Origin of the sequence: Ideonella azotifigens (assembly GCF_021043325.1) — a bacterium.
Lineage (GTDB): Bacteria > Pseudomonadota > Gammaproteobacteria > Burkholderiales > Burkholderiaceae_C > Ideonella > Ideonella azotifigens.
Genome location: NZ_JAJNKD010000025.1, coordinates 1 through 55,465, shown reverse-complemented (window position 1 = coordinate 55,465; position 55,465 = coordinate 1). Strand labels below are relative to the sequence as shown.

The window sequence follows — 55,465 nt, the reverse complement described above, 5'->3', positions numbered from 1 at the left end:
GCGCCGAAAAAACAAAGCCCGCGACATGCGCGGGCTTTGACTGGCGGAGGGAGTCTTTCGAACCGGTATCTCAGGACGTCCCACTAGATCCCGACACCTCATCTAGGCCATTGATTTCATTTGATTTTTCTTCCACTCATGTCCATAGTGATTTCATGACGTCTTGTCAAAGCGCGGCGCGCTCTGTAGGTACATCTGTAGGTAGAGAAATGACCAGCCCAATACACCGACTGTCGGCACGCGCCGTTCAGAGTCAGGCCGAACCTGGGTACTACGCCGACGGCGCCGGGCTCTATCTGCAGGTCAAATTGACCGCGAAGAACACCGCTGTGACGCGGTCATGGCTGTTCCGTTACAGCCATAGCCAGCGTGCGCGATGGATGGGCCTTGGTTCGGCTCGTGACGTCAGCTTGGCGCAGGCACGACAACAGGCTGCCGATTGCAGGCGCCTTTTGGCACAGGGCAAGGATCCCATTGACGAGCGCAATGGGGAACGCACTCTCCTGCTTGTCAAAAAGCAGCGCGCAATGAGCTTCGACAAATGCGCCGAGGCCTACATCGCCGCGCATCGTGATGCGTGGAGGAACGCCAAACATGCGGCGCAATGGGAAAGCACACTTCGGCTTCACGCGAGCCCTGTGATCGGGAAGTTGCCAATCCACGAAGTCGAGTTGCGGCACCTACTGTTGATCCTTGAACCGATTTGGCGAGATCGCACGGAGACCGCTTCACGTGTGAGGGGCCGCATCGAGTCCATATTGGATTGGGCGACGGTTCGTCAGTTGCGGCACGGCGACAACCCTGCACGCTGGCGCGGGCACTTGGACCAACTGCTGCCAGCACCAACCAAAGTCAAAAAGGTCGAGCATCACGCGGCCATACCCTTCACGGGCATGCTCGACTTCATGCAGAAGCTCGCAGGACAAGAAGGCACCGGCGCACGCGCCCTCACCTTCTTGATCCTCACCGCAGCGCGCTCGGGTGAAGTCCGTGGCGCGACCAGCGGCGAAATTGACCCTCAGACCCGCGTTTGGAACATCCCGGCCACGCGGATGAAGGCGGGGCGCGAACACAGAGTGCCACTATCGGACGCGGCCTGGAGGCTCTTGCCAGACCCACTGCCGCAAGATTCCACCGTCCTGCTCTTCCCCTCGCCCCGTGGAGAGCAACTCTCGGACATGACTCTGACCGCGGTGATGCGACGCATGCAGGTTGGCGCGGTTCCGCATGGGTTTCGTTCGACCTTCCGTGACTGGTGCGCGGAAGCTACCGACGTGTCCCGCGAGGTCGCCGAAATGGCACTCGCACACGCAATCGGTGACAAGGTTGAAGCAGCATATCGCCGAGGCGATCTGTTTGAAAAGCGGCGAAAGCTCATGGACGAGTGGGCACACCACTGCTCCAGCAAGCCAAGCCGGCTCAAGTCGACGGTATCGACCAACGGCTGATCGGCACAAAGCCCGCGCTTTCGCCCACGGCCGCGCGGAACTGGCGGGCAAGCAGTCGCTCACGAGCAAACGCCGCACGACTTCGCGTTGCGAATGCAGTTGGCGGGCGATGGTGGCCAACAGCTCCTTCGTGATGCAGTTCAGGCGCCGGGGCGAGATCCGCGCTACCAAGTCCAGGGGCGGTGACCATGGTGCCGCCCTGGATGCGAAGCAGGTAACGAGCAGGATTGCAGCCCGAATCGAGCACATCGCCGATCCCGCGCGCGTCCTAGAGTTGCGCACATGCCTCTCACCGGAGATCGCCTGTGCAATCCAACCCTTCCGAACAATCGCGTGGCCACGCGGAGGCCGTGACGCCGGTCTTTCTACGGATGCCCACTGTCATGCGCATGACAGGCCTCGGCCGGTCGACAATCTATCGACTGATCGCGGACCACAAGTTCCCGAGCCCGGTGCGCCTTGGCCCTCGCGCAGTTGCGTGGAGGAGTTCAGACCTCGATCAGTGGAGCGAAGCTCGTCCTTTGGTTGCGCACTGACCTGCGAAACGCGCAGCGGCCTTCATCGGGGCCAGCTTCGTGTCGCATCTGACGGTCTCACCGGCAGCGCCAATTTCAGCACCGCATCGCCGACCACCTGCCGTGCAACCACCGCAGCCCGGCGTCATGCCGTGAATCAATGGCGTGAAGGCACAGTGCAACGACCAACCGGTCCGACGCCCACAAGCACTGCCAACGCGGTGATGCGAGGCACATACGACCGCTACGCAGTGAGCAGCGTCGCAAGTTTCAGCGCGTACCCGAAGGCGAGCACGAGCACCACCCAGCGCCCCCAACGCCATGTCGTGAAGTGGTAGCGAGGATTCTGGACCACCGCTTGATGGGCGCGCTGAATCGCCGCGAAGCCGCAATATGCCAACACGCATTGCCCCGCCAGTCCCAGGTGAGCCGGCAGACCGAAAACGAAGTTCGCCCACGCCACCGGCCAAGCCACGGCATCGGCAAAAGCGAGCAGGCGTCGACCCGGCCAGACTCGGGCGTCTGGCTGCGGCGTGCGCTGAAGGATCATCAACATCGTGTTTCTCCCAAAGTGAGCAGAACCCGGATCTCGTCTGCCAACGACCACCGGCCTATTGAAGTCAGGCCTGTCTTCCCTGCCTGCCCAAAGTTCCGAGGGAGCCGCTTGTGGCTGTTGTTCCCTCGGAGAAAGCCAGGCTGTCGAGCTGGTGCTTGCCCCGCATTCGTCGGTCGCCGTGCGGCATCAAGCGCGCCGCCTGCGAGCGCGGCGGCAAGGGGACCGTGGAATAAACAGAGGGCACCCGCGTGAGCGGGGCGCAGGCCGTTTATGCCGCGAAAGCCCCTTGCGGCTGCGCGTGCGGCGCGACGATCCGCATGTCTGGCGACCGGCGAGGCGAGGCATGGGCGAATGCATGGCGACGAGGGGATCGGGCAAGCATAGGCCCTGGGCCGTAGCGCAGACCGCAGTCTCCGTGCGTGCGGAAGCATGCGCGCCCATTGCTGGCATTTACGCTTTGTGACGTAACGCCTCTGGACAATACCTCCCTCCGTAGACATCAATAGCGACTTGAACAAGGCCGACTCCGAAGCGGTCCGACAAGCACCCGTCGCCCGATGTGGTTCGCTTGGAAAAACGGGGGGCGCCTGAACAGCAACGACGTCAGTCTGAGCGACCCGATGGCGCACCCCGGCATCGACGCAGATCGTTTCCAGTGCCCACGGCAACGGGACCACCGTCTCTGCGGCCGCGAACGGCTGTACGCCTCGCGCGTCGTCCGGACAGGAGATTGCGCCATGCTGGACAGAGATCAACTGGAGACGTTTGCGAGCGTGGCCGAGCAACAGAGCTTCGAGCGCGCAGCCACGCTTTTGAACGTGACGCGAGGTGCCGTCTCGCAACGGATCAAGGCACTCGAAGAGTCGCTCGCGACCATCCTTCTCCTGCGCGACAAGCCCGTCACACCGACGCCTGCTGGCGAGGTGCTGTTGCGTCACGTCAAGGCGCTGCGCCTGCTGGAGGCGTCCTCTCTGCGCGAGCTCTTGAACCCATCGGTTGGAGAAGGCCCTGTGCCGCTGGCAATTGCGGTGAACGCGGACTCCCTGGCCACCTGGTTCATGCCGCTGCTGCGCGACCTCTTCGCGCAGCGCGCCGTCGCGCTTGAGGTCGTCACCGATGACCAGGACCACACATCCGGACGCTTGCGCCGTGGCGAGGTCGTCGGTTGCATCTCGACTGATGCCAAGGCAGCCTCGGGCTTCGTCGCAGAACCTCTCGGAGCCATGGAGTACCGCTGCTACGCGACACCAGCTTTCGTGGCAGAGTTTCTGGGTGACGGTCTGACGGTCGCGAACGTGTTGCGCGCGCCCGCGATCCATTTCAATCGCAAGGACGCGCTGCATGCGGAATTCCTGCAACGGCGCTTCGGTGTTCGCATCGACCGCTATCCACGCCACTACCTGCCCTCCCCGTCCGCTCTGCTCGAAGGCATCGCCATGGGTGCCGGCTACGGGTTGGCGCCCTCCACCCAAGCCCAACGTCTGCTTCAGGAAGGGGTGCTGCAAGAGCTGGCACCGGGCGATCCTGTGCACGTCGACTTGTTCTGGCATCACTGGGAGATGGAGCCGCCCATCGCCAGGGAGATCACCGACTTGATCGTTGGCCATGCGGCGAAGTGCCTCATCCAACCGCGCCGGCCGACCGGCAAGCCACGCCGGCAGCGGACGCTGTCTCCGCTACCGGCGCGACGCAGGGCACGCGAGGTGGTCATCGCGTCGATGTAGCGTGGCTCGCGCCACGCCGGCGCACGCCAATCCGGCAAGGAGCGAGACAAGCTCGCGATTCGGAATTGGTAAACCCAGCCAGCTCACAACGAAGACAGCCGACGCGACAAGAAAGCCCGTCGCGATCACCCAGGTTTCGTCAACCTTGTGCCCATGCCTTCCCCGCAGAAAGCCATAAAGGCTGACACCGACACTGGCGATGTAGACCACATTGACCGACACCATCATGTCCACAATGGGCAAGCCGCTGGCCGTCAAAGTCGCTGAGACGGCCATGGCGATGGCCGCCGGGACAATAGGCCTCACCGATAGATGGCGAGGCTCCGCTGCCTGCAACGCTGACACCATGGCGCGAAGCACCGCGCCCCCCGATCCCAGCGCTGCGACGCCGAGCGCTCCAAGCATCGTCGGGCCGGCACCGACCGCCAGATGCTTCGCCGCCAGAGACAGCGCCTGCGGCACGACCTGCTTGGGATCCGCTACGCCAGGCCACCCGGGCTGGGCAATCGTGGACAGCACGACCGCAGGGGGCAGGAAGGCCAGGAAGAGCAGGCCCACGCCAGCCAGCAGGCATCCACAGATGGCTGCGCCTGGTCCACGCGCAGCAAGAACGAACTGGTGGTAGTCCGCTCCGGTGCAGACGAGCAGGCCCACGCCAATGGCGATCGTGAAGGTCTGCGCCACGCCAAGCGACGGCAAGGCCTGAGCGAATGCCGGCAATGATCCGATGTAGAGGTCAACACCGCCGCTCGTGACCAATGCAAACAAGAGGACCATCGCGCTGACTGCGAGGCAACCGGCGAAGACGACAGAAGCCGCGCGCAACTCGACGCGAGACGCCGCGAAGATCAGCGCAATGGCGGCGGCATGTGCTGGCACGGCGCGGACACCCAACAGGCGGATGACGGCGACGGCGCCATGGATCTGCGCGGCCAGCACGCCCGCCATCCAGACGACAGATAGCAGTGCGACCAGTCGTCGCACGCGCTCCCCGCACTGATCCCCAAGCAGGTCCCACACCGAAAGACCCGCCTGCCACAGCCGGCCCGCGACAGCAGCCATCGCAATCATCCCCAGCCCAGTCGCAACGCCGTAGACAGCACCCGCCATGCCGAATCTCAGGGCGTATTCGCCCGAACCGAACAGGAAGCCAGTGCCGTAACTGGCCGAGATTAGGAGTGCGCCGACCTGAAGAGCGCCCAGCGTCCGTGCCGTCATCGCGCCGGCTCCTGCTGCCAAGAAGCCACCGCTCGCTCGGGACCCGAGAAATAGGCCTCGCACACACAGGCTCGTTCCCGGTACTCGGGCAGCGTCGCAAAGAGGCGCTGCGCGTCGGGCAGCCGGTAGTACGGGATGGCCGGCAACAGATGGTGGGTCAGGTGGTACGCATTGTTCCGCGGATGGATGAGCGCCGACCACAGTCCTGTAGCCTTGAGGTCGCGCGTGAAGCTGAAAACGCCGCCAGGCATCAGGCCATGGTGATCGCACATCTCCCGGACGATGGTGATCAGGTGAAAAACCGTGCATCTGGCAGCCAGCCAGAGGGCAAGCATCCTGAGCACCGCACCGGCGCCGGTCACCGCAATGAGCGCTGCGACGAGCAGCGCCCACCACGCGAGGACGTACAGCCTCTCTCGGCGCGGAACGCCTTTGTCCAGCAAGTGCCCGAAAGCGGAACCCAGCACCGCCCGCACGGACAGCGCGTTGACCGCCACCGCCGACACCCAGGATCGAGCCTTCATCGGCGGAATCGGGATCAAGTCGGGGTCGGCGCCCTTCGCCCCGAGGTCCAGATGGTGGCGGAAGTGCAAGTCTCGATAGCGCGGAAGGCTCACGAAAAGCAGAGGCGCGATCAACGCCCACGTCACCAGATCGTTCAACACCTGATCGCGCATCAGGTTACGGTGCGCAGCGTCATGCAGGATGTTGCCCAGCGCCCGCTGGCGATTGCCGAGGACCAGCAGTGCAAGCGACGATGTCCAGGGTTCGTGCAGCGCGACAGCGAGCGCTGCACAGATCGCTGCAACATCGACAAGGATGTCCATGATCGGGCGCCAGCCCTCCAGCTTCAGCAGCGGCAAGTGGGGGCTGCCGGCGCGACGCAAGGACTGCCGGAGCAGCGCGATGTCGGACAGTACTTCCGAGCGGGTGGCCATGGCAGACCTCCTTGAGCGCGGCCGACGGGCGCCGTGGAAAGGGCCCGCACTCGACAGGATCGTCCCAGCCGCGACCCCAAGGTACCAAGCCGCCGCTGCCGGTGATCGCGGTTTAGCAACTTTCGCTTCACGTCAAGAACGCTAAACCGGAGCCGAGCTCATCTCCCGCCTCGCTGTCTGATTGAGGGTTCCTTCGGCGCTGGAGGATGGTCATAATCTCGGCCGTGGTGGGTCCAAGCAGGCTCGAGGAAATCACGATGAACGCAGTTCGCGATCTGCACGACCTGTGCCGAGAGATGACGCCGAGCATTGCCGATGGCGTTTTCGTCTTCTGCACCTTCAGTGACTTCCGCCTCCCGCAGGGCGTCGATCCCATCTGCACATTCCGGGAAGCCGAGGGCCTCACCGCCATCATCGACAAATCGCAGGCGGAGGCAGCAAGCGTTCGCTACACCTTTCCGTGTCGCCTCATCACCCTCACCGTCCACTCATCGCTTGATGCGGTCGGCTTTCTGGCATGCATCACGGACAGGCTCGCGCAGGCAGGCATCGCCTGCAATGCCGTGGCAGCCTTCCACCACGACCACCTCTTCGTGCCGGAGGCGTGCGCTACGGAAACGATGGAAATTCTCCGCCGGCTCTCCGCGGACGCCAGCATCTCCTGATTTCGATTGAGGCTCACCACGGCACGCTTGGCCGTCGTTTAGCAGAGTTGACGCTGCCACAAATTTGTGCAATCCGGCCCTCACGCATTGACAGGCACTACAGCTGCTTTCTAGGCTGCGCTCCCGGTATCACTCGGATAGTCCACCCCGTAATCGGGCGACGGATTAACAGGTACCGGATTTATTGGGAGCGCCGCCATGAGCACGTCGCAGTCACGAGCCAAGAAGCATTCGACCGACAGCCCTGCTTTCGATCGCCATCGTAATGGGCGTCGAACGCCTGCGGGACGACAGCGATTTGCATCCGATCCGTCTGTCCGCCCAGCGGTCGCATCGTTCACCCGCGATTTACGTCATGTCCGTGCATCGTGGACCTCCAAGTACGGCTGGCTCGAACTCGTCGTGGGCGCTGATCCCGCCGGCCTGCAAGTCCAACTGAGCACCTGGCTGCACACCGGCACGGCATTGGAGGAGTGCTTCGTCATTCACTCCTTGGCCGAGTTCGAACAGTGGCTCGTCAAGGCACCAACCAAATTCGATCATCCCATCGCGCACGACGAGCTGCGGAGGTTTGCGCATGGCAACCTCGCTCGATGACGCCGACCGGTGCAGCAAAGCACCGCCTTCCGCTTGCCCAAGTGCCGCATTCGAGCTTTGCGAGTTGACCAGTTCGCTGACCTTCGCCGACCTGGCGAGCGTCATCTCTGCGCTGGAGCTGGCCGCAAAGACGGGCGGTGCAAGCGCAGCGCTTTTCGTCTGGGCAATCACAGACGACGACCATGGCTGGTACCGATCCATCGCGGCCCTGGACCCGGCCTGGACCGCAAGCGCCCTGCGGCGGCTCCAGAGCAATCCATGCAACTGGTTGGCCCATGCTGCGCGATCGAGCGAGCCCCTGCTCGTTCAGCAGTCCCTCGATGAGCGAGAGGCGGGCGACCAAGACGACAACCACTGCGCGCGTGCCAGAGCAGTCTGGCTGATTCCTGCGCCGCTTCCGCAAGGTTCCGACGCGCTCGGCCTCCTGATGCTGGCGGGCGAGGATGCGCACTGCCTCGACGCCATCAGCCGACTGATGCCGGTCTACCGTGCGCTGGCTTTGGGTATGACGGACTGGTTCCAGCGTCGAGGGCGCGACGAACTGGTTCAACGCGCGCACCTGACGGACCGCGACCTCGAACTGCTGCGTCGCGAGTCGCTTGGGCAGGGTTCAAAGCAAATTGCATCGGCCCTGAACACGGAGCCCAAGACCATCGACTGCCGCTTTCATCGGCTCAACGTGCGGCTGGGCGTCGCCAGCCGCCGAGATGCGGTCTGGCTGTGCAAGCGATATGGGTTGCTCTGAGACAAGCCTGGGGCCGGCGCGCAAGAAAGTCGCGCATTTGAAGCAGTCGTTCTCGCGGATTCGGCGCATAGAGTGAACTCAATGCAAGGCGCCGAGCTTCCCGAAGCGGCCTCGCAGCCTCTGAAGGAGCCGCGAACATGACCACTGCAATGGCCGCCAGCCTTTCCTCGCCGTCGAGCTTCCCGTTGCGCCAACGCTGGACCGCCTCGGTGCTGGCTACCGTCGCAGCCATCACCGGTGCCTTCGCAGCAGGTCCGGCCCATGCGGTCGACGGCTGCCTCGTGCTGCTCTGCTTCGCCGCGCCCAGCTGGCACTCAATCCCGCAGTGCGTGACGCCCATCAAGCAGGTGTTGCATGACCTGGCCCGTGGCAAGCCGTTCCCGACCTGCAGCATGGCCGGTGGGGGGAATTCAGCCAACAACGCCTGGGCCAGCGCGCCGAGCTACTGCCCGCCGCAGTACACGCGGGTCTTCGAAAGCGACATCGGCCCTGTCTACACCTGCGACTACACCGGCGCGGTGTCCGTCTCGATCAATGGCGAGCCCTTCACCCGCACGTGGTGGAGCATGAGCGGCGACACCGTGACCGAATTCAGCCCGGCTGCGAAAACACAGCTCGGCACCTGGGACACACGGTTCGACGACGACTATGCAGCATGGCTTTCCTCGCTGCCGCCGCCACCAGTCGAACCAGGCAACTGAGGCCTCAGCCATGGATGCGTCCACCTTCCTCGCGCTGGCAATGACCTGTGCACCGCAGGTGCACGCCGACACCGCGCGGGCACTGGTCAGCGTCGAAAGCGCCTTCAATCCCTGGGCGATCGGCGTCGTCGGTGGTGCGCTGGTGCGCCAGCCTCGGCACCGCGCAGAAGCCCTGGCCACGGCTCGCGCGCTTCAAGCGGCAGGCTGGCGTTTCAGTGTCGGTCTCGGCCAGATCAACATCGGCAACTTCGAGCGTCTGGGCCTGACGGTCGAATCGGCCTTCGAGCCCTGCAGGAACCTGGCGACCATGCAGTCCGTGCTGGTCGAGTGCTTCGACCGCGCGCGCACACCGTCCGCGGCAACGCCGGTCGACCAAGCGGCCTTGCGACAGGCCTTGTCCTGCTACTACAGCGGCAACTTCGTCATCGGCTTTCACCACGGCTACGTGCGCAGGGTCGTGACAGCCGCGGTCACCGCCTCACGTCCCGCTTCAACCACCCAACCCAAGGAGAAGACATGAAACCCCTCGCATTGAGCCGCCGCGCTGCACCGGTGCTGGCCGCCCTGCTGTCGCAAACAGCCTCGCAGCTGGCCTTGGCCGACGGCTTCGACAAGATCAACACCACAGTGATGAACGTCAACGCGATCCTGGTGACGATCTCGATCGCGGTGGTGACCATTGCCATCATCTGGGCCGGCTTCAAGATGATCTTTCAGGGGGCCCGCCTGGCCGACGTGTCCAACGTGCTGATCGGCGGCACCTTCGTCGGCGGCGCGGCGGCCTTCGCCAGCTACATCGTCAGCTGAGCGACGACGGGGCGGACCATGCAAGTCGAAGCCATTTACAAGGGCGCCACGCGCCCGGCAATGAAGCTGGGCATCCCGCTGGTGCCACTGGTGGTGCTGTTTGGCTCGGGAATGCTGTTGGTCATCTGGGGCGGCATCCTGGTGAGCTGGTGGATTGCCCTCGGCGTGGTGTTCGCGTTTGTGCCTGCGCTGCTGTGGATGCGCTTCGTGACCGGCAAGGATGACCAGCGCTTTCGGCAGATGTTTGTCGCCATGAAGCTGCGCCTGCATGACCGCAACCGCCGCTTGTGGCACGCGCGCAGCTACGCACCCACCATCTATCGGAGCAACCGTGATGCTTGGCATTTCTAAAGGCAATGCCGCCGACGCGCGGCCGGGCCGCGATGCTCGCGTGGCTTCGCGGCCTCGGTACTGGGCGCAGGCCCGCACCGAGAACCCGCTGGCCCGCTTCATCCCGTTTTCGTCGCTGCTCAGCCCGCATGACGTGATCACGCGTGGCGGCGACTACCTGCGCGTGTGGCGCCTGGATGGCGTGGCCTTCGAGTGCGCCGATGAGCACCAGATCAGCGAGCGGCACGAGGCCTTGTGCAGCCTGCTGCGCAACCTGGCCGGTGGCCAGTGGGCGCTGTGGACGCACCGCCTGCACCGGGTCGCCAGCGACAGTCTGCAAGATCCGGCGCAGCCCGGCTTCGCCCGGGACCTGTCCATCGCCTATCAGGCCAAGCTCGGCGAGCAGCGGATGATGAGCAATGAGCTCTACCTGACGCTGGTGTACCGGCCCAATGTGTCGCGCGTGAGCCGCGCCCTGCAGTCGACGCAGCGCACGCGTGCCGCCATCGCCGAAGCGCAAAGCGAGGCCACGCGGATCATGGAGGAGCGCAGCGCGTTGGTGGGCCGGGTGCTGCGTGGCTTTGGCCCTCAGTTGCTCGGCAAGCGCGAGCACCGCGGGCGGACCTACTCCGAACTGGCCGAATTCCTCGGCTACCTGGTCAACGGGCGCTGGCGCCCGATTCCGATGACGGCGGGGCCGCTCTATCGCATGCTGCCGACCGCCCGCCTGTCCTTTGGCGGCGACAAGCTGGAACTGCGCCAGGGAAATCAGAGGCGCTATGCGGCCTTGGTGGACATCAAGGAGTACGCCGACGCGGTTGAGCCAGGCATCCTCAACGCGCTGCTCTACGAGGCCAGCGAATTCATCGAGACGCAAAGCTTCTCGATCCTGCCGCGCCGCGAGGCGATGCGCTCGCTCGAACTGCAGCGCGACCAGCTCATCGCCAGTGACGACGTCGTGGCCAGCCAGGTGGCTGAGATGGACGTGGCGCTGAACGAACTCGGCGACGGCCAGTTCTGCATGGGCGAGTACCACTACAGCCTGGTCGTGTTCGGGGAGAGCGTGGCCGATGCCGGCCGCCGGGCTTCGCAAGCCATCGGCGCAATCGGTGAAGCCTCCAGCTTGCAGATGTCGCCAGTGGACCTGGTGGCGGACGCCGCCTGGTTCGCCCAGATGCCAGGCAACTGGCAGTGGCGGCCCAGGGATGCCAAGCTGTCCTCGCGCGCCTTTGCGGCACTCGCCAGTGCCCATAACTTCGCGCGGGGCAAGCGCGAGGGCAACCCGTGGGGCGAGGCGCTGGCCCTGTTGCGCACGCCCTCAGGCCAACCGTTCTACCTGAACCTGCACAGCAGCCCCGAAGGCGAGGACTCGGCAGACAAGAAGCTGCCCGGCAACACGCTGATCATCGGCTCCACCGGTGTGGGCAAGACGACGCTGGAGATGTTCCTGCTGACGCTCACGCGCAAATGGAACCCGGCGCCGCGGCTCGTGCTGTTCGACCTGGACCGTGGCTGCGAGATCGCGATCCGGGCCCTGGGCGGACGCTACTTCACACTCGAAGCCGGCAAGCCCACCGGCTGCAACCCATTGCAACGCGAGCCGACACCGGCGCGCATCCAGTTCTGGGAACAGTTGATCCGCACCTGCATCGCCACGCCGAGCATGCCGCTGCTGCCGGCCGACGAACGGGCCATCGCCGATGCCGTCAAGGCCGTGGCAATGATGCCGGCGCCACTGCGCCGCTTCTCGACCGTGCGCCAGAACTTGCCGAAGGCGGGCGAGAACAGTCTGTTCGAGCGGCTCGGCCGCTGGTGCCAGGGAGGCGCGCTGGGGTGGGTGTTCGACCTGGCAGACGATCAGCTGCTCGACCTCGACGAAGCATCGGTCATCGGCTTCGACACGACAGAGTTCCTGGACCTGCCCGAAGTTCGCACGCCGGTGATGATGTACCTGCTGCAGGTCATGGAAGAGCTCGTAAACGGTGAACGCCTGATCTACGTGATCTCCGAGTTCTGGAAGGCGCTCGACCACGAGATTTTCAGCGACTTCGCCAAGCAAAAGCAGAAGACGATCCGCAAGCAGAACGGCCTGGGCATCTTCGACACACAGAGTCCGTCCGACGTGCTGCGCCACCCCATCGGCCGCACGATGATCGAGCAGAGCGTGACCAAGATCTTCCTCGCCAATCCGGAAGCGGTGCGCGAGGAATACATCGACGGTTTCGGCCTGACGCAGGCCGAGTTCGACATCGTGCGCAGCCTCGGCGCACAAGGCGGCCGGCGCTTCCTCGTCAAGCAGGGCCATGCCAATGCGATCTGCGAGTTGGACCTCGCGGGGCTGGAGGATTTCATCACTGTGCTCTCGGCCACCACCGACAACGTGGCCCTGCTCGATGCGGTGCGCGGACGACACGGCAACGATCCGTTTCAATGGCTTCCCGTCCTGCTCGCCGAGGTTCACGATCGCAAGTTTCGAACCTCCAGGAGAGCCGCATGAACGCTGTTCGTCATCTCGCCGCAGTGATCGCAATCGCACTTGCCGCCACAACGGCCAGCGCCCAGTTCGTAAAGGGCAACGAGGCTGTCAAGTTGATGCCTGATGGGAGTAAGCGCGCTGAAACCGCCCCCCTTCCGTCAACTGGTCCGATCCGAAGCACGAAGCGCTGCAACGCCGACGCGGGATGCAACGCAGGACCCTGGCACATGGTCGAGACCAACGATGGACTTGTGGAGTGCACCGAGGCCTATGCCCGGCCGGGCACCTGCCGCAAGTCCACGTTCGGAACGACGAGGCACTCCCGCCTTTGGGTGGTCAAGTTCGGCAACAACTGGCTTCAATGCCAATTCCCTGACTTGGGTAGCAAGTGCGTGAACATGTTTGCGCGGCCACCCGCCAACCTTCCGTTTGACGCCGTTCAGTAGGAGATCAATGCCATGTTTGCCTGGGTCGGTGCCAAGTTCGACGCCATCCTCAGCACCTACGTGCTCAGCGTGGTCTCGACCCTCATGACTGCCATCGCACCGGTCGCGCTGACAGCGATGACGTTATGGGTGGCCTTGTACGGCTGGGCCGTACTGCGAAACGAGGTCTCCGAGACCTTGCCCACCTTCATGTGGAAGGTCTTCAAGATTGGCTTGGTCCTCGCCTTCGCGCTCCAGTCCGGCTTCTACATCTCGAACGTGTCGGACAGCGCCAATGCCTTGGCAATGGGGGTTGCATCGACCTTCGTTCCGTCCGGCGTCGATCCGGCGACTGTCTCCACGCCCTATGCACTGCTCGACAAGTTCAACGACGATGCCAGCGCTCAGGTAGCAGACATCATGAAAGAGGCCGGTATGTTCCGCCTGGACCTGGTTCTGGCCGCCGCGATCTTTTCCATCGGCTCGGTCTGCTTCCTCTGCATTGGGCTCTTCGTGGTGACGTTGGCCAAGCTGTTCCTGACGTTCGTGATTGCGGTCGGGCCTCTGTTCATTCTCTGCCTTGCTTGGCGGCCCACCGCACGATTCTTCGACAGCTGGTTGTCGATGGTCCTCAACTCTGTGGTGCTCACCTGGTTCGCCTTCTTTGCCCTCGGCCTGAGCACGTACATGGGAGCTGCCATGTTCAAGGCGATCATTGACGGCGGGGGATTCCTGGGAGCCACGTTCAACGTCCTGGGCGAGGCCACGCGCTACTGCGTGCTGATGATCCTCATGGCCATCATCTGCTTCCAGGCGCCCAGCCTCGCCTCCGCACTGACAGGCGGCGCAGCAGTCCAGCAGGGCATGCAGATGATCCAGAACGCCCTGATGGTCTCGGGCCTGCGCTCCGCCGCTTCTGCAAGCATTGCAGGTGGTGCTGGTGCGGCCGGCGGTGTGGTTCGCGCCGGAGCTGGCCTACCCCATATGGCCGGCCAGGCCACGAATGCCGCTGCCGCGACCACCGGTCGCGCAGCGGGCATCGCGGTTCGCCAGGGCTACAGCGTGGTTCGTACCGCTGCCTACAAGCTCGCCGCGTTGCGCGGCCGAGCTTGATCGTCAACCTGCACAGGAGCCTTGTCATGCACACACGTCTCAAAGTCGCTGCTGCCGCCTGCGTCATCGCGAGCACGTTCGGCGCAAGCCATGCCCGCGCCCAGGGCATCCCGGTCATCGATGCCGCAAACCTGATGCAGACGGTCCAGCAGGTCCTCAACGACATCACCGAAATCAACAACCAGGTGCAGCAGATCACCCAGTTGCAGGGGCAGCTCGACAGCATCAACGGCATGCGCAATCTCGGCAACGTCTTCAACAACCCGATGCTGCAGAACTACGTGCCGGCCGAGGCCTATACCTACGTCAACGCCATCAACTCGTCGGGCTATGCCGGCCTGAGCGCCACGGCCAAGGCGCTGCGCGACGATGGCATGGTCTACAACTGCACAGACCTGAGCAGCGACGCCCGGACCAGCTGCCAGGCGTCACTGGCCCAGCCGTATCAGTACAAGGGCATGCTGCAAGACGCGATGAAGTCGGCCGCAGGGCGCCTGTCGCAGATCCAGTCGCTGATGGGCCAGATCAACGCAACCACGGATCAGAAGGCCGTGCAGGAGATCCAGGCCCGTGTCGGCGCAGAAAACGCCCTTCTCGCCCACGAGATGTCCCAGCTGCAGATGGTGCAGGGCATGGCCGACAGCGAGGAGCGCATCGCAAGGTCGCGAGAGCGCGAACGCCAGTACCAGATGCTCGTCCGAACCGGGAAGGTGTCCGACTACCTGCCCTGATGCCTGATCCCTGAACCACTGCGCCCTGCCCCCAAGGCCCGCGCGCAGTCCAACTGAGGTCCCACCATGAGTGCTGTCCTGACGCCAGGAATCGCCGCTGCATTGCCTGATCGCTCCCGCAGCACAGCGCACGACGGTGCCGAGGCCACCGCCGAGCAGGCTGTGATCGACGCCAACCGGGCGTGGGAGATCGACCGTGCGGTGATGCTCGAACGCTCCGAGCGCCGGGCCTGGCGGGTGGCCATCGCCGGCCTCACGCTGGGCTTCATCGGCATCGCAGCCGTCTTCGTCCAGGGCCCACTCCGCCGCGTGGTCGAGATCCCCATCGTCGTCGACCGTGTCACCGGCGAGGCCACGGTCCAGCAGCGGCTGGACGTCGAGACCATCCCGCCGATGGAGGCGCTCGACAAGCACAACCTCGCCACGTTCGTGCGCGCCAGGGAAGGCTACAGCTGGACCTTCCTGCAGCGCGACTTCGACCAAGTGGCCCGAATGGCGGTGCCAGCCGTGTTCGCCGACTACAACCGTCAGTTCGAGGGCGACGGAGCGCTGCAGAAGAGGATTGGCCCGGCCGAGGATTGGCGCATCAACGTCATCGGCGTGCGCCTGACCGCCTCCGCTCGAAGCGGCAGCAAGGGCCAGGCGACCGTCACCTACGACAAGGTCGTGCGCCTGACGGAGCGCAAGCTGCCTGAGGTCACCACGCGGCACGTGGCCAGCGTCAACTTCCAATACCAGCCCAGGGTGTTGGCCAAGGAGCGCGACCGAATCGAGAACCCGTTTGGCTTCGTCGTCACCGCGTATCGGTCCGATCCCGAGATCAACACGACCGCAGCGGAGAGCAAGCCATGAAAGCCTGCACCTGGCTGACAGTGATCACTGGACTGGCCATGTGCGGCCCGGCCCTGGCCGCTCCAGAGCCCGCAGACCCGCGCCTGCGCGAAGTGATCTACGACCCCGCCGCGGTGGTGACAGTGCCGGTCAAGCGTGGCGTCGTCACCCTGGTCGTTCTCGACGCCAACGAGTCGATTACCGAAGTAGCGGCAGGCCTCGGCGGCGACTGTGCAAAGGCCGAAGCCGCATGGTGCGTTGCTGCGCAAGCCGGCGGCCGGAACATCTTCGTCAAGGCCAAGAGTTCGGCCAGCGCGGCGAACAACCTGGCCGTTGTCACCGACCGTAGAACGCATGCCTTCCGCTTTGTCGTGCTGGCCGATGGCGACCCCAAGCCGCCGGTGTACCGGCTGGTGGTCAGGGCGCCGGCCCAGGTGATGCCTGTTGCTCGGCTCACGCAGCGCGAGACGGCGCCCCTGATCGCACTGCCAGCCGTGCCGCCGCCATTGCCGCCTGAACAAGTCGTCGCCGAACGGCTGCAGGCCAAGCCGCAGGTGATGAACACCCGATATTCGGTTGCCGAAGGCGACGGCTCGCAGGACATCGTGCCGACGCTGGTCTTCGACGATGGCCGTTTCACCTACCTGCGCTTTCCAGGCAATCGCGAGGTCCCGGCCGTGTTCCATGTCCTGGGCGATGGCAGCGAGACGCTGGTCAACGCACGCATGGAAGACGACCTGCTCGTGCTGGACCGCGTCAGCCGGCGGCTGATGCTGCGCGCGGGCGCGGCTGTCGTCGGCCTCTGGAACGAGGCCTTCGACCTGGATGGCAGACCGCCAGCTGATGGCACCACCGTGCCAGGCGTGCAGCGCGTGCTCAAGGACGACACCGGTGGCCACGCCGCTGCGGCCACCAGCACAGAGGAGTGACGCCATGAAGCGCGACGCCAACCCGAGCGACAACGGCGATCCTGAACTCGGCGCCGATGCCAGTGCGGATGCCGAAGCTGACGGCCACACGATCTCACCACTGCCCGGCGAGGCCGGCATTCCCAACGTCGCCGCCAGGCCGCGCGTGTCGATGTCGAAGAAGGGCTTGCTGGCCGTCGCGCTGCTGATGGGCTCACTTGTCGCCGTCGCAAGCTTGACGATCCAGCGCTTCACGGCCAGCGGCAAGAAGGCTGACGACGCAGCGGCAGCGCTGGTGAAGAACAAGCCAACGGCGGCCACCGTCGAGCCACGCCAGCTTGACATGTCTGCTGCACCAGCGGCGAGCGCGCCGCCGGCCACGGCGTCGCGCATCCCTGCCCTGACCCCGACGGCCGAAGAACTCGCCGAGCCCATCGGCGTCCGGCGGACAGGATCCGGTGACGCCGCGTCAGGCGGTCCGAAGATGGCGTCGCCACAGGACGCCCCTGTCCTGCTGGTCACATCCCGCCCGGGCGCACTCACCCGAAAGGCGGACGCAGCCGCGCCTCCTGCTCAAGACGGCGCGACTTCGCCCGATGCTGCTGGCCCGATCGATCCAATGGCAGCAACCTCGCGCAACTTGCAGGGCTACCAGCGCCAGCTCCAGGGCCTGCTCGACAACATGACCAAGTCCGCAGCACTGGCCGCCGGACAGGCCACCGGCCAGACGCCATCAGGAGCCCTTCTCGGCGGGCGGCCAATGGCTGGCACGTCACCCGTTGGTGGCGCCAATGCCGGGGCTGGCCTGTTCGGCGGCCAGCTGCAAGGCTCCGCAACGCCCAGAGTGGCCGCCTCGACGCTCGGCAACCGCAGCCTCACACTGCCCAAGGGCACCGCCTTCACCTGTGCGCTCAAGACCAAGGTGATCAGCGCCGCATCCGGCCTGGTCGGCTGCCAGGTGCAGCGCAACGTCTTCAGCGACGACGGGCGCGTGCTGTTGATCGAACGTGGCTCGCACATGGATGGCGAGTACCGCGTCGCATCCGTGAAACCCGGCACTGTGCGCATTCCTGTGCTGTGGACCCGCATCCGCACGCCGCTGGGCGTCACGGTCGACATCGACTCCCCCGGCACAGGTCAGCTGGGCGAGTCCGGCATTGATGGCTACGTCGACAACCGCTGGGGCGAGCGCATCGGCGCGGCCATGCTGCTGTCCTTGATCGACGACTCGGTCAATCTGGTCATCCAGAACCAGGCCAACGAAAGTGAGAGCAGCGGCCAGGCCAACACCGTCGTGCTGCCGTCCACCACGGCCAACACCAACAAGCTGGCCGAGAAGGTGCTGGACAGCACCATCAACATCCCGCCGCTGATCTACCAGAATCAAGGCGGCATCGTTGGCATCTACGTCGCTCGGGACGTGGACTTCTCGTCGGTGTACGCGCTGAGGCCCACCGCCAGCGAGCTGGCACGCGAGGTGGCGCCATGAACCCGCACACCTGTGAGCACGACACCCTGGGCGAAGGCTGGTGCGGTGACGCGACCTCGGTGGTCGAGTTCCTGCGCCCGTTGCGCGATCAGCTCGATGCACCCGGCGTGCTGGAAGTCTGCATCAACCGGCCGGGCGAGCTGATGGTCGAGACGGTGCGTGGTTGGCAGACCGTGCCTGCGCCGGAGATGACGCAGGAGCGCTGCCTGTCGCTGGCCACAGCCGTGGCCACCTTCTGCGACCAGCAGGTCAACCAGGAGCGGCCGCTGCTGTCGGCCACGCTGCCCAGCGGCGAACGCATCCAGTTTGTGATCCCGCCGGCGGTGCCGCGCGGCACGGTGTCGGTCACGGTGCGCAAGCCGTCGCAACTGATCAAGCGGCTGGACGACTTCGAGCGCGAAGGCCTGTTCGAGCGCACAGCCACAGTGGCGCGCACGGCGAACGCCGAACTGCAGCCTTTCGAGCGCGAACTGGTGGCGCTGAAAGACGCCGGCCGCTGCGCCGAATTCCTGCGGCTGGCGGTGCGTACCCACCAGACGATCGTCGTCAGCGGCAAGACCGGCTCGGGCAAGACCACCTTCATGAAGGGCCTGGTCGAGGAAGTACCCAGGCATGAGCGGCTGATCACGATCCAGGACACCGCCGAGCTGACGCTGCCCAACCACCCGAACGTGGTGCACCTCTTCTACAGCAAGGACGCACAGGGAACGGCCCGCGTGACGGCCAAGTCGCTGCTGGAGGCCTGCCTGCGCATGAAGCCGGACCGCATCTTCCTGGCCGAGGTACGCGGCGACGAGTGCTTCCACTTCGTGCGCCTCGCAGCCTCTGGCCACCCAGGCAGCATCACCAGCGTGCATGCCGGCAGCTGCGCGCTGGCCTTTGAGCAGATGTCACTGATGATCCGCGAGACCGGCGCTGGCGGCGGACTGCGCTTGAATGAGATCAAGTGGCTGCTGAACGTCGTGGTCGACGTGGTCGTGCAGTTCGATCGCGACGAGCGCGGCCGCTTCATCTCCGAGATCCTCTATGAGCCCCGCGGCCAGCGGCTCAGCCGAGGGGATGCACAGGTGGCACCAGCATGAGCAGCGTCACTGCCTTGCCGTTTTCTGCATGGTCGAAGGGACGCAAGGTCGCTGCCTGCGGCTTTGCAGTCATGGGCTACGTCGTGTTGGCCTGTGCGGCGTTCTACGTGGCAGGGGCCCTGTTCCTGGTGCTGAACAAGGCCAACCCGCGTCAGGCGCACTTCGCCAGCATCGTGCACTACTGGGCCCTGTATGCGGACGATGCTCAACTCCGCAAGAAGCTGCAGCTCTCAATTGGCGCCTCGGGGTTCGGCCTGCTGATCCTGCTGCCTGCGGGCCTTGTCGCCGCAGCACGGCCGCGTCGCGCGCTGCATGGCGATGCCCGCTTCGCCAGCCCCGCCGAGGTAGACCGCGCTGGATTGACCCGCAGCGACAGCGACGGTCAGCCCGGCATCCTCATCGGCCGGCACCGCGGCAAATTCCTGTCGCTGCCCGGCCAGCTGTCGGTGATGTTGTCTGCCCCCACTCGCAGCGGCAAGGGCGTGGGTGTCGTGATCCCCAACCTGCTGAACTGGCCCGACTCGGTCGTGGTGCTGGACATCAAGGGCGAGAACTACGACATCACAGCGGGCTACCGCGCCACGCATGGCCAGGCTGTCTTTGCCTTCTCGCCCTTCGACGAGGACGCGCGCAGCCACCGCTGGAACCCGCTGACCGCCGTGCGCTCCAGCCTGCTGCACCGCGTGGGGGACATGCTCACCATTGGCCAGGTCTTCTTCCCCAACGATGGCGGCGGCACTTCATCGGAAGCCTTCTTCAACGACCAGGCACGCAACCTGTTCCTGGGCCTGGGCCTTGTGCTCTTGGAGACGCCCGCACTGCCACGCACCATCGGCGAGATGCTGCGCCAATCCTCAGGCAAGGGCCGCTCGCTCAAGGATCATTTGAGCGGCCTGCTCACAGCACGTAGGAACGAAGGCGCCCCCTTCTCCGACGAGTGTGCGGACGCCCTGCAGCGCCTGTTGTCAAACTCCGAGAACACGCTGTCCAGCGTGGTGGCCACCTTCAACGCGCCGCTGACCATCTTTGCGGATGCCGTGGTGGATGCGGCCACGAGCGCCGACGACTTCCGGCTCCAGGACGTGCGCCGTCGTCGCATGTCGGTCTATGTGCGCATCCCGCCGAACCGGCTGGCCAACGCCCGGCCGCTGCTGAACCTGTTTTTCTCGCAGCTCGTCAACCTGAACACCCAGCACCTGCCCGAGCAGGACCCGACGCTGACAGTGCAGTGCCTTCTGGTCAATGACGAGTTCACAGCCATGGGCCGCGTTGGCGTCATCACCAGCTCAGCGGCCTTCCTTGCCGGCTACAACCTGCGGCTGCTGACCGTGGTGCAGGCCATGTCCCAGCTGGACGCCGTCTATGGCGACAAGGAAGCCCGCACCTTCGCCACCAACCACGGCTTGCAGATCCTCTTCGCGCCGCGCGAACAGCGCGATGCCGACGAATACAGCGCCATGCTGGGACAGTTCACCGAGCGCGCCACCTCACGCGGGCGCAGCCGGTCCATCGGCGGCCATGGGCACAGCAGCGTGAGCCGCAACGAAAGCGAGCAGCGCCGAGCCTTGTTGCTGCCACAAGAATTCAAGGAGCTGGGCAGCGAACGGCTGGTGGTGATCTTTGAGAACTGCAAGCCGATCCTCGCCGAGAAGATTCGCTACCACCGCGACAACGCCTTCACCTCACGCTTGCTGTCCCCGCCGGGCGTGCCGCGCATGAACATGGACCTGCACCTCGCACGCGTGCAGGAGCGTTGGCGCTACGCCGACGACGAACTGGCGTCCGGTGAGAGCCTGGACGTCGAGCAACTCGTCTGCGACATGAGCCGTTTGCCTGAGCTGCCCGACGGGCAGCCAGGCGAAGTGGCCGAGGCCGTGCTGGACTTCGTCGTCGGCCCCAGGGCGGGCCAGGCCGCAAGCGGTGGCTTGATCGAGGCCGCTGCAGACGAAGACGGCGTGCTCATCGACGACCCATGCATCTTCGAGCGCGCAGACATCATTTGAGCCGGGAGCACCGTCATGCGAACAAGCATCACCCTCACGCCCTTCGTTCCCTGGCTGCTGCTGTTGGCATCCTGCAGTTCGCCGCCGCAGCCGCCGACGGTGGACGAATCGCAGAAGCGGCCGGTCAACGCGAAGACGACCGTCGAGCTGCAGGTCTGCAAGAACGACCTGCAGAACACTCGTCTGATGGCCACCGAGTCCGGACGCTTGGCGGAGACAACTGCCGCCACGCTGGCGAACATGGCGGCGCGTCAGCAGATCCTTGCCGCCATGCAGGCGTCGTCGGGTCAGCAGCGCCAGGCAAACACCATCTTCACCGTTCGATTCGAGTTCGGCAGCACGCGCGTTGCCATTCCGGCCGATGTCACGTCAGCCCTGGTCGAGGAGGCCAAGGCATCGCCACTGGTGCTGCTGCGTGGGCGCACGGACGGCACCAGCGATGCGCCGGCCGAGAGCCGCATCGCCAGGGACAGGGCGGCCGCAGTCCGCGACTACCTGGTGGCCGCCGGAGTGGAACCCGGGCGAATTCGTACCACCTACCAGCCGACCGGTGACCCCGTGGCCGACAACGCCAGCGCCGGCGGCCGTGCCCTGAACCGCCGCGTCGAGATCGAGCTGTACAGCGCACTGCCGGTCGCACTGAGCGCGACCGCTGTCGCCCAGCCCTGATCCTCCATCCAACCTACGATTGCGAGGTCGCCATGGATGCAGACAACTCATCAGTCGGCTCGGACACTCCGGCCCAGGGCGGCACTGTCGAACCTGCCAGCCGCGCGTCCGCGGCCATCTCCCGCACCCAGGCGTCGAACAGCAAGCCTGCGGAGCGCTTCGAACTGCGCGACCCCTTCGCGGAGGTCACCTACCGGGCGAACAGCCTCCCGGAGATGGTGGCCAAGGCCGATCAACTGGGCATCACCCGTTTCGTCGCGGTGGCTGAGGACGGCAAGCGAACGGCGATCCAGAAAGTCGATGGTGGGTGGCGGCGCGGTCAGCAGCACCCGGCGCAGCCCGAGCGCCCCCTGGACCCATTGCCGGCGCGAGATGAGGTGCCCGGCGCTGCAAACGCGGCCCCCATGCCCGGCGCCGCCAGGGTCCAACCAAAACCTGAGCGGGGCACCGTCAAGACGACCGCAAGGATGGAAGGCCAAGCCGAACGCGCTGTGCTCGTCGCCCGCCTCGAAGCCGCGCTGATGGAGCGCTACGTCATCAAGCGCGCCCCGGTGAGCGTCGGCGATGTGTCCATCGGCCGCACCGAATACCGCTTCCGCGGCGACAGCTCCCGCGTGGCGTTCACCGAATCACCGTTCCGGCTGGCCACGGAGACCAACAGTCCGTCGGTTGCGCGCTCGATGGTCGATGTGGCCGAGGCCCGCAACTGGAAGGCGCTGCGCGTCTCGGGCAACGAAGACTTCAAGCGACTGGTCTGGCTGGAAGCGTCGGTGCGTGGCGTGAAGGCCCTGGGCTACGAGCCGAACCCGGGTGACCTGGAGGTGCTCAAGCGCGAGCGCGAGGCGCGCCTGGTCAATCGCATCGAGCCCGCCCGAGAGGCCAGCAGCGGCGCCGCAGCGGCCTCCGCCGAGAAGCCCTCCGCAAGGGGCAGTGGCGGCCGCAAGGCCGTACTGGCTGCCGTCGAAGCGGTGCTGGTCGCCAAGAATGTGCCTGAGAAGCAGCGTGCAGCCGTGATGGCGGCTGCGACCGAAAAGCTGGCCCAGCGAATTCGCAACGGGGAGGCGCCCAAGGTCAAGGTCTATGACAAGTCGGCGCCTTCGCAGCGAACGCCTGTCGTGCCAACACCCGAGTTGCAGCGCTCGCGCGAGCGCGCCGCACCGGCGCCTGCACGGTGAGACCACGCCAGTGAAAACTTCCGCCGGAGACATGGAGGCGCTGACTGCGGCCTACGAGGTCGGCGGGCGACGGTTTGAAATCGGATCACCCGGCCTGGTGGCGGCCATTGCCGAGGCGTACGCAGCCCGCCTGCGACCTCGCTGCATGTGCTTCGCGGAAGGCGTCGAGATGTACGTCGCCCGGGTGGCCAATGGCCACATCGTCAAGCGCATGCCGGGCACGGGCAGCCGCCATGCGCCCAACTGCCCGTCGTACGAACTCCCAGCGGAGTTCTACGAGTTGAACCAAACGCTGGGTTCTGCGATTACCGAAGACCTGAGCACCGGCAACATCACACTGAAGCTCGACTTCTCGTTGTCCAAGCTCGACAGGCGTCCGGCAACCTCGGCCCCCTGCCGAGTCAACGGCGGCTCGGTGAGCCGCGACGCTAGGCTGTCGATGCGCTCCCTGCTGCACTACCTGTGGGACCAGGCCGAGCTCACGCACTGGCATCCCGGTTTCGAAGGCAAGCGCTCATGGGCCACCGTTCGGCGCCATCTGCTGCGGGCTGCAGAAGGTAAATTTGCTCGCCACGCTGAGCTTCTTGGTCGGCTCTACGTGCCGGAGGTGTTTTGTGTCCCGCGGCGCGATGAGATCAACGCACGCCGCATTGCGCGGTGTGCCCGCATTTCAGCTGCGCAAGGCAGGGCACAACACCTGATGCTGTTGATCGCGGAGCTCAAGGAGATCGTGCCGACACGCTTCGGCGCCAGGGCCACGGTGAAGCATCTGCCGGACCTCGCCTTTGCTCTCGACGAACGGCTCTACCGACGGCTGTGCCGACGCTTTGAGCCGGAGCTTTCGATGTGGGGCTCGGCGCCGGACCTGCACATGGTGATCATCGCGACCTTCGGGGTCAGCACCCTCGGCGTGCCAACAATCTCGGAGCTGTCACTGATGCCCGTGAACCGGCAATGGCTGCCGGTGCAAGACACTTTCGAGTGCCTGCTGTTGGACACCCTTGCCCGTGAGAACCGGCACTTCATAAAGGTGCTTCGATACGACATGCCTCTCGAAGTGCTACTGCCCGCCGCCGCGCTGACTGATATTGAGCAGTCACCGCTTGCCTTGTACCTCTGGCGCAGCCTTGACGTGGATCAGTCGGCAGTCAACCCCACCCTCGATCACACCGATCCATTGGGCACGACCTCAGCGTGGGTTTGGCGCGATCTCGGCGCCGAAATGCCGCCGCTTCCGCGGCCGACCATGCAAGGCAGTTAGGCAGCGTTCAGCCGCCAAGGCAGGTCCTCGTCCTGCATAGGATCCATCGGGGTGGTTTCTAGAAGCCGCCCCTTGATCGTTTGACCGTGCGAGGCTGCGGCAAGATGCCGAGATGATCACGCCGCGCACTATAGCCTTCGAGCATATTTCCCGAAGAGGTTCCCGACGACTTGTTCCTGCAGCGCCATCGCAAGGCCAGGCTTGAAGGCTACCTTCAGACCCTCAAGGCAATGGACGCGCTGATCGACTTCTCGGCGATGGCGGTGGCCGTGGATTCGGCTTGACCCCGCGCAGACCGAAGCAAGAAGACTGCCCGCCGTACCCACCAAGGTGCTGATGCGCATGGCGTTCCTGCAGGGGCTGGTACAACCTCTCGGATGAGCAGTGCGGGCAACCAGGTGCTAGACCATTGAGCTTCCCGCGCTTTTGCCGGCGCGACTGGGCACTGCACGTCCCCGATGCCTGCACGCTATGGACTCTCCGGCAGCGACTGGCGCCGGGTGGGCCAGTCGCTCAACGAAGGCAAGGCGCTCGAAGGCTGAAGCGCAATGCGCCTGGCCCACACCGATCGCAACGCCCTCTTGGCAAAGAAGCTCGGCAAGGTTTTATACGGCTACAAGCTCATTCGCGAGATGCAAGTCACCCCGCGCCGACAATGGGCAGCAACTGCCGCACCTGCAGCGGGCCTTGCAGACGCACCCGTGCTTTTGTCCAACCACACCAGCTCGCGCCCGCGTGCTTCTTTTATTAATGGGCCGCGCACTGCAACATGATGGCCAACGCGTTGCATGCCAGGGTCATGGCTCGGACGCATCGCCGCCTTGCTGCCGCAGGGCCGCGAAGTCATGCTTTACCCGAGCTCTGATCTTGTTGATGGGCTGGTTGCGCCGGTTCAGTCTCGTCTCGGCTGTCTGTCCGGGCTTGGCTCGGCGGGCAATGTCGTCTTGCAGCCCGCGGGCCTGCAGCACCAGCCGGTTGGCCTGGTTGTCGTAGCCACGGTCGGCCAGCAACCGTTTGCGCCCATTGGCCGGCTGCGTGAGAGTTGAAATGCCGTCACTGAGCGCCGCGACGAGCACAAACGCCGGTTCGGCGGTGACCAACCGGCACGCTCGGCCGCGCGCAGTCCTACTCACGCGGCTTTTACAGCTGTGCGAGGGGATTTGGGAAGCACCCTCAACGTCCACAGAATCGATGAGGTCCACGGAAGTGCACGGGCTGCAGCCATCCGTGAGCTGGCAATATAAGGCAACGCTGAACAAGGTCGAATTTGGCGCGGGGTTTGCATGTGTCGAGACAGCACAGACGAGCAGGTGAAGATGAAGCAGCAGACCCTCGCGATGGCAGCCGATCAAGGCCAAGGATTCGAGCAGCACCGAAAGCCGACCTGGCGCGATATCTTCCTGGCGACCATGGAGGAGATCGTGCCTTGGTCGGCGCTGTGCGAGGTCATTGAGCCTCACTATCCCAAGGCTGGCAACGGCCGCCCGCCGGTCGGGCTGGAACGCATGCTGAGGATGTACTTCGTGCAGCACTGGTTCTACCTGGCAGACGAAGCCTGCGAGGAGGCGCTGCTGGACAGCACGGCGCTGCGGCGCTTCGTGGGCATCGACCTCGGGCGTGAACGCGTGCCCGACGGCACCACGCTGCTGAAGTTCCGCCGCCTGCTGGAGACGCACAAGCTGGGCGAAGCGCTGTTTGCCAAGGTGAGAGAAGTCCTGCAAACGCGAGGCTTGAAGGTGGGCACGGGCACCATCGTGGATGCCACCATCATCGGAGCGCCCAGTTCGACCAAGAACGCCGACAAGAAGCGCGACCCGGACATGCACCAGACGCGCAAGGGCCAGCAGTGGTACAACGGCCAAGAAGATGCACATTGGCGTGGACAGCCGCACCGGGCTTGCACACAGCGCCGTGGTGACGGCAGCCAACGTGCACGACAAACATCCGCTGCCCAATCTGCTGCACGGCAACGAACAGCGTGTGTATGGCGACAGCGCCTATGCCAGCCAGAAGGCGCTGATCCAGACCAAGGCCCCGAAGGCCAAGGACTTCACCAACCAGCGCGTGCGCAAGGCCGGCGAAAATCGATGAGGTCGAGCGCTCGAAGAACCGCAGCAAATCCAAGGTCCGCGCCCATGTGGAACACGTCTTTGCCGTGGTCAAGCGGCTGTGGGGCTTTGCCAAGGTGCGCTACCGAGAGCTTGCCAAGAACGCCACACGCGCCTTCGTAGTCCTGGGTCTGGCCAACATCTACTTGGCGCGGCAGCGTCTGGTGGCATGAGCGCGTCCGCAGTGGGCGCCATGGGCCCCTGAGGACCCCGAGCGGAGCCTCAGGCGTCCTCAAAGCGTGATTCGCCGGCCTCATCTCGCAAGCCGAAATCGGCGGGCGGAGCTTGTTGAAATTCATGGCTTGTTCAGCGTAACCTTCATGTTCGATGACGCCGGCCAGTTGGGTATTTCGCCGCTCAAGATGCGAGACGCATGAGTACAACGGCAAGGTTATCCCGTCGGGCTTCTTTCTTCAGCCAGGCGCCGAAAACATCAGCGCGGTGCTATTTTCCGCGTCCGGCACGATTTCCAAGTTCAACCGCATGGGAAAGCTGGCGGGGTTCGGCTTGCCCAACCAGACGATCAGAAGGTTCGGTGTGCGCCATGACCATGACCCGAACGCGGTGCTACCCAAGGGTTTCATGCACGTCGTGGAACAGGGCTCCGTCACCGAGTCGTGGGCAGAGGGGCTGTCGATGTTCCACAACCCTTCCGCCACACACCCAGTCGACCCAGACATGTTCCCAGGCATCGCCCACTACTCACTGGTTGGCGGTCAGGTTCGAAGCATCCTTCCGGAATTTCACCCGTACAGCTCCTTCACCTTGAACATCATGATGAGGGACGACGATGCGCTTGCGGCTGACACGCAGTTCACGCAGAGGCTGGCCCCGAAATGAACCGGCCAGCCACCGTAGGTGAGGGTTTTCGCCGGAGGAGCAAAGGGCAGTCGCCCCCTCAGCACCACGCTAAACGGATATATTTTTGAAAACCAGGGTTTGACATCCAGTCACGCCAGGGAGAGAGCATTGGACGAATCAGTTGCAGAGGCTCCGGCGCTTCCAAACATCGCGCTTCCGGTCTTCAAGTCACTGAAGATCGCGGGCTACGAGCTGTTCCCAGGCGTTGGCAGGACTGGGATCGACAGGCCCATCCTGCCTGGCATCACGGTAATCGCGGGCATCAACGGCCTCGGCAAGACCACGCTGCTCAACGTGATGCTGCGGCTGTTGGTCGGACCGTTCAATCCTCAGAAGGTCAATCCGTTCGAGGTCGGCGCCAAGTCGCACGATCTGGTCGGGTGGAAACATGCCCGACGCTTCTTCAGGTCGCGGGTGAGCGATGGCGCGGTACACGCAACTGCACGCGCGGAGATCTCGTTCGGAACGCACCATCTGACGGTCGAGCGCGCACTCAAGGATCTTTCGATCAAGCACCTCGAATACGACGGTGCCGACCTTGATCCGACCGAGGCTGAATATGGGCGGGCCGTCGTGGAGGCCAATCGATACAGCGCATTGGGTGTGCGTTCACTTCGTTCGTATTGACAGGACGATTTTAGCGGCGGCTCATCTCTGATGCACTTGCTTTTCTGGCTTGGGCCGATCGAAGTCTTTAGGAGCGGCACGTCCCTGCCCTGGTTGCTTCCTCCCGCTCATCTCCTCCACATACTTGGCGATCGACACCGCCAAACCTCGATCAGATCTGTCGTCTGACGCAGCCAGCGCTCGCGAAATCTCCACCCACGCACCGATCACCGTCTCACGGCGGACCATCGCCTTGGCACCATCATTCTCGGTCGGCCGGTTCATGCGCAACCTCCCTTCTTCCTTCGCCTTGATGCGCCAGAGCGGGTCATAGCTGCGCGCCTGTCCGCGGGTTGCCTGCCTCGTGGCCTCGGCGTCAATGCCATGGCCTCGCAGCTTCTCCGCAAACGTCTCCCGCCAGCGATGCAGGTCGGCCTTTCGCGGATTCAGCCGCTTGCCTTGCCTGGACTCGGCCCGCACGCTGATGTGAACGTGGGGATTGGCCTGGTGGTCGTGCAGCACCATCACGTACTTGTGATCCGCCAGCTCGTCCTGCGCAAACTCTCGCGCTGCGCGCTGGACGGTCAGCGGGTCGGTGCCGCGGGGCATCGACAGCATGATGTTGAAGGCCTCGCGCCGGTGTCCGGGCTCGGCGTCATCGGGAATCAGAGAACCACCAAAGCGCCACTCGTCAGCCAGATCCCGCAAGGTGTCATTGCCTCGCATCGTCTCGCCTCGTTGATCCTCGATCTCCAGCCGGCCGTTCTTGCTGATATATCGGAAGTGCGCAACGATCGCCCGCATGCCACGTCCGCCGCCAGTGACCTTGACCATCACCTGCGGCGCTCGACGAACTACCGTCGCCTCGATGCGCCTTCGGATGGCCGCAGCACGTGAACGAGCAGCGTCGCCAGTCAGCCTTGGCTGCGGCTTTGCGCCGACCATCCGGTTGCCGGGATAGAACAGCCGGTCACCCCAGGTGATCAACACACCATCGATGTTGTGACGTTGCGCCACGACGAGGTCCTTTAGTCACGAGGCCGCTTGGCCCACGGATCGGGCGCTGCGACCACAAGGCTGCAAATCCGCTAACACGCGAGATACCAACGCGAGGTGCCGGCGCACGTCGCCCGCCACCGTGTCCAACATGGCCCGATACGGCCTGGCCGGTTCGACGTCTGCAGTGCGAAGCAGTGCCGTCAGGCGGTGGATGTTGCGGCTGAGATTCGACAGCTCTGCGTTGGACGCCGTCAGCACAGCGATGCATTCGCTTCGGCCAGGCCCCGTCCCGCCGCCAGCAAGCGCCGGTACACCGGCCACCAAACCCGCCACATAGGCGCCCGGCGACAGGCCGGCCTGTCGCGCTGCCGCCAGCGTCTCGCGCATGGCCTCCTTGCTCATGCGCAACGAGAGGCGCACGCGGTCGGATGGGGCCGCAAACGAACCGGCTGCCGTGCCGTGCGAGGCACTCAGCTCAGCGCCACCAATCGCCGCAACCACAGCCTCGCGAACCAGCCGGGACGGCGAGACGCCGTGGGCACGCGCCCGCTCAAACAGCGCAGCCTTCAGGCCAAACAAGTCGACGCTGATTCGATCCCTTGAGGAGGAGGTCATGACCGGGTTCTCCGAGCTGGGTTGCACCACACGCGTGAGCGTGTCCGACATCGGCGCCACCGCGCCTATCTCTGCACTCACCTTGGAACCCAGTATCGGCCTCGAACGATGCAGCTGGTCTGCGAGATTCGGGCCGGAATCGTGCCCGCCACTCACCGGCTGGCGGGCCGATCATGAGACGAATGAACCGGCACCGAGACCGAACCGAGACGAAACCGGGATGACTGAGACAGCAGTGAGACAGATGCGAAACACAGCCGGTACGGCAATGAGACGGGTGAGACGCCACCGAGACAAAAAGCGAATCGGAACCGGATCAAACCGAATCGAAAGCGCACATGAACGACCCCGATCCGAACCACCACGACGGCACGCAGTTGGCGCCCAGACGCCCGCCAGGCCGCGGTTCGCGCAAGGCCCGCGCCTACGCCGCCGAGATGGCACGGCTTCAAGCCTTGGACTACACGCTGGACGCCATCTGCGAGGCCTTGGCGGACATTGGGGTCACGGTCAGCAGGAGCACGGTGCACCGAGAGCTGGCCAGGCGTAAAGCGATGGCTACATCGACGCACGCGATACCCGCCTGTGCCGATGCCGATACGTCTCCGCGTCAGCCTGCAAGCGGTGACGGTCTCTCCCGTAGGCCTGCACCGTCGCCTCCGGCCGCAAGTGCCCCGCCAAACCGCACCGTTGATCAACGCGGCAAGGACATTGCCGAGACCTTCATGCGCGGCCACATCACCAACCCCCTGATCCGCGCCAGGCAGCGCAACGAGGAGCAATCATGAAACTCGCGGTCATCAACTTCTCCGGCAACGTCGGCAAGACCACGGTGGCCCGGCACCTGCTGCTGCCTCGTCTGCCGGGCGCCGAGTACGTGGCGGTCGAGAGCATCAACGCGGACGAGGGCCAGGGGCAGGCCTTGCGCGGGCGCCAGTTCGGCGAGCTGCAGGAGTACCTGCAGACCGTCGACAGCCTGGTGGTCGACATCGGCGCCAGCAATGTCGAGGACTTCCTGAACCTGATGCAGCGCTACCGCGGCAGCCAGGAGGATTTCGACTGCTTTGTCGTGCCCACGGTGCCACCGCTCAAGCAACAGCAGGACACCATCGCCACCCTGGCCGAGCTGGCCCGCCTCGGCGTGCCGGCCTCCCGCATGAAGGTCGTCTTCAACATGCTGGAACACGACGCCGAGCTGACCCAGTCCTTCGAGCCGCTGCTTGCCTTCCTGGCCAAGAAACCGGTCGCGCAGGCCAACCCGGCCTGCCGACTGGGCGCAAACGAGCTCTATGCGCGCATCCGAGGAACCGGTGTCGACCTGGCGGAGCTGGCCCGCGACGAGACCGACTACAAGGGACTGATCGCCCGTGCCAAGGACACCGCAGAGAAACTTGCCCTGGCACAGAAGCTCGCCACCCGGCGCCTGGCCTGCGGCGTGGTGCCTGAGCTGGACGCCTGCTTCGCAGCCCTGGCGCTGAGACTGGGATCCGAGGCAGAGCGTAGCCCCCGGCCGTCCTCCAGGAAGGCCGCGTGAGCGAGCTCAGCAGCGCCCGCGAAGCGCTGATTGCCGAGGCGATCGGTGAGGCTGGGAGGCTGATCGAACGCCTGGAGGCGCTTGCGCCAGCACTGGACGCGAACCGCCAGGCCCTGGTCCAGTCCGGCCAGGCCATCGCTGGCCAGTTGGCCGCGTTCGAGACCCGGATGGCCGCCATCACGGAAAACGCCAAGCTGCAGGCGGTCAGGCACATCGCCCGCCGCACCGACGAGATGGCAGCGCGTACGCTGACTGCGCAAACCCGGGCCATGGAGGAGGCGGCTCTGGCGATGTTCAGGAGCGAGCTGGGCCCTGCCCTGCAGCGCCTATCAGCACAGCAACAACCTCCCGGCAAGCACGCCGGCCCCTTCGCGCGCTGGCAAACGCACGCGGCGACGGCTGTGGTGACCTCTGCCCTCACCTGGGCGATGGCGGCATGGCTGTGGGCTCGGTGATGGCGCTCGCATCCATCGGCCCGGGCGACCCTGTCGCCGTGCGCTCGTCGGCCTGGTGTAGGATTAAATCCTACGGAAATCGCGAGGACCGCCATGCGCTCAACACAGCAGTTCAGCATCACGCTGCCCAACGAGATGGCCGACGCCGTGCGCGCCAAGGTGGCCTCGGGCGAGTACGCCACGGAGAGCGAAGTGATCCGCGACGGTCTGCGTACCCTGCTCGCGCGAGATCGGGCGGTCGAGGACTGGTTGCGCAAGGATGTCGCCACCGCCTACGACGCACTGAAGGCCGACTCGTCACGTGCGGTCGGGGTCAACGCCGTCAAGGCGCGACTGGCAGCGGCGCACAAGAAGGTATCGGCGAAGGCCTGAGGCCGCATTTGGTCGTCTTCGCCCCCGAGGCGAGCGACCAGCTCGAAGCGCTGTTCCTGTACATCGCGGAACACGCCTCGCCGACCACAGCACAGCGCTACACGGATGCGGTCGTCTCGACCTGCGAAGGGCTCGCGGTGTTCCCTCAACGCGGTGTGTCACGCGAGGACATCCGCACAGGCCTGCGGCTCACGCATCACAGGGGGCGCACCGTGATCGCCTACACCGTCGACGATGAAGCCAGGACCGTGTCCATCGTCGGCTTGTTCCATGGCAGACAGGACCACGAAGGCGCTTTGACGGAGCGTTGGGACGATTGAATCGGAGCGCCGTGACTGCAACTGAGACGGTGCCGCCGTCAGCTACTGGCCGGCCACTGCAGGCCCCAGCGGTCGATCACGGCACGCAAGCGCCGATCACCATCGGGCACCAGCGTGTGCAGATCCGCGCGCGCCCACCGCAGTGCGTCCAGGCAGATCAGCATGTCGTCGCTGATGGCAACGTCGACAGCGCGCAGTTCGAACAGATCGAACTTGAAGGCCTCGCCGTTGTAGGCGGCGGCCAGGAAGCGTGCGATGCGCGGGATCTGGCCAGAGTCGCGTTCCTCGGCCAGCTTGAGCAGCCGTGCGAATGCGAGCGCGGCTGCTTGGGTGGCCAGGTGCGATCGGGACTCGCACAGCACGATCTCGGCAAAAATGGCATCGGGGTTCATGCGTGGCTCTTTGGTTTCTGGGAGGACGGCCGGCCCGATGGTCGGGCCCGCGCGCTGCCAACTGCGCGCCAGATTCGGAGAGAAATCTGGCGCGCGTTGCCGGGTGGTTCAGCCCTTGAGCTTGCGCATCTCCTCGGCCAGCATCCACAGCGCACGGTTGAGGCTCACGCCGCGGTCGATGCTGCCCACCGGCCGGGTCTGCAGGCGGCGCCCTTGGGCGCTGCGGCCGGGCTGCCCGCCGCGGATCACGTTCTCCTGCACCCGCTGGAACGTGATCCACAGGCTGTGGCCGATGTCCTCGGGCCGGCGCGCTTCAATCAGCTGCTCCGCCGTGACAGGCGCAGGACGCTGCACACCGGCCTCGTCCGGACCTCGCTCACCGAAACGCAGTGCCAGGGCGGCGTTTGCAAAGGCGATCTGCTCGGGCGGCCGCAGCTGCAGCGCCTTCATCGCCTCGGTGTGCTCGGTCACCGCCTCGAACTCGTCGAGCACTCGGAAGGCGCCTTCGATCACTTCGCCCTGGATGTTGCCTTTGTGCGGGATGCGGATGTCGTCCACCACATCGCCCACGATCAGGCCGTTGCAGCAGACGAAGCGAAACATTCCCGCGAGCATCTGGTACGAGCTGGCGCCATCGTGGCTGTTGATCAGGATGATCTCGTTGGCCTCGGCGCGGGTGCTGAGTTGACCGCTGCCGTCACGATGGTGGCGCATGCGGATCATGTGCTTGGTGAATTCGCTCTTGCCTTCGATGCGGCTCTTGCCCTGCGCCACCATGAAGGGCTCGAAGCCCTCTTTGCGCAGGCCGCGCAGCACGTCGATGGTGGGGATGTAGGTGTAGCGCTCGGAGCGGCTGCCATGCTTGCCCTGGGCGAAGATGGACGGCGCTGCGGCGCGCATCTGGTCTTCGCTCAGTGCTTGATCGCCATGCATCACGCGGGTGTCGCGGGCAAAACGGGTGGCCAGTGTCGGGGTCGAGTACATGATGATTTCCTTCGATCATTGAGTAAGGCACGAAGGGCGAGCGCGGTGCAGTGGCCTGTGGCCCAACCCGCGACCCGCCGGGGAACGTTTCAGGCGTCGGCGTGTGCCGGCTGGCGCGCGGTGCGAGGCTTGCGGGGATTACGATTCGAGGCCGCGGTGCTGACACGTTCGGCGCTGCGGTTGACGCCTTCGGCATCGGCGCCACCGTTGCGGCGGGCTTCGCTCTCGGCGCGGCTGTCGAGGTAGTCGATGTCCTCGGCCGTGAACGCCATGCCGTAGACGGTCTCGCCGTCCTTCTCGAAGTTGTTGTTGCGCAGCCGGCCGACGATGTTGACGTGCGAGCCTTTGCCCAGGTACGCCGCTGCGTTCTCGGCCTGCTTGCCCCACAGCGTCCACTGGATCGCGGTGGCTTCCTCTTCGCGGGTGCCGGCTGGATCGCGGTTCGCGCGCCGGGTGTTGCTGATCGCGGTCAGCACCGCCTTGGCAACCTGGCCGTCGCGGCCGTTGACGAATTCGAGTTTGACGGCACCGGCCAGGTGCGCGTGACGCTGGATGACTTGAACGTTGGCCATGAGGGGCTCCTTGCAAGAACGATCAGCCGGACACCGCCCTGGTGTTCCTCAAAACTGATCCTCTCGCTCGGACTTCCTCGCTCCCGCCCACGGGCGGGCGGGGGGTGGGCATGGCCCCTTCCCTCACGGGAAGGGGTGGGGGATGGGTGGTGTGACCCGCAGCCGAAGCAGTGCGCCGGTTTCCCGGCCCACCGCTTGAAGATCCCCCCACAAGTCCCCCTCGCAATTCGATGGGGGCGCAGTTGGGGGGAGCGCGGTGGGACGACTGGCGCACGGGCTGCCCTCCCCTGTATCTCCACGGGAGGCGCAGCGTCGCGGCCGATGTGCCAGCTTGTCTGGCGCGGCGGTTGCAGCGAAGGCGCCCGAACGCCCACGAGCAGCGGCGCCTCTGCGGCCGACGTGCCACCAAGCGCAGCGACTGGCGCGGCGGTCGAGCCGCTGCGAACACTTCTTTGCACCCGATCTTCAGCGGCCCGGCTTCGGGCATGGCGGGTGACCGGGGTGGCGATCTGGCTGGCGCCGCATAGAGTGGAGCGCAGCGCAGCGAACTGCAAGCCGGTCAGTTCGCCAAGCAGGCCTCGTTCACGCGCAGCGTGAAGGAAACAAGGCCCGCGCGCCCCGGACACGGGAAAGGGCCGCCGTCGCCGTTCCCACCGGCCCAGCCGGCCTGACCGTGTTGCGTGAGAGATGGCAGCCCGTCAGGGGCGAGACGCTGAGCCCTTAACAGCGGCTCGCTGCGCAGCAGCGCAACAGCCCGCCCCCACGCAGCGGGGACACGCCCAGCGAGAGACTGTTCCCGCCACAGACGGCACGGCAGCCTCAGACGCCAGGCAGACTGCAGGCCAACGAGAGCGGACCAGGTCCGCCCAGGGCTTCACAAGAGCCCGCGTTCGGCAAAGCTCACTGCCGCCGCGCCTGCCACCACCAGGTGATCCAGCACCCGCACGTCCACCAGCGCCAGCGCAGCCTTCAACCCGCTGGTAACGGCTTCATCTGCACGACTGGGCTCCGCAAGCCCCGACGGATGGTTGTGCGCCAGGATCACCGCTGCCGCGTTCAGCGCCAGCGCTTCCTTGACCACCTCCCGGGGATAGACCGACGTCTGGCTGACCGTGCCGCGGAACATCTCCTTGCAAGCCAGCACGCGATGCTGGGAGTCCAGGAAGAGGATCGCGAACACCTCGTGTTCCAGCAGCCCGATCTGCAGCGACAGGTACTCCCTGACTTCCTGCGGCGACGTCAGTTCCGGACCGCGCCGGATCCACTGCGACAGCACTTGCCGCGCCTCGTGCAGCACTTCTTCGGGCTTGGCCGCGCGGTGGTGGCCATCGGGCTCCTGCACCAGCAGCGCGGTGAACAGGCCGAACTGCGCAGACGATTGAACGGTCGAGGACATGGCGAGCTCCAGTCTGAGTCGGGCGGGATTGCCCGAGACCGGGACGCATCGACGCAGCGCAGCTGTCAAGGCTCGCCGACGACCGCAGGGCGCAAGCGCTCGCCACCGCGAGCGCGCAGGCCTTGACCGCGAGAACGTCGGGGCACGATGGGTCGACACGGCAACCCCCCCTCCGCACGCCACCAACACCAGCGGAAGGACCGCCGGCAATGCCGGCCTCGCCGAACTGCGTGAGGGATCAAAGCCCGTCAGGGGCGAGACGTTGGCCGCAGGACAGCGGCTCGACGCCCAGCGCGCGAGCCCGGCCCAGCAAAGCGGGGACACGCCTGCCCCTTGCCCGAAGCTTGCAGCGACCGCCCACCAAGCCTCAAGTCATGCAGTTGCCCCCAAGCGATGGGGACAACGCTGTGGAGAACCCGTGCGCGGCGTCGCTAAGCCATTGCCATCACTGGGCCGGCGACGGATTGCCTCGAAAGACGGCACTTGTGTAACCGAAGGGCCGTTCGAGCGGATCTGCAACCGAGTTGCAAGCCTGACCAGGGTGCCCCATTGCCCGAGCTCGTCCTGCCGCAGCCGCCGACCATGGACATGGGCGGCCACGGCCTCTACTCGACGGTGGGCGAGTACATGAAGTTCATCCGCATGTTGCTCAACGATGGCGCCGGAGCCAACGGACGCGTGTTGAGACCCGAGACCGTCGCATCGATGACGCGCAGCGGGTTGCCAAGCGGGCTGCGCAGCGGCGGGTGGACGACATCGATCGCTTCCTTGTCGAACGACGGCGAGTATTTCCCCACGGTGCCGAAGAACTGGGTTACACCTTTCAGATCAACGAGAAAGCGACGCCTTCCGGCCGACCGGCCGGCCGGTTCACTGATGTGGGCAGTTTGCACAACTAGCTCGCGCGATCGCCGGCAACGGGTAACGCGCCGGGAACCAGATTCGAGGCCCTTCACCCCGTCTGGGATTTCGAGCGGCGGGGTAGTAAGACCGGTACGCGCAATGCGGGACGGGTGCCCGAAGTTTGCCGGGTACCGTACTCCCCCAGCAAACGCCAGCCCCTCGCCGGCCTTCTCGCTGGTGATGAAAGCGCCGCGCTTCAGTGGTCCACGGCGACAATGGCGTTCGCGGTCAGAAGCGGGCACTCTCAGTCGGCCCGCGGTACCTGAGCGCTTCGATGACAAGGGCCAACGCGGGCGCCATCTGGCGCCGACTCGCGTAATACAGGTGATAGCCCGGAAAGCTAGGCCACCAATCTCTCAGCACTGCCACCAGTGTGCCCTCGGCGATGTGCGGGCGGACAAGATCGAGCGGCACGTAGGCAAAACCCATCCCATCGACAGCAGCCCGCAGCATCAGAGGCGTGTTGTTGAAAACCGTCTGGCCCTCGACCTTCACATTGACGGACTTCTTTCCCTTCTCGAAATCCCACGCATACAGGTTGCCTCGGGTGGGCAGGCGCAAGTTCACGCACCGGTGGGCGGTCAGGTCCTGCGGCGTCTTCGGAATCGACTTGCCCTCGATGTATCCGGGCGATCCCACGACCGCCATTCGCATGTCGGGTGCGATGCGAACGGCCACCAAGTCCTTGTCCACCCGGTCTCCGACACGCACGCCGGCATCAAAACGCTGAGAGGCGATGTCCGTGAATCCATAGTCCACACTGAACTCGATCTGGATGTCGGGATATTGCCGGAGCAAGGGCAGCAGCCGCGGCCAGAGCGCTGTTGTGATCGCGTGGTCATGCGCGGTGATGCGCACGGTGCCGGCGGGCCGGTCGCGCATCGCACTGAGTGAACCGAGTTCGTCCTCGATTTCCTGCAGCCTTGGTGCTACCGCGCCAAGGAGTCGGGCGCCGGCTTCGGTCGTCGAAACGCTTCTTGTGGTGCGCGTCAGAAGACGAACCCCGAGCCGCGCTTCCAGAGCCAACATGGCGTGACTCACTCCCGAACGCGACACACCTAGCTGGGCGGCGGCTCGGGTGAAGCTGCGCTCCCGCGCGACGACAACAAAAGCCTGTAGATCGTTCAGATTTTCTTTGGCCATTGGTGAGCGGCGTGCACAAGCGTGTTCAGATTCTCCTACCTTCTCAACCAATGTGCTCGCAAATAGAGTTCGGCCATTGTCACCGCAACCATCGTGCAGCGGCACCCAACAAAATGAAGGGGCCTTCCAATGAAGCTCATACACCCCGGCACGGAGCCATCCGCCAGAGGACCCGCTGATTTTTTCACCGGCGAGGTCCGCATCGACATGCTGAACAGTCCGCCTGCGCCGGCACGGGCATCGTGTGCGAGCGTAACCTTCGAACCGGGCGCGCGTTCGGCCTGGCACACGCATCCCTTGGGACAGACCTTGATCGTCACGGCGGGCTGCGGCTGGACCCAGTGCGAAGGAGAGCCAATCGTCGAAATCCGTGCGGGCGACGTCATCTGGTGCCCGCCGGGTCACAAGCACTGGCATGGCGCGACCGCGACCACGGCCATGACACACATCGCCGTGACCGAGGCGTTCGACGGAAAGAACGTCGAGTGGTTGGAGCACGTGACCGAGCCGAGTATTTGGAAGGGCCATCGAGCAGCACGGCAGCGCACGGTTGACCTGCTCTCCACACCCTATCCCACCAGGAGTTCGAGATGAATGTACGTACGACCGGAATCACAGGCTGCCTCGCGGTGATGCATGCGTGTCTCGCCGGCGCCGTTGAGCCATCCCCAACGAGTGCCGCTGCACAACAACAGATCACTCGAGCTGGGTCTCAACCATCCGCGACTGGGCCCGAGGCCTTCTTCACGGGGCGAGTACGAGTCGATCCGATCTGGCCAGCGAGCAGCGACATCAACGCCTCGGGAGCCTACGTGACCTTCGAGCCGGGTGCGCGCTCAGCTTGGCATTCCCATCCGAAGGGTCAGCAACTGGTTGTGCTTTCCGGATTTGGTCGAACTCAGGAATTGGGCAAGCCCGTGCAGGAACTCCGTCCCGGCGATGTCGTGTGGTGTCCGCCCGGCGTCAAGCACTGGCACGGCGCTTCGCCCACGACGGCGATGACGCACATCGCGGTCACGGGGACTGCCAATGGCAAAAATGTCGAATGGATGGAGAAGGTCAGTGATGAGCAGTACACGGCACGCTGATCGATTTGGGCGATGCGCCGCCGGCTTAACGCTGGGCTTCGCGGCCGCGTTCTGCCAGGCAGCCGCACCGGCGCAGGAGTCACAAGCCATGTCCAATACCCAGCCCGCCTCACAAACGCTGTCGATTCGACAGCAAGCCATCATTCCGATTGCTGCGTTCGGCGCCGCCGGCGACATGCCCCGTTTGGTCGTCGCGCTGAATCAGGGCCTCGACGCGGGCATGACTGTGAATGACGCCAAGGAAGTGTTGATTCAGCTCTACGCGTACGCCGGCTTTCCGCGCAGCTTGAATGCCCTGGGCGAGTTGATGAAGGTCGTAGACGCCCGCAAGCAGCGCGGCCTCCAGGACGCGCAGGGCCGCACGCCGAGTCGCGCAATTGCACAGGGCGATGCGTTGCTGGCGGCCGGAACAGCAAATCAAACCAAGCTCGCTGGCGGCCCCGTGAAGGGTCCGCTGTTCGAGTTCGTGCCTGCGGCCGATGAGTACCTCAAGACGCATCTGTTCGGCGACATCTTCGAGCGTGACAACCTGGACTGGCAAACTCGCGAACTCGCTACAGTCAGCATGCTGTCGGCATTGCAAGGCACCGAATCTCAGCTGCGGTCGCACATAAGTTTTAGCATGAACATCGGAGTCACTGCCGCTCAGCTCGGCCGGTTGGTCGAGGTTCTGGCAGATCGCGTAGGCATCGAAGCCGCAAGCCGGGCACGGGCTTCGCTCGCCGCTCAACGGGCATCGCAACCGATGCCGCCAGTGTAGTGCTTTGTTCTTGGGTGAACTTAACTGTGTTGGCGCCGACTGGAAACTGAGCAGCGCTTTCAGGCCATGGATTGGCCTTCCTGCCGGAAGACATGGTCCTGCCCCATGTCGAGGCCGGACGTCTCAAGAAGGTGATGCCCGAATGGTGTCCGCGCTTCCCCGGCCTGCATGCCTATTACACCAGTCGGCGGCATCCGACGCGGGCATTGGCGACGGTGATCGAAGCGCTGCAGCAGTCCGCCCAAACCGAGTGAAGGCCAGGTCCTGAAGGTACCGGTCACCATTCAGGTGGGCAGCTCGCAAGGGTGTCTCTGGTGATCAAAGGGGTCTCGTAGGTCAAGAACTGAGCCTTTGCGGTGTTCTTACCCGTCGCAGCCTCGTAAAGGGCTTTGGCAGCGAGGCGGCCAATTGTACCTGGACGGGTGCAAACCGACCCATCAAAAACGCCACTGCGAACAGCCTCGTTGCCCAAGGCGGACCCCCCGCCAGTGGCAATCAGGCGGGTCTTTGCGCCTGCCGCCTGGATGGCGCGAGCGCAGCCAAGCGCCATGTCATCGGCATGACTGAATAGCAGGTCCAGCTTGGGATTTGCCTTCAGCATTTCACTGCAGACGGCCTCTCCTTTGGCGGGAGACCAGTCCGTGGCGCGAGAAGCGACGATCTTGTAAGGAATGCCGGACTTGTCCAGCGCCTTTCGGAATCCTTCATTGCGCTGGGTAACTGCGGAAAAGCCAGCTGCCCCTTCCACCACGCCGATGGTGCCCGCATGGTCGTGCGGCAGCAACTTCACCGCCAGTTCACCGGCCCGTTCCCCGGCCACGACGTCATCCGTGGCGACAAACGCCGTGAGCTTCTCGTACACGTACTTGGGGCCCTTTTTCGGATCTCCGACCTGAGACGCTGCAGCCACAAAGGGGATGTTGTGACCGGCTGCATCATCCACCCATTGCACAGCCTGCCCGGCGTCGGCAACGATCGCAGCGATGCCATCGACCTTGTACCCGACCATGTCCTCAATGGCGTGTGCCTGCCGCTCCACATTGGAGTGTGGATTCAGGATGATGGCTTTGCAGCCCAGCTCGACACAGGCCTTCTTGAAGCCGCTCGCCACGGCGGCGTCATAGGGATATTGGGTGTTATTGGCAACGTAGACAAGCGTGATGTCCTTGGCGGTTGCTGAATGGGTTGCGATGGCCGCTGAAAACGCGACCAAGACAGAAGGCAGAATTTGGCGATACTTGATCATGTTGATCTCGCGTAACGTGGGCTCGGCCGATCAAGCGCGGACGCGCTTGATGCCTGCGCATGCTGTTAGGGATGGCTCGGCCGCGCTTCAAACGGCGATGCGGAAAACTGCAACCGCTTGCACCAAGGCTGCTGCCTCGTGACTCAGGCTTTCTGCAGCTGCGGCGGATTCCTCCACAAGAGAGGAGTTTTGCTGCGTGGACGTATCCATCGAGTTGATTGCCTCGCCAACCTGCGCGACACCGGTTCGCTGCACTGCACTGGCGACATTGATTTCGCTCATGAGCGACGTGACATTGCGAATTGACGTCACCACCTCGTCCATGGTGCCGCCTGCGCGAGCCACCAACGCTGTACCACGTTCGACCTGCTCCACGCTGGCAGAAATGAGACCTCGGATCTGCCGCGCCGCGTCGGCGCTTCGACCCGCTAAGGAACGCACTTCGCTTGCTACCACCGCAAACCCTCGCCCCTGTTCCCCCGCACGGGCCGCTTCGACGGCGGCATTGAGCGCCAAGATATTGGTTTGGAAAGCAATGCCATCAATGACGCCGATGATCTCCCCTATCTTGCGGCTGCCGTCATTGATCACGCGCATGGTGTCCACGACCTCGGCGACCACTTCGCCGCCTCTGGCGGCCACCTCGGAGGCATCGCGGGCAAGATGATCGGCGCGTTCCGCTGCCGTGGCGTTGCGGCGGACGTTCGCGCCGAGTTCCTCCATCGTGGCCGCCGTCTGCTGCAAAGCGCTTGCCTGGCGCTCCGTGCGCTGGCTCAAATCAAGGTTGCCCTGGGCAATCTCAGAACTGGCATTTGCCACACTGTCACTGCCATCGCGAACCCGCCGTACCACATCGGTCAGGCGAAGGTTCATGTCCCTCAGCGCTGACATCAACTGGCCGACCTCGTCTGATCCCGTGACCTCGACCTCCGTCCTCAGATCTCCCTCCGCCACGTGCCGTGCGACCTGTACCGCTTTGGCCAGAGAATGTGACGTACTGCGCGCGATGGCCACGAGCATGAGCGCTGCCAAAGCTGCGACTCCCACCATCAACGCGATGGTCCAACTCATGGTCACCCGCGATTGAGACTGCTGTCGAGCCAGCAGCGCATTGATCACGTTGAATGACTGCGTGATCATGGTGAACTGTGCATCAATCAGAATTGTGGTTTCGCCGAAGTATTCGGCCGATGTACCTGAGGGCAATCGTTGCTGCAGAAATGTCTGGTCGATCACCGAGCCCATCACCTGGGCCGAGCCCAAGGCCGAACCAGCCACTTCTTTGAGCGCGCTGTCGTCTGCTGACAAAGATCGGGCGACACGCTGGAAGTCCACACGAACAGCGTCCAGTTGGAACAGCATTTGATCGAGTTGCAGCGACAGAGTGGCTTGATCGGCGCCGCTGACCCCCCGATGCGACAAGGCGCTGGCACTGACGGCCTGCATTCTGCTCATGCGCTCGGTGAGTGCGGGGAGGGACAGAAGCGCCATCTGCGCAAGATGCAGCGTCTCGCCCTCACGATCCAATCCTATCCGTGACACATCCGCCACCCGCCCCAGCAATGCCAACTCCGAGGCTGCCAAGGCTGCATGCTGATCCAGGCTGGTGGAGGGATCGATCGAGCCGGTTGCGGCAGCCTGTCGCAAGGGCATCCATTCGCTCGCCACCTTTTCTGCGGCACCCGTGAACTCATCAGAACGGACACGCAGGCGATCTAAAGCGGCATCCACCTCCGCAGCCTTGCCTTTGAGCGCAGCAACTTGTCCTTCATCACCCGCCTGTGCCATGGCCGCAATGGTTCGGTGCTGCTGCGTCAAACGCAGCAACTCCAGCACCGATTGAGCCTCGCTCAGACCTTCTCGCTGAGCCGCAACCCGCCGCTCCTCGTTGGCCAGGTTGGTCATGATCAACGCCGTCGGCACTGCTGCCATGAGCACCGCGCAACCACCAATCAAGGCAAACTTTCGACGGATTGGCCAACGATTGAGTAGGTCTGCAAAAGTTATCGCTCGCATGCGTATGGCCTTGTAGTGATGGGTTGCGAATTTGTCTCGATCGAGCAAGCATTCTTCGTCCACCGCCCACTTCACTTGAGCAGATAAAGGCGCCCTACTGGCCCCAATTCAAGATCATCTGCTGTATTCGTCACGAAGTGTGACATCGCGCGCACACGGCCAGTGATGCGGGGGTGGAGGCATGTCCGGGCGACACCAGGCTGTCTGAACCGGCCTTTCGTCGTCGGGGCCGATCTCAAGTTCAAGCGCTGGCAGATAGCCATCCCATTGCGCTTCGGTGCGCGGGCCTGCGATGGTGGCGCTCACGAGTGGGTTCTTCAACACCCATGCCAGTGCGAACACCACGGATGTCGTCCCTCGTTGATCGGCATGGCGCGCGACAGCTGGGCGACCTGAAGTGATTCGGAGCGCCATTCCGTCTGTTGAGCAACCGGTCGCCAATGCGGGTGGCTTTGACCTGCCCAGGCACGCTGGTGAACACGCCTCGCCGCAGCGGCTCGGTCGTGATGTCGCGGAAGAAGCGCTCGACCATGTTCAGCCACGGAGCAGAGGTCGGCGTGAGGTGCATGTTGAAGCTCGGATGCCTGGCCAGCCATTCCTGCACGGCGGGGTGCTTGTGCGTGGCGTAGTTGTCGGCGATCAGGTGCAGCTTCTTTTCCTTGGGTGTCTCACGGTCGATCTTGCGCAGGAACTTCAGCCACTCGGCATGGGTGTGTCGCTGGCATTGGCCGATGACCTGACCATCGAGCACGTTGAGCGCGGCGAACGGCTTGGTTGTGCCGTTGCGCTTGTAGTCGTGCGTCACGATGGTCGCGCGGCTCTTCTTTGGCAAACCCGGCTGTCGAACGTGAGGGTGATCAGGGCTGCAGCTTGCCGGTGCCACTTTGCAAGATCTGGACCGGCAGCGTGCTGCGCGACTGCAGGGCCACCTGCAGCTTGGCGCTGCTGTTGCTCACGGTGTCGGCGGTGACCACGTCGGGCAGGCCGTCCTGGTTCAGGTCGACCGCGGCGAGTGCGTGTGGCTCGTCGGTGCCGGTCACGAAGTTGGCCTGGATGAAGCTGGGGTTGTCGCTGCTGGCGGTGCTGCGGTTCAGCAGCACGCCGATCGAGCCTGCGGTCGAGTTGCCGGTGCCCAGGTAGCTGACCAGCACGTCGGTGCGGCCGTCCAGGTCCATGTCGGCGGTGGTCAGGCCGTAGGGCACGCCGCCGATCTCGCGCACGTTGGCGGCGAAGACCGGCGTGGTGGCGCCGACCGGGGTGCGGTTGACCAGCAAGGCCCAGGTGCTGCCGGCGGTGCCGTTGTTGTTGACGGTGACGATGTCCAGCTTGCCGTCGCCGTCGATGTCCAGCGTGGCCATGTCGGAGGCGGGCTCGCCGGTTTCAAAGGTGAAGGCCGGCGCGAAGCTGATCTTCGAGGAACCGGCGGGCGTGGTGTTGAGCAGGATGGCGACGGTGGCATGCGAGGCGTCGTAGTGATTGCCCAGCGCGATGTCGGGTTTGCCGTCGCCGTTGAAGTCGCCGGTGACCACGGTCTGCGGAGACGAGAAGCGGCTGTTGGTGTCGGCCGAGAAGCCGATGGGGGCGTCCAGCGCCACGGTGGTCTCGCCGCGCTTGGTCAGGTTGCGGAAGACGATGGCGCGGTTGCTGTTGGCTTTTGAGCGGGAACCGAAGCCGGCGCCGACGATGTCGATCTTGCCGTCGCCATCGAAGTCGGCACAGGCCATCTGGTTCATGTAGCCCCAGGGCAGAGAGACCACGTCGGTGCGCACGAAGCTCAGCGCGCCGGGCTGCGAAGTGTTCATCTGTACCGTGAACTGGTTGGTCCCGGCAACGGCGGCCACCAGGTCCGGCAGGCCGTCGCCGTTGAGGTCGCAGGCCACGGGCTTGTTCGGTGCGGAGACCATGCCCAGCGCCACGGGGGCGGCCAGCACCGGCGCAGTGGTGGCGCCGGCGGTGGTGTTGTTGAGCATCACGTCCAGGGTGCCCGCGGTGTAATTGGCCAGCACCAGGTCGGGCTTGCCGTCGCCGTCCAGGTCGGCGCTGGCCATGCCGTAGATGTACTGGCCGATGGTGGCAGAGGGCTCGGTGGTGACCAGCGCCAGCGTGTCCAGGCTGCCTACGGCTTCGACGGCCTGGTCCAACTGCAGCGTGAACTTGCCCAGCTTGCGGTGCTTGGCGTCCTTGCCCAGCACCTGCACCGGCACAGTGACGCTGGTGGCGCCGGCAGGAATGGTGGCAATGCCGCTGGTGGGCCAGTAGTCCTTGCCGGCCTTGGCCGAGCCGTCCACCGTCTGGTAATGCACGCTGACGGTGTTCGTGGTGTCGCCCTGGCGCACGATCTTCATCGGCAGCACGGTGGGCTGGTCGCCCAGCGTGACCGCGCCGTTCTTGCCGTTCAGGGCGGCGGCGGACTGGGCATGGGCCGAGTCGCCCAGGGCGAGGACGGCCAGCGCGGCGGCCAGCAACTGGGCGGAGGGCAGAAGGCGGAAACAGGCAACAACGGCGGGCACGGGCAAACTCCTAGCGGACAAGCTTCTGGGATGCGGGGGATGCCCGGGCGGGTGGCTCGGGCCCCGCCAGGTGGCGGTAGTGCGGCAGTGGGGTGATCTGCAGCCCTGGGCACGAAGATAGGCGGGGGTGCCGGCCAAGTCCTGCCCAATTGATGACCAAACCATGACTGCGGGGGGTAGGCCCGCGCCGGGGCTCAGAGCAGCGTGAGCAGGCGGGGTGCGCGCGGCGGCGCGGGCGTGTCCTCAGCCGCCGCATAGAAAGGGCCCAGTGCGGCCAGGAAGGGCGGTGTGCGGTGGCGCATGGCCTCCAGCGCAGCCTGGTGCAGCTCGCCGGCTTCGTCGCGCCGGCCCTGGGCCAGCGCCAGCCGGGCGGCCGCCGCCAGGCCCAGCGGGTGCTCGCGCAGCCAGGGGCCGATGTCGCGCAGCAGGCGGGCCGCCTCGCTCGGCTGGCCGGCTTCCAGTTGCAGCCAGGCGGCGTCCAGCTGCGCATGGGCGCGGGTGCTGCCCAGCGGCGCCATCTGGCGTGTCTGGGCCAGCAGCGCCGGACCAGGTTGGCATTGACGCCGTTGGCCATCGCCACCGACGCCTTCGAGACGCCAGGCCTGCAGCAGGCGGGAACCACATGGGCCTTGAACTCGGGGCTGTGACGGCAACGCTGGCTGCGGCCTTCGTCTTTAAGAGTCGCACGTGGATCATCACATTTTGAAGCCAGATGCCTCGGCATCGCGGTCACCATGGACGATAGCGGCGCAGATGCTCTTCAGCCTTGTCAAGCCCCTGCTGCTGATGACGTGTGGTGCTTGCAGGTCCATATCGGTTGCAGCACTGGCATGCGACCCAGGGCAGCCTCCCGATGTCGGCACAGCACATACGCCGCCGATGCCACAACAGGTATGCAATTCCACCGACCTGGGGAAAACCTGGGCATTTGCGCGCAATGAAGTACAGACACTGGCAGCGGCAGTATCAAAACCGCGGACCTCCCTCGCTGAAGATGCGCACGCTGCGCCCTGCGGGCAGGCAGCGACAACACCAAACGCCCCGACATCTCAGGAGACACACAACATGAACCGCAGTAAGACCTGCCTGACCCTCGTCGTCCAGGCCGCGCTGGGTGCGCTGGGCCTGGCCTCGGCCACCTTCACCCACGCCGCCACCGAGCTGGTGATCGCCACGGTGAACAACGGCCACATGATCGAGATGCAGAAGCTCGGCAAGAACTTCGAGCAAGCCAACCCGGACATCACGCTGAAGTGGGTCACGTTGGAAGAAGGCACGCTGCGCCAGCGCGTGACGACCGACATCGCCACCAAAGGCGGCCAGTTCGACATCATGACCATCGGCATGTACGAGACACCGATCTGGGGCAAGAAGGGCTGGCTGCAGCCGCTGAAGACCGACGCCGCCTATGACGTGGACGACCTGCTGCCGGCCGTTCGCGGTGGCCTGTCGCTGGACGGCAAGCTCTACGCAGCACCGTTCTACGGTGAGAGCTCGATGCTGATGTACCGCAAGGACCTGGCGGACAAGGTGGGCGTGACCGTGCCGGAGCGCCCGACCTGGACCCAGATCAAGGACCTGGCGTCCAAGATCCACGACCCGAAGAACGGCGTGTACGGCATCTGCCTGCGCGGCAAGCCGGGCTGGGGCGACAACATGGCCTTCCTCACTACGCTGGTGAACACCAACGGCGGCCAGTGGTTCGACATGCAGTGGAAGCCGCAGATCGACACCAAGCCCTGGCATGACGCGATCACCTTCTACGTCGACCTGCTGAAGAACTACGGCCCCCCAGGCTCCTCGGCCAACAGCTTCAACGAGATCCTGGCGCTGACCAACGCCGGCAAGTGCGGCATGTGGATCGACGCGACGATTGCCGCTTCCTTCGTCAGCGATCCGAAGCAGTCCAAGGTGGCCGACAAGATGGCCTTTGCGCAGGCCCCCACCGCCGTCACGCCCAAGGGCGCGAACTGGCTGTGGTCCTGGAACCTGGCCATCCCGGCCGGCTCGCAGAAGGTCGACGCGGCACAGAAGTTCATCACCTGGGCCACCAGCAAGGAATACATCCAGCTGGTCGCCAAGACGAACGGCTGGGCCAACGTGCCCACCGGCACCCGCAAGTCCACCTACGCTTCGCCGGAATTCCAGAAGGCCGCGCGTTTTGCCGCGGCCGAGAAGACCGCCATCGACAGCGCCAACCCGAACGACTCGACGCTGCCGAAGTCGCCGTACGTGGGCGTGCAGTTCGCAGCCATCCCTGAGTTCCAGGCCATCGGCATCGCCGTGGGCCAGCAGATGAGCGCGGCCCTGTCCGGCAAGACGACGGTGGACGCGGCGCTGAAAGCCAGCCAAATCTCCGCCGAACGTGAAATGAAAAAAAGCGGTTATTACAAGTAAGCCGGCACCTGCCGCCTGACGGGCCACCGCTGCGGCGGTGGCCAGCCTCATTGCCGAGACCTCGCCATGAATCGCTTCATGCCCCGCGCCCTGATGGCGCCGGCCATCGGCACGCTCTTCCTGTGGATGATCGTGCCGCTGGTCATGACGCTGTACTTCAGCGCCATCCGCTTCAACCTGATGCAGCCGGACGTGACCGGATTTGCGGGGCTGGAAAACTTCGAGTACTTCATCACCGACGCCTCGTTCTGGCCGGCGGTGATGAACACCGTGCTGCTGCTCGGCAGCGTGATCGTCATCACCGTGGTGATGGGCGTGGGGCTGGCACTGCTGATCGACGCACCCTTCCCCGGCCGCGGGCTGGTGCGCGTGCTGCTCATCTCGCCTTTCTTCGTCATGCCCACGGTCAATGCGCTGCTGTGGAAGCACATGATGATGAACCCGATCTACGGCGTGCTGGCGCAGGTCTGGCAGGCCTTCGGCGCACAGCCGGTGGACTGGCTAACCGACTGGCCGCTGCTCAGCGTGATCATCATGATCAGCTGGCAGTGGCTGCCGTTTGCCACGCTGATCTTCATGACTGCGCTGCAGTCGCTCAACCGCGAGCAGCTCGAGGCCGCGCGCATGGACGGCGCCAACTACCTGCAGCAGCTGCGCTACATGGTGCTGCCGCACCTGGGCCGTTCGGTGGCGGTGGTGGTGATGATCGAGATGATCTTCCTGATCAGCGTGTTCGCCGAGATCTTCACCACGACCTCCGGCGGCCCAGGTGATGCCAGCACCAACATCGCCTTCCTGATCTTCAAGCAGGCGCTGCTGAACTTCGACGCCGGCGTGGCTTCCGCAGGCGCGCTGTTCGCCGTCGTGCTGGCCAACATCGCGGCGATCTTCCTGATCCGCCTCGTCGGTAAGAACCTCGATTGAGGGAACGACATGCCCACCACCACTTCTTCCACGCTGCCCACTGTGGAAACCGCGCCGGCCGACATCCTGCTCGCCCCGCGCCGCTTCCCGCTGGCGCTGGTCGTGCGCACCCTCGTCGCCTGGGCGGTCACGCTGCTGCTGTTCTTCCCGCTGGGCTTTTTGATCGCCACCGCGTTCAAGACCGAACTGCAGGCGATTGCGGTGCCCACCGAATGGCTGTTCAGCCCCACGCTGGAAAACTTCCACGAGGTGCAGGCCCGCAGCGACTACCTGCTCTACGCGACCAACTCGCTGATCACCAGCGTGGTGTCCACCGTGCTGGGCCTGATGATTGCCGCGCCGGCCGCGTATTCGATGGCCTTCTTCCGTAGCAAGCGCACGCGGGACATCCTGATGTGGATGCTGTCGACCAAGATGATGCCGGCCGTCGGCGCGCTGGTGCCGATCTACGTGCTGGCCCAGCAAAGCGCGCTGCTGGACACACGCACCGGGCTGATCATCGTGTTCACGCTGAGCAACCTGCCCATCATGGTCTGGATGCTGTATTCGGCCTTCAAGGACATCCCGCCCGAGATCCTGGAAGCCGCGCGCATGGACGGCGCCACGCTCTGGCAGGAAGCCTACAAAGTGCTGCTGCCGCTGGGCATGGGCGGCCTCGCGTCCACCGGCCTGCTGTGCCTGGTGCTGAGCTGGAACGAGGCCTTCTGGTCGCTGAACCTCAGCTCCGCCAAGGCCGGCACGCTGGCCACGCTGATCGCCTCCTACGCCAGCCCCGAAGGCCTGTTCTGGGCCAAGCTCTCCGCCGCCTCGCTGATGGCCATTGCACCCATCGTCGTGTTCGGCTGGTTCAGTCAAAAACAACTCGTCCAGGGTCTCACCTTCGGCGCCGTGAAATGACCCACCCCCGAAGCGCCTTCGGCGCTCCCCCTCAAGGGGGCGCAGCCAGCGGCCCGGCAAAGCCGGATCCGCGGCTGCCGCTTGACGAAATACCTCACCACATCATTTGAGGCACCTCTCATGGCATACCTTCAGCTCAAGCAATTCCGCAAGCAGTTCGGCGCGGTCGAGACCATCAAGGGCGTGGACCTGTCCATCGAGCCCGGCGAGTTCGTGGTGTTTGTCGGGCCATCCGGCTGCGGCAAGTCCACGCTGCTGCGCCTGATCGCCGGGCTGGAAACGGTGACCAGCGGCCAGCTGATGCTGGACGGCCGCGACATCACGCACGCCCCTTCGTCCAAGCGCGACCTGGCGATGGTTTTCCAGAGCTACGCGCTGTACCCGCACATGAGCGTGTACGAGAACATGAGCTTCGCGCTGAAGCTGGCCAAGGTCAGCGAAAGCGAGATCCGCGAGAAGGTCGAGCGCGCCGCGAAGATCCTGAACCTCACCGCCTACCTGCAGCGCACGCCCAAGGAGCTGTCCGGCGGCCAGCGCCAGCGCGTGGCCATCGGCCGCGCCATCGTGCGCTCGCCCAAGGTCTTCCTGTTCGACGAGCCGCTGTCCAACCTGGACGCCGCGCTGCGCGGCCAGACCCGCGTGGAGATTGCCAAGCTGCATCGCGAGCTGGGCGCCACCACCATCTACGTGACGCACGACCAGGTCGAAGCGATGACGCTGGCCGACCGCGTGGTGGTGCTGCGCGACGGCAAGATCGAGCAGGTCGGCACGCCGCTGGAGCTGTACGACAAGCCGGCCAACCAGTTCGTGGCGCAGTTCATCGGCACGCCGCAGATGAACGTGGTCGCGCTGCCCCAGGCCCCGGCCTCGGTGCAGCAGCGGGCTCCGGCCGGCGCCGCCGGTGGCGCGATGGGGCTGCGGCCGGAAAGCATCGTGGTGCGCGCCGTGGGCAGCACGCCGGTGGCCGGGCAGGTGGAGCTGGTCGAGGCGCTCGGCGCCGAGACCCTGATCTACGTCAGCACCCCGGCTGGCGCGCAGTTCGTGGCGCGTCAGAACGAGCGCACCACGCTGCACCCGGGCGCCGCCGTCAGCCTGGAGTTCGACACCTCGCGAGCCCACTGGTTCGACCCCGCCGGACGCGTGGTCGCCCAGCAAACCGCCTGAGCCCGGAGCCTACCCAAATGAGCATGAACCTTCCTCTCGCCGGCCAGGTGGCCGCGGTCACCGGCGCGGCCTCGGGCATTGGCCTGGCCAGCGCACGCGCCATGGTCGAGGCTGGCGCCCGGGTGGTGCTGATCGACCGCGACGGCCAGGCGCTGGAACGCGCCTGCGCGTTGCTCGGCTCGACCGCGCTGCCAGTGGTGCTGGACCTGCTGGACCCGGCCCAGTGCGCCACGCTGCTGGCACGCACGCTGGCCCTCACCGGCCAGCTCGACATCTTCCACGCCAACGCCGGCTTGTATGTCGGCGGCGACCTGGTCGACGCCGACCCGGAGGCGATCGACCGGATGCTGAACCTGAACGTCAACGTGGTAATGAAAAATGTGCACAACGTGCTGCCCCACATGATCGGGCGCGGCACCGGAGACATCATCGTCACCAGCTCGTTGGCAGCGCATTTCCCCACCCCATGGGAGCCGGTCTATGCTTCGTCCAAATGGGCAGTGAACTGCTTTGTGCAGACCGTGCGGCGCCAGGTCTTCAAGCACGGCATCCGGGTGGGAGCGATCTCGCCTGGCCCGGTCATCACCTCGCTGCTGGCCGACTGGCCGGCCGAGAAGCTGGCCGAAGCCAAGGCCAACGGCAGCCTGATCGAGGCCGAGGAAGTCGCCAATGTGGTGCTGTTCATGCTCACGAGGCCGCGTGGCATGACGATCCGCGACGTGGTGATGATGCCCACCCAGTTCGACCTCTGAAGCCCTGTTTCACCTTCTCTCGGCTCTCCTTTCTTTCCTGCCTTTCAGAACGCAGCCGTCAGACCACGAAGGCCTTTTTCCATGTCCACCATGCTCCACCTCGGCCTGGGTTCGTTCCACCGCGCGCACCAGGCCCTCTACGTACACCAACTGCGGCAGACGGGCGACACCCGCTGGTCCATCACCGGCGGCAACCTGCGCCCCGACATGCTCGACACCATTGCCGCGCTGCAGGCGCAGGGCGGTGCCTACACGCTGGAAACTATCACGCCGCAGGGCGAGCGCAGCTACACCCGCATCGAATCCATCCAGCGCGTGATCCCCTACCAAGACGACTTGGCCCCGCTGATCGCCGCAGGCACCGACCCGGCGACCCGCATCATCTCCTTCACCGTCACCGAGGCGGGCTACTACCTGGACGCGCAGGACCGCCTTGATTGGGCCACTTTCCCCGACTTGCGCAATGACCTGGCGGCGGTAAAGGCGGGCGGCGCAGGCCACACGATCTACGGCGGCCTGGTCAGCCTGCTGCGCGCTCGCGCAGCCGCGGGCGCAGGAGGCGTGACGCTGCTGAACTGCGACAACCTGCGCCACAACGGCGACCGCTCGCGCGGCGGCCTGCTGCAGTTCATCGACGCGCTGGGCGACAGCGCGCTGAAGGCCTGGGTCGAGGCCCACACCACCAGCCCCAACGCGATGGTCGACCGCATCACCCCGCGCCCAACGCCGGATGTGGCCGAGCGCGTCAAGGCCGCCACCGGACGCGACGACCCCGCCGCACTGATGGGCGAAAGCTTCATCCAGTGGGTGATCGAAGACCGCTTCATCGCCGGCCGCCCCGAATGGGAAAAGGTCGGCGTGGATATGGTGGATTCGGTCGCGGCCTACGAGGAAGCCAAGATCCGCCTGCTGAACGCCACCCACAGCTGCATTGCCTGGGCCGGCACGCTGGCGGGCCACCTCTACATCCACGAAGGCACGCAGGACGCCGAGATCCGGAAGATGGCCTACGACTACGTGACCGACGACGCCATTCCGGTGCTGCACACGCCCGAGAAGCCCTGCCCGCTGGACCTGGCCCGCTACCGCGACGTGGTGCTGGACCGCTTCGGCAACCCGGCGATCCAGGACACCAACCAGCGCGTGGCGATGGATGCGTTCTCGAAGATCCCCGGCATGATCGCGCCGACCATCCGCGACAAACTCGCCATGGGCGGCACCATCCGCAGCGTGGCGATGCTGCCTGCACTGTTCCTGGCCTACCTGCAGCGCTGGCACGCGGGCGGCCTGCCCTACGCCTACCAGGACCAGGCCATGGACCCCGCGGTGGCCCATGCGATCTGCGAGGCCGCCGACCCGGTGGCCGCGTTTGGTGCGGACCCCACGCTGTGGGGCGAGCTGGCCGGCGATGCCCGCCTGTTGGATGCGCTGCGCGTAGCGTTTGCGCAGGTGCAAGCCTTTGTGGCCCGCCGCGCTGCGGTCTGAGTCTGGAGCCGTGATGTCGCTCAAGCCCGTGACCCCGCGTGTCGTCCGCCCCGAGCTCGAACACGAACTCGCCCGCTCGCCTGATCTCGGCTATGAAGCTTCTAGTGAGGTCGGATTCGTGCGCTGCCTCGCGCACGGCTACCCCACGCCGCATGCCCGCTGGCATTACCACGACGAGTACGAGCTGCACCTCATCACCAGCACCAGCGGCAAGCTGTTCGTTGGCGATTGGATCGGACCGTTTCAGCCGGGGCAACTGGTACTCACCGGGCCGCGCCTGCCGCACAACTGGGTGAGCATGGACCTACCAGCCGGCGGCGTTGAACAACGCGACCTGGTAATCCAGTTCTCGCACGAGCCTCTGGTTCGCACGGCCGAAACGATCCCGGAGTTGCGTGAGGTTCTGCCGCTACTGGAGCGCGCCAAGAACGGAATTGAGTTTTTCGGTTTGTCGGAACGAGCGGAGTCACACTGGCAGCGAGTTAAGTCGTCGCGTGGGCTGCGCAGGCTGACCGCCTTCTGCGACTGCCTGGCAGACCTGGCGGCCTGCACTGACTACCGGCTGCTGTCGAGCGTACAGCTGCAGAGCACGGGCGACGATGCCTCGCTGGCCCACGTGCATGCTGTGGTCAGCCGCATCACCGGTCACCTGGCCGACGAACATTCGGCAGCCGCATTGGCAGCCGAGCTTGGCATGAGCGAAAGCCGCTTCTCGCGCTTCTTCCGCCGCGCTACCGGCAATACTTTCACCGACTTCGTCAACCGCATCCGAGTGAACCGCGCCTGCCAGCTGCTGATGGATTCGGACCGGCTGGTGACGCATATCTGCTTCGAGGTGGGCTTCAACAATGTCGCCAACTTCAACCGCCGGTTCCTGGACATAAAGGGTATGACGCCCACCGAATTCCGCCGCCAGGCCGGTCAACGCTTCGGCGTGCTGCCCGAAGGGCGGAGGAGTTGAGCTGCATGAGGCTTCGCATCGGTCTCGACACCTCCTACACCAGGCCGCTGTTGGGCACGCTGCGGCAGAAGTCGCCGCCCCCAGCAAGGTCCCTGACGATCTCGCAGCCGTAGCCCATTTCGAGCGAACAGCATCCGCTGCAGTGGTGCGCCACCGCCGACAGGATGCAGTAGCTTGCCCCGCTGCGTCCGCCAGCCATGGCTGCGGGGTTCGCGCCGTCTTCCCCTGCGACCCGATGCACGGCAGGTACCTGCTAGGCGCCGCGACATCAATCATTCGCAAAGTGACGACAACAGTTGAGCCGCTCATGTGTCTTGCCCGTGCCTGCCGAAATTTGGGGCTGCGGTCTGAAGTCCGACACTCGGCATCGTTGCAATGTCAGTGGGTTGTGGCCTGAGCCTGTTGGTTGATGCCTTGCATGAGCTCTGCGAACACCTGAATGGGACTGCGCCAGTTCAGCGTTTGACGAGGCCGGTTGTTGAGCAGATCGGCGATGGCATCGAGCGCGATCTGATCGTGCACCGACAGGTCCGCGCCCTTGAGCAACATCTGCTGTACCAATGCACGAACTCTCGCGCCCAATCGCGCGCCGCGCCGAGATTGGCAAAGCCCGCAGCGGGGAACTCCGGCCGGTACTTCGCCGTGCGGAACAGGCTTTCGACCAAGGCGTTGTCGTCGCTCACGCGCGGCCGCGAGTACGAAGGCTTCGCCCCCAGCCACCACAGCATCGCCAGCACTGTGGTGGCCTTGAGCGTGGCGCCGTTGTCGCCATGCAGCACTGGCCTTTCGTCGCGAGGCATCGCGTGGATTTCCTCGGCCAGCGCAGTGCGCTGCACGAGCCGTGCAGCATGGTCCGAGTTGTCGTCTTCGTGCACCTGGAAGCCCACGATCTTGCGGCTGTAAACGTCCAGGATCAGGTACAGGAAGAACCATCGGCCAGCGACGTCCGTGGGCAAGAACGTCATGTCCCAGCACCACGGCTTGGGGTCGGTGTTGTGGTGAGCGACGTATTCATCGATCGCCGCCACCAGTTCGGGCACACTGGTGAACACACCCCGGCACAGCCGCTCGGTGGTCAGATCGCGGAAGAAGCGCTCCACCATGTTCAACCACCACGTCGAAGTTGGCGTGAAGTGCGTGTTGAATCGCGGGTGCTTGGCCAGCCAATCCTGTACCGCCGGTTGCTTATAGGTGGCGTAGTTGTCGGCAATCAGGTGCAGCGTCTTGTCCTTGGGCGTTTCGGGGTCGATCTTGCGCAGGAACTTCAGCCAGTCGGCATGGGTGCGTCGCTGCTGGCATTGGCCGATGACCTTGCCGTCCAACACATTGAGCGCGGCAAACAGCGTGGTTGTGCCGTTGCGCTTGTAGTCGTGCGTCATGGTGGCCGCGCGGCCCTTCTTGAGTGGCAGACCTGGCTGCGTGCGATCAAGTGCCTGCACCTGGCTCTTCTAATCGCAGCACAGCACCAAGGCGTGCTCCGGCGGCGACATGTAGAGGCCCACGATGTCTTCGAGCTTCTCGGGGCCTGTCAGGAGATTTGTGTGTGAGGCATAGCATGTCGACAAGGAACATGAATGCCACGCAAATCGAAAACCGCA

At 64.9% G+C, this 55,465-nt stretch carries 56 protein-coding genes and 5 pseudogenes; 42 read left to right on the top strand and 19 right to left on the bottom strand.

Going from position 1 to position 55,465, the window contains the following annotated elements:
* Positions 1-155 precede the first annotated feature (155 nt).
* Both LRH25_RS30820 and LRH25_RS30815 read left to right on the top strand, forming a co-directional pair.
* The gene (locus tag LRH25_RS30820) at positions 156-1,448 is read left to right on the top strand and encodes a tyrosine-type recombinase/integrase (protein ID WP_310742453.1); all 1,293 of its coding nucleotides are present in this window, start codon (positions 156-158) and stop codon (positions 1,446-1,448) included.
* A 371-nt stretch (positions 1,449-1,819) separates the two neighbouring features.
* On the top strand, positions 1,820-1,984 hold the full coding sequence (locus LRH25_RS30815; protein WP_141284053.1) for an AlpA family transcriptional regulator: 165 nt from the start codon (positions 1,820-1,822) through the stop codon (positions 1,982-1,984).
* A gap of 223 nt (positions 1,985-2,207) precedes the next feature.
* Here LRH25_RS30815 and LRH25_RS30810 read toward each other — a convergent pair whose 3' ends face one another.
* Positions 2,208-2,519: a hypothetical protein gene (locus LRH25_RS30810; protein ID WP_141283966.1), complete on the bottom strand. Its 312-nt coding sequence runs from the start codon at positions 2,517-2,519 to the stop codon at positions 2,208-2,210.
* Between the two features lie 557 nt (positions 2,520-3,076).
* On the opposite strand from LRH25_RS30810, the gene LRH25_RS30805 reads away from it, so the two are divergent.
* Positions 3,077-4,243: an HTH-type transcriptional regulator ArgP gene (locus tag LRH25_RS30805; RefSeq protein ID WP_310742452.1), complete on the top strand. Its 1,167-nt coding sequence runs from the start codon at positions 3,077-3,079 to the stop codon at positions 4,241-4,243.
* Here the strand turns inward: LRH25_RS30805 and LRH25_RS30800 are convergent.
* Together LRH25_RS30800 and LRH25_RS30795 are read right to left on the bottom strand one after the other, a co-directional pair.
* A complete protein-coding gene (locus LRH25_RS30800) occupies positions 4,196-5,461 on the bottom strand; it encodes an SLC5/6 family protein (protein WP_141283970.1) in 1,266 nt (421 codons plus the stop codon). The genes LRH25_RS30805 and LRH25_RS30800 overlap by 48 nt on opposite strands.
* Positions 5,458-6,399 (bottom strand): fatty acid desaturase family protein, encoded by a 942-nt coding sequence (locus LRH25_RS30795; RefSeq protein ID WP_141283972.1) that lies wholly within the window; start codon positions 6,397-6,399, stop codon positions 5,458-5,460. The genes LRH25_RS30800 and LRH25_RS30795 overlap by 4 nt, the downstream gene beginning before the upstream one ends.
* Positions 6,400-6,656: 257 nt before the next feature.
* Between LRH25_RS30795 and LRH25_RS30790 the strand changes: the two genes are divergently transcribed.
* The 20 genes from LRH25_RS30790 to LRH25_RS30695 all read left to right on the top strand — a co-directional run bounded on the left by LRH25_RS30790 (position 6,657) and on the right by LRH25_RS30695 (position 25,180).
* Entirely contained in the window at positions 6,657-7,064 is a 408-nt protein-coding gene (locus LRH25_RS30790; RefSeq protein WP_141283974.1) for an ACT domain-containing protein, read from the top strand.
* Between the two features lie 198 nt (positions 7,065-7,262).
* The gene (locus tag LRH25_RS30785; protein ID WP_141283976.1) at positions 7,263-7,661 is read left to right on the top strand and encodes a hypothetical protein; all 399 of its coding nucleotides are present in this window, start codon (positions 7,263-7,265) and stop codon (positions 7,659-7,661) included.
* On the top strand, positions 7,642-8,406 hold the full coding sequence (locus tag LRH25_RS30780; RefSeq protein ID WP_141283978.1) for a helix-turn-helix transcriptional regulator: 765 nt from the start codon (positions 7,642-7,644) through the stop codon (positions 8,404-8,406). Before LRH25_RS30785 ends, LRH25_RS30780 begins: the two co-directional genes overlap by 20 nt.
* Before the next feature lie 137 nt (positions 8,407-8,543).
* Positions 8,544-9,107, top strand: coding sequence for a hypothetical protein (locus LRH25_RS30775; RefSeq protein ID WP_141283981.1), 564 nt, complete (start codon positions 8,544-8,546; stop codon positions 9,105-9,107).
* Positions 9,108-9,117: 10 nt separating this feature from the next.
* Positions 9,118-9,627, top strand: coding sequence for a lytic transglycosylase domain-containing protein (locus tag LRH25_RS30770; RefSeq protein WP_141283983.1), 510 nt, complete (start codon positions 9,118-9,120; stop codon positions 9,625-9,627).
* Positions 9,624-9,914, top strand: a complete 291-nt coding sequence (locus LRH25_RS30765) for a TrbC/VirB2 family protein (protein ID WP_141283985.1) — start codon at positions 9,624-9,626, stop codon at positions 9,912-9,914. Before LRH25_RS30770 ends, LRH25_RS30765 begins: the two co-directional genes overlap by 4 nt.
* 18 nt (positions 9,915-9,932) lie before the next feature.
* Positions 9,933-10,265 (top strand): VirB3 family type IV secretion system protein, encoded by a 333-nt coding sequence (locus LRH25_RS30760; protein WP_141283987.1) that lies wholly within the window; start codon positions 9,933-9,935, stop codon positions 10,263-10,265.
* On the top strand, positions 10,249-12,741 hold the full coding sequence (locus LRH25_RS30755) for a VirB4 family type IV secretion/conjugal transfer ATPase (protein WP_141283989.1): 2,493 nt from the start codon (positions 10,249-10,251) through the stop codon (positions 12,739-12,741). The genes LRH25_RS30760 and LRH25_RS30755 overlap by 17 nt, the downstream gene beginning before the upstream one ends.
* Positions 12,738-13,166 (top strand): hypothetical protein, encoded by a 429-nt coding sequence (locus LRH25_RS30750; protein WP_141283991.1) that lies wholly within the window; start codon positions 12,738-12,740, stop codon positions 13,164-13,166. The genes LRH25_RS30755 and LRH25_RS30750 overlap by 4 nt, the downstream gene beginning before the upstream one ends.
* Positions 13,167-13,178: 12 nt before the next feature.
* Positions 13,179-14,258 (top strand): TrbL/VirB6 family protein, encoded by a 1,080-nt coding sequence (locus tag LRH25_RS30745; protein ID WP_141283993.1) that lies wholly within the window; start codon positions 13,179-13,181, stop codon positions 14,256-14,258.
* Positions 14,259-14,284: 26 nt separating this feature from the next.
* Positions 14,285-14,989, top strand: coding sequence for a TrbJ/VirB5 family protein (locus tag LRH25_RS30740; RefSeq protein WP_141283995.1), 705 nt, complete (start codon positions 14,285-14,287; stop codon positions 14,987-14,989).
* A gap of 66 nt (positions 14,990-15,055) precedes the next feature.
* The gene (locus LRH25_RS30735; RefSeq protein ID WP_141283997.1) at positions 15,056-15,841 is read left to right on the top strand and encodes a VirB8 family type IV secretion system protein; all 786 of its coding nucleotides are present in this window, start codon (positions 15,056-15,058) and stop codon (positions 15,839-15,841) included.
* Positions 15,838-16,749 carry a TrbG/VirB9 family P-type conjugative transfer protein gene (locus tag LRH25_RS30730; protein WP_141283999.1) on the top strand — a complete coding sequence of 304 codons (912 nt, stop codon included), beginning with the start codon at positions 15,838-15,840 and terminating at the stop codon, positions 16,747-16,749. Before LRH25_RS30735 ends, LRH25_RS30730 begins: the two co-directional genes overlap by 4 nt.
* A gap of 4 nt (positions 16,750-16,753) precedes the next feature.
* Positions 16,754-18,217: a type IV secretion system protein VirB10 gene (virB10, locus tag LRH25_RS30725; protein WP_141284001.1), complete on the top strand. Its 1,464-nt coding sequence runs from the start codon at positions 16,754-16,756 to the stop codon at positions 18,215-18,217.
* Complete coding sequence (virB11, locus tag LRH25_RS30720; protein ID WP_141284003.1) at positions 18,214-19,299, top strand: P-type DNA transfer ATPase VirB11; 1,086 nt, start codon at positions 18,214-18,216, stop codon at positions 19,297-19,299. The genes virB10 and virB11 overlap by 4 nt, the downstream gene beginning before the upstream one ends.
* Complete coding sequence (locus LRH25_RS30715; RefSeq protein WP_141284006.1) at positions 19,296-21,302, top strand: type IV secretory system conjugative DNA transfer family protein; 2,007 nt, start codon at positions 19,296-19,298, stop codon at positions 21,300-21,302. The genes virB11 and LRH25_RS30715 overlap by 4 nt, the downstream gene beginning before the upstream one ends.
* A 15-nt stretch (positions 21,303-21,317) precedes the next feature.
* A complete protein-coding gene (locus LRH25_RS30710) occupies positions 21,318-21,971 on the top strand; it encodes an OmpA family protein (RefSeq protein WP_141284008.1) in 654 nt (217 codons plus the stop codon).
* Between the two features lie 32 nt (positions 21,972-22,003).
* Complete coding sequence (locus tag LRH25_RS30705; RefSeq protein ID WP_141284010.1) at positions 22,004-23,146, top strand: LPD7 domain-containing protein; 1,143 nt, start codon at positions 22,004-22,006, stop codon at positions 23,144-23,146.
* A 10-nt stretch (positions 23,147-23,156) separates the two neighbouring features.
* Entirely contained in the window at positions 23,157-24,407 is a 1,251-nt protein-coding gene (locus LRH25_RS30700) for a DUF1173 family protein (protein WP_231013134.1), read from the top strand.
* 548 nt (positions 24,408-24,955) lie between these two features.
* Positions 24,956-25,180, top strand: coding sequence for a hypothetical protein (locus LRH25_RS30695; protein WP_141284012.1), 225 nt, complete (start codon positions 24,956-24,958; stop codon positions 25,178-25,180).
* Between the two features lie 24 nt (positions 25,181-25,204).
* On the opposite strand, the gene LRH25_RS30690 is transcribed toward LRH25_RS30695, so the two are convergent.
* Entirely contained in the window at positions 25,205-25,507 is a 303-nt protein-coding gene (locus tag LRH25_RS30690) for a hypothetical protein (protein ID WP_141284014.1), read from the bottom strand.
* A 216-nt stretch (positions 25,508-25,723) separates the two neighbouring features.
* On the opposite strand from LRH25_RS30690, the pseudogene LRH25_RS30685 reads away from it, so the two are divergent.
* The 3 genes and pseudogenes from LRH25_RS30685 (at position 25,724) to LRH25_RS30675 (ending at position 28,003) form a co-directional block, all read left to right on the top strand.
* A pseudogene (locus LRH25_RS30685) lies at positions 25,724-26,688 on the top strand (IS5 family transposase).
* Between the two features lie 154 nt (positions 26,689-26,842).
* Complete coding sequence (locus LRH25_RS30680; RefSeq protein ID WP_141284016.1) at positions 26,843-27,355, top strand: hypothetical protein; 513 nt, start codon at positions 26,843-26,845, stop codon at positions 27,353-27,355.
* A gap of 129 nt (positions 27,356-27,484) precedes the next feature.
* Entirely contained in the window at positions 27,485-28,003 is a 519-nt protein-coding gene (locus LRH25_RS30675; protein WP_141284018.1) for an ATP-binding cassette domain-containing protein, read from the top strand.
* A 21-nt stretch (positions 28,004-28,024) separates the two neighbouring features.
* Here the strand turns inward: LRH25_RS30675 and LRH25_RS30670 are convergent, their stop codons facing one another.
* Both LRH25_RS30670 and LRH25_RS30665 read right to left on the bottom strand, forming a co-directional pair.
* Positions 28,025-28,999 (bottom strand): relaxase/mobilization nuclease domain-containing protein, encoded by a 975-nt coding sequence (locus LRH25_RS30670; RefSeq protein ID WP_141284020.1) that lies wholly within the window; start codon positions 28,997-28,999, stop codon positions 28,025-28,027.
* A gap of 15 nt (positions 29,000-29,014) precedes the next feature.
* The gene (locus LRH25_RS30665) at positions 29,015-29,596 is read right to left on the bottom strand and encodes a hypothetical protein (protein ID WP_231013133.1); all 582 of its coding nucleotides are present in this window, start codon (positions 29,594-29,596) and stop codon (positions 29,015-29,017) included.
* 338 nt (positions 29,597-29,934) lie between these two features.
* Here LRH25_RS30665 and LRH25_RS30660 point away from each other — a divergent pair, with 338 nt between their 5' ends.
* The 5 genes from LRH25_RS30660 to LRH25_RS30640 all read left to right on the top strand — a co-directional run bounded on the left by LRH25_RS30660 (position 29,935) and on the right by LRH25_RS30640 (position 32,277).
* Entirely contained in the window at positions 29,935-30,384 is a 450-nt protein-coding gene (locus LRH25_RS30660; RefSeq protein WP_141284024.1) for a helix-turn-helix domain-containing protein, read from the top strand.
* Positions 30,381-31,130 (top strand): StbB family protein, encoded by a 750-nt coding sequence (gene stbB / locus LRH25_RS30655; protein WP_141284026.1) that lies wholly within the window; start codon positions 30,381-30,383, stop codon positions 31,128-31,130. The genes LRH25_RS30660 and stbB overlap by 4 nt, the downstream gene beginning before the upstream one ends.
* The gene (locus LRH25_RS30650) at positions 31,127-31,585 is read left to right on the top strand and encodes a hypothetical protein (protein WP_141284027.1); all 459 of its coding nucleotides are present in this window, start codon (positions 31,127-31,129) and stop codon (positions 31,583-31,585) included. The genes stbB and LRH25_RS30650 overlap by 4 nt, the downstream gene beginning before the upstream one ends.
* 93 nt (positions 31,586-31,678) lie before the next feature.
* Positions 31,679-31,957 carry a ribbon-helix-helix domain-containing protein gene (locus tag LRH25_RS30645; RefSeq protein ID WP_141284029.1) on the top strand — a complete coding sequence of 93 codons (279 nt, stop codon included), beginning with the start codon at positions 31,679-31,681 and terminating at the stop codon, positions 31,955-31,957.
* An 8-nt stretch (positions 31,958-31,965) separates the two neighbouring features.
* Positions 31,966-32,277: a type II toxin-antitoxin system RelE/ParE family toxin gene (locus LRH25_RS30640; protein WP_231013132.1), complete on the top strand. Its 312-nt coding sequence runs from the start codon at positions 31,966-31,968 to the stop codon at positions 32,275-32,277.
* 38 nt (positions 32,278-32,315) lie between these two features.
* Here the strand turns inward: LRH25_RS30640 and LRH25_RS30635 are convergent, their stop codons facing one another.
* The 6 genes from LRH25_RS30635 to LRH25_RS30610 form a co-directional block, all read right to left on the bottom strand.
* Positions 32,316-32,669, bottom strand: coding sequence for a DUF7673 family protein (locus LRH25_RS30635; RefSeq protein WP_141284030.1), 354 nt, complete (start codon positions 32,667-32,669; stop codon positions 32,316-32,318).
* Positions 32,670-32,777: 108 nt separating this feature from the next.
* Positions 32,778-33,653, bottom strand: coding sequence for a DUF932 domain-containing protein (locus LRH25_RS30630; RefSeq protein ID WP_141284032.1), 876 nt, complete (start codon positions 33,651-33,653; stop codon positions 32,778-32,780).
* Positions 33,654-33,742: 89 nt separating this feature from the next.
* The gene (locus LRH25_RS30625; protein ID WP_141284034.1) at positions 33,743-34,225 is read right to left on the bottom strand and encodes a single-stranded DNA-binding protein; all 483 of its coding nucleotides are present in this window, start codon (positions 34,223-34,225) and stop codon (positions 33,743-33,745) included.
* An 874-nt stretch (positions 34,226-35,099) separates the two neighbouring features.
* Positions 35,100-35,621, bottom strand: coding sequence for a RadC family protein (gene radC / locus LRH25_RS30620; protein WP_141284037.1), 522 nt, complete (start codon positions 35,619-35,621; stop codon positions 35,100-35,102).
* Positions 35,622-36,226: 605 nt separating this feature from the next.
* Positions 36,227-36,514 (bottom strand): hypothetical protein, encoded by a 288-nt coding sequence (locus LRH25_RS30615; protein WP_170200671.1) that lies wholly within the window; start codon positions 36,512-36,514, stop codon positions 36,227-36,229.
* Between the two features lie 238 nt (positions 36,515-36,752).
* Entirely contained in the window at positions 36,753-37,667 is a 915-nt protein-coding gene (locus LRH25_RS30610; RefSeq protein ID WP_141284039.1) for a LysR family transcriptional regulator, read from the bottom strand.
* Between the two features lie 129 nt (positions 37,668-37,796).
* Here LRH25_RS30610 and LRH25_RS30605 point away from each other — a divergent pair, with 129 nt between their 5' ends.
* From LRH25_RS30605 to LRH25_RS30590, 4 genes and pseudogenes are all read left to right on the top strand, one after another.
* Positions 37,797-38,261 carry a (R)-mandelonitrile lyase gene (locus LRH25_RS30605; protein WP_141284041.1) on the top strand — a complete coding sequence of 155 codons (465 nt, stop codon included), beginning with the start codon at positions 37,797-37,799 and terminating at the stop codon, positions 38,259-38,261.
* Positions 38,258-38,755, top strand: a complete 498-nt coding sequence (locus LRH25_RS30600; RefSeq protein ID WP_141284043.1) for a (R)-mandelonitrile lyase — start codon at positions 38,258-38,260, stop codon at positions 38,753-38,755. The genes LRH25_RS30605 and LRH25_RS30600 overlap by 4 nt, the downstream gene beginning before the upstream one ends.
* Positions 38,756-38,843: 88 nt before the next feature.
* On the top strand, positions 38,844-39,515 hold the full coding sequence (locus LRH25_RS30595) for a carboxymuconolactone decarboxylase family protein (protein ID WP_141284045.1): 672 nt from the start codon (positions 38,844-38,846) through the stop codon (positions 39,513-39,515).
* Positions 39,516-39,577: 62 nt separating this feature from the next.
* Positions 39,578-39,769, top strand: a pseudogene (locus LRH25_RS30590) (LysR substrate-binding domain-containing protein); the annotation flags it as partial.
* A 23-nt stretch (positions 39,770-39,792) separates the two neighbouring features.
* On the opposite strand, the gene LRH25_RS30585 reads toward LRH25_RS30590, so the two are convergent.
* The 5 genes and pseudogenes from LRH25_RS30585 to LRH25_RS30560 all read right to left on the bottom strand — a co-directional run bounded on the left by LRH25_RS30585 (position 39,793) and on the right by LRH25_RS30560 (position 45,805).
* A complete protein-coding gene (locus LRH25_RS30585) occupies positions 39,793-40,761 on the bottom strand; it encodes a sugar ABC transporter substrate-binding protein (RefSeq protein WP_141284049.1) in 969 nt (322 codons plus the stop codon).
* 87 nt (positions 40,762-40,848) lie between these two features.
* Positions 40,849-42,840 carry a methyl-accepting chemotaxis protein gene (locus LRH25_RS33235; RefSeq protein ID WP_170200672.1) on the bottom strand — a complete coding sequence of 664 codons (1,992 nt, stop codon included), beginning with the start codon at positions 42,838-42,840 and terminating at the stop codon, positions 40,849-40,851.
* A 403-nt stretch (positions 42,841-43,243) separates the two neighbouring features.
* Positions 43,244-43,618, bottom strand: a pseudogene (locus LRH25_RS30570) (IS630 family transposase); the annotation flags it as partial.
* 16 nt (positions 43,619-43,634) lie between these two features.
* Positions 43,635-45,287: an FG-GAP-like repeat-containing protein gene (locus LRH25_RS30565; protein ID WP_170201154.1), complete on the bottom strand. Its 1,653-nt coding sequence runs from the start codon at positions 45,285-45,287 to the stop codon at positions 43,635-43,637.
* Positions 45,288-45,481: 194 nt separating this feature from the next.
* Positions 45,482-45,805 carry a hypothetical protein gene (locus tag LRH25_RS30560; RefSeq protein WP_231013130.1) on the bottom strand — a complete coding sequence of 108 codons (324 nt, stop codon included), beginning with the start codon at positions 45,803-45,805 and terminating at the stop codon, positions 45,482-45,484.
* 547 nt (positions 45,806-46,352) lie between these two features.
* On the opposite strand from LRH25_RS30560, the gene LRH25_RS30555 reads away from it, so the two are divergent.
* The 7 genes from LRH25_RS30555 to LRH25_RS30525 all read left to right on the top strand — a co-directional run bounded on the left by LRH25_RS30555 (position 46,353) and on the right by LRH25_RS30525 (position 53,867).
* Positions 46,353-47,684: an ABC transporter substrate-binding protein gene (locus tag LRH25_RS30555; RefSeq protein ID WP_375142193.1), complete on the top strand. Its 1,332-nt coding sequence runs from the start codon at positions 46,353-46,355 to the stop codon at positions 47,682-47,684.
* A 66-nt stretch (positions 47,685-47,750) separates the two neighbouring features.
* A complete protein-coding gene (locus LRH25_RS30550; protein WP_141286134.1) occupies positions 47,751-48,608 on the top strand; it encodes a carbohydrate ABC transporter permease in 858 nt (285 codons plus the stop codon).
* 9 nt (positions 48,609-48,617) lie between these two features.
* The gene (locus LRH25_RS30545) at positions 48,618-49,505 is read left to right on the top strand and encodes a carbohydrate ABC transporter permease (RefSeq protein WP_231013129.1); all 888 of its coding nucleotides are present in this window, start codon (positions 48,618-48,620) and stop codon (positions 49,503-49,505) included.
* A 120-nt stretch (positions 49,506-49,625) separates the two neighbouring features.
* On the top strand, positions 49,626-50,669 hold the full coding sequence (locus LRH25_RS30540; RefSeq protein ID WP_231013128.1) for an ABC transporter ATP-binding protein: 1,044 nt from the start codon (positions 49,626-49,628) through the stop codon (positions 50,667-50,669).
* A gap of 23 nt (positions 50,670-50,692) precedes the next feature.
* The gene (locus LRH25_RS30535; RefSeq protein ID WP_231013127.1) at positions 50,693-51,421 is read left to right on the top strand and encodes an SDR family oxidoreductase; all 729 of its coding nucleotides are present in this window, start codon (positions 50,693-50,695) and stop codon (positions 51,419-51,421) included.
* Positions 51,422-51,502: 81 nt separating this feature from the next.
* Positions 51,503-52,906 carry a D-arabinitol 4-dehydrogenase gene (gene dalD / locus LRH25_RS30530; RefSeq protein WP_141289790.1) on the top strand — a complete coding sequence of 468 codons (1,404 nt, stop codon included), beginning with the start codon at positions 51,503-51,505 and terminating at the stop codon, positions 52,904-52,906.
* A 13-nt stretch (positions 52,907-52,919) separates the two neighbouring features.
* Positions 52,920-53,867, top strand: coding sequence for an AraC family transcriptional regulator (locus tag LRH25_RS30525; protein WP_141289789.1), 948 nt, complete (start codon positions 52,920-52,922; stop codon positions 53,865-53,867).
* Between the two features lie 378 nt (positions 53,868-54,245).
* On the opposite strand, the pseudogene LRH25_RS33365 reads toward LRH25_RS30525, so the two are convergent.
* Together LRH25_RS33365 and LRH25_RS33325 are read right to left on the bottom strand one after the other, a co-directional pair.
* Positions 54,246-54,428 (bottom strand): annotated as a pseudogene (locus LRH25_RS33365) (IS30 family transposase); the annotation flags it as partial.
* A 134-nt stretch (positions 54,429-54,562) separates the two neighbouring features.
* A pseudogene (locus tag LRH25_RS33325) lies at positions 54,563-55,387 on the bottom strand (IS630 family transposase); the annotation flags it as partial.
* Positions 55,388-55,465 lie beyond the last annotated feature (78 nt).

Excerpts from the sequence above, each read along its gene's own strand:
- LRH25_RS30820 (WP_310742453.1), top strand. The coding sequence starts at position 156 with ATGACGTCTTGTCAAAGCGCGGCGCGCTCTGTAGGTACATCTGTAGGT.
- LRH25_RS30815 (WP_141284053.1), top strand. The coding sequence starts at position 1,820 with ATGCCCACTGTCATGCGCATGACAGGCCTCGGCCGGTCGACAATCTAT.
- LRH25_RS30810 (WP_141283966.1), bottom strand. The coding sequence starts at position 2,519 with ATGTTGATGATCCTTCAGCGCACGCCGCAGCCAGACGCCCGAGTCTGG.
- LRH25_RS30805 (WP_310742452.1), top strand. The coding sequence starts at position 3,077 with ATGTGGTTCGCTTGGAAAAACGGGGGGCGCCTGAACAGCAACGACGTC.
- LRH25_RS30800 (WP_141283970.1), bottom strand. The coding sequence starts at position 5,461 with ATGACGGCACGGACGCTGGGCGCTCTTCAGGTCGGCGCACTCCTAATC.
- LRH25_RS30795 (WP_141283972.1), bottom strand. The coding sequence starts at position 6,399 with ATGGCCACCCGCTCGGAAGTACTGTCCGACATCGCGCTGCTCCGGCAG.
- LRH25_RS30790 (WP_141283974.1), top strand. The coding sequence starts at position 6,657 with ATGAACGCAGTTCGCGATCTGCACGACCTGTGCCGAGAGATGACGCCG.
- LRH25_RS30785 (WP_141283976.1), top strand. The coding sequence starts at position 7,263 with ATGAGCACGTCGCAGTCACGAGCCAAGAAGCATTCGACCGACAGCCCT.
- LRH25_RS30780 (WP_141283978.1), top strand. The coding sequence starts at position 7,642 with ATGGCAACCTCGCTCGATGACGCCGACCGGTGCAGCAAAGCACCGCCT.
- LRH25_RS30775 (WP_141283981.1), top strand. The coding sequence starts at position 8,544 with ATGACCACTGCAATGGCCGCCAGCCTTTCCTCGCCGTCGAGCTTCCCG.
- LRH25_RS30770 (WP_141283983.1), top strand. The coding sequence starts at position 9,118 with ATGGATGCGTCCACCTTCCTCGCGCTGGCAATGACCTGTGCACCGCAG.
- LRH25_RS30765 (WP_141283985.1), top strand. The coding sequence starts at position 9,624 with ATGAAACCCCTCGCATTGAGCCGCCGCGCTGCACCGGTGCTGGCCGCC.
- LRH25_RS30760 (WP_141283987.1), top strand. The coding sequence starts at position 9,933 with ATGCAAGTCGAAGCCATTTACAAGGGCGCCACGCGCCCGGCAATGAAG.
- LRH25_RS30755 (WP_141283989.1), top strand. The coding sequence starts at position 10,249 with ATGCTTGGCATTTCTAAAGGCAATGCCGCCGACGCGCGGCCGGGCCGC.
- LRH25_RS30750 (WP_141283991.1), top strand. The coding sequence starts at position 12,738 with ATGAACGCTGTTCGTCATCTCGCCGCAGTGATCGCAATCGCACTTGCC.
- LRH25_RS30745 (WP_141283993.1), top strand. The coding sequence starts at position 13,179 with ATGTTTGCCTGGGTCGGTGCCAAGTTCGACGCCATCCTCAGCACCTAC.
- LRH25_RS30740 (WP_141283995.1), top strand. The coding sequence starts at position 14,285 with ATGCACACACGTCTCAAAGTCGCTGCTGCCGCCTGCGTCATCGCGAGC.
- LRH25_RS30735 (WP_141283997.1), top strand. The coding sequence starts at position 15,056 with ATGAGTGCTGTCCTGACGCCAGGAATCGCCGCTGCATTGCCTGATCGC.
- LRH25_RS30730 (WP_141283999.1), top strand. The coding sequence starts at position 15,838 with ATGAAAGCCTGCACCTGGCTGACAGTGATCACTGGACTGGCCATGTGC.
- virB10 (WP_141284001.1), top strand. The coding sequence starts at position 16,754 with ATGAAGCGCGACGCCAACCCGAGCGACAACGGCGATCCTGAACTCGGC.
- virB11 (WP_141284003.1), top strand. The coding sequence starts at position 18,214 with ATGAACCCGCACACCTGTGAGCACGACACCCTGGGCGAAGGCTGGTGC.
- LRH25_RS30715 (WP_141284006.1), top strand. The coding sequence starts at position 19,296 with ATGAGCAGCGTCACTGCCTTGCCGTTTTCTGCATGGTCGAAGGGACGC.
- LRH25_RS30710 (WP_141284008.1), top strand. The coding sequence starts at position 21,318 with ATGCGAACAAGCATCACCCTCACGCCCTTCGTTCCCTGGCTGCTGCTG.
- LRH25_RS30705 (WP_141284010.1), top strand. The coding sequence starts at position 22,004 with ATGGATGCAGACAACTCATCAGTCGGCTCGGACACTCCGGCCCAGGGC.
- LRH25_RS30695 (WP_141284012.1), top strand. The coding sequence starts at position 24,956 with ATGCGCCTGGCCCACACCGATCGCAACGCCCTCTTGGCAAAGAAGCTC.
- LRH25_RS30680 (WP_141284016.1), top strand. The coding sequence starts at position 26,843 with ATGACGCCGGCCAGTTGGGTATTTCGCCGCTCAAGATGCGAGACGCAT.
- LRH25_RS30665 (WP_231013133.1), bottom strand. The coding sequence starts at position 29,596 with ATGACCTCCTCCTCAAGGGATCGAATCAGCGTCGACTTGTTTGGCCTG.
- LRH25_RS30660 (WP_141284024.1), top strand. The coding sequence starts at position 29,935 with ATGAACGACCCCGATCCGAACCACCACGACGGCACGCAGTTGGCGCCC.
- stbB (WP_141284026.1), top strand. The coding sequence starts at position 30,381 with ATGAAACTCGCGGTCATCAACTTCTCCGGCAACGTCGGCAAGACCACG.
- LRH25_RS30645 (WP_141284029.1), top strand. The coding sequence starts at position 31,679 with ATGCGCTCAACACAGCAGTTCAGCATCACGCTGCCCAACGAGATGGCC.
- LRH25_RS30635 (WP_141284030.1), bottom strand. The coding sequence starts at position 32,669 with ATGAACCCCGATGCCATTTTTGCCGAGATCGTGCTGTGCGAGTCCCGA.
- LRH25_RS30630 (WP_141284032.1), bottom strand. The coding sequence starts at position 33,653 with ATGTACTCGACCCCGACACTGGCCACCCGTTTTGCCCGCGACACCCGC.
- LRH25_RS30625 (WP_141284034.1), bottom strand. The coding sequence starts at position 34,225 with ATGGCCAACGTTCAAGTCATCCAGCGTCACGCGCACCTGGCCGGTGCC.
- radC (WP_141284037.1), bottom strand. The coding sequence starts at position 35,621 with ATGTCCTCGACCGTTCAATCGTCTGCGCAGTTCGGCCTGTTCACCGCG.
- LRH25_RS30610 (WP_141284039.1), bottom strand. The coding sequence starts at position 37,667 with ATGGCCAAAGAAAATCTGAACGATCTACAGGCTTTTGTTGTCGTCGCG.
- LRH25_RS30605 (WP_141284041.1), top strand. The coding sequence starts at position 37,797 with ATGAAGCTCATACACCCCGGCACGGAGCCATCCGCCAGAGGACCCGCT.
- LRH25_RS30600 (WP_141284043.1), top strand. The coding sequence starts at position 38,258 with ATGAATGTACGTACGACCGGAATCACAGGCTGCCTCGCGGTGATGCAT.
- LRH25_RS30595 (WP_141284045.1), top strand. The coding sequence starts at position 38,844 with ATGTCCAATACCCAGCCCGCCTCACAAACGCTGTCGATTCGACAGCAA.
- LRH25_RS30585 (WP_141284049.1), bottom strand. The coding sequence starts at position 40,761 with ATGATCAAGTATCGCCAAATTCTGCCTTCTGTCTTGGTCGCGTTTTCA.
- LRH25_RS30560 (WP_231013130.1), bottom strand. The coding sequence starts at position 45,805 with ATGGCGCCGCTGGGCAGCACCCGCGCCCATGCGCAGCTGGACGCCGCC.
- LRH25_RS30555 (WP_375142193.1), top strand. The coding sequence starts at position 46,353 with ATGAACCGCAGTAAGACCTGCCTGACCCTCGTCGTCCAGGCCGCGCTG.
- LRH25_RS30550 (WP_141286134.1), top strand. The coding sequence starts at position 47,751 with ATGAATCGCTTCATGCCCCGCGCCCTGATGGCGCCGGCCATCGGCACG.
- LRH25_RS30545 (WP_231013129.1), top strand. The coding sequence starts at position 48,618 with ATGCCCACCACCACTTCTTCCACGCTGCCCACTGTGGAAACCGCGCCG.
- LRH25_RS30540 (WP_231013128.1), top strand. The coding sequence starts at position 49,626 with ATGGCATACCTTCAGCTCAAGCAATTCCGCAAGCAGTTCGGCGCGGTC.
- LRH25_RS30535 (WP_231013127.1), top strand. The coding sequence starts at position 50,693 with ATGAACCTTCCTCTCGCCGGCCAGGTGGCCGCGGTCACCGGCGCGGCC.
- dalD (WP_141289790.1), top strand. The coding sequence starts at position 51,503 with ATGTCCACCATGCTCCACCTCGGCCTGGGTTCGTTCCACCGCGCGCAC.
- LRH25_RS30525 (WP_141289789.1), top strand. The coding sequence starts at position 52,920 with ATGTCGCTCAAGCCCGTGACCCCGCGTGTCGTCCGCCCCGAGCTCGAA.